This is a genomic window from Geodermatophilus sp. SYSU D00696 (assembly GCF_054050235.1).
This window is the reverse complement of the sequence record NZ_JBJGYY010000011.1, coordinates 54,953-111,449: the sequence shown is the minus strand read 5'-3', so window position 1 is coordinate 111,449 and position 56,497 is coordinate 54,953. Positions and strand designations below refer to the sequence as shown.

Annotated in this window: 54 protein-coding genes (1 of these 54 only partly in view); 22 read left to right on the top strand and 32 right to left on the bottom strand. The window is 75.8% G+C overall.

Annotated features, from left to right (window positions below; translation table 11 throughout):
* Positions 1-51 precede the first annotated feature (51 nt).
* Positions 52-234 (top strand): hypothetical protein, encoded by a 183-nt coding sequence (locus tag ACI79O_RS09515; RefSeq protein ID WP_456877277.1) that lies wholly within the window; start codon positions 52-54, stop codon positions 232-234.
* 58 nt (positions 235-292) lie between these two features.
* On the top strand, positions 293-1,957 hold the full coding sequence (locus ACI79O_RS09510) for a CocE/NonD family hydrolase (protein ID WP_456913975.1): 1,665 nt from the start codon (positions 293-295) through the stop codon (positions 1,955-1,957).
* 119 nt (positions 1,958-2,076) lie between these two features.
* On the opposite strand, the gene ACI79O_RS09505 is transcribed toward ACI79O_RS09510, so the two are convergent.
* From ACI79O_RS09505 to ACI79O_RS09485, 5 genes are read right to left on the bottom strand one after another with little or no spacing between them, the layout of a single operon-like run.
* The gene (locus ACI79O_RS09505) at positions 2,077-3,327 is read right to left on the bottom strand and encodes an ABC transporter substrate-binding protein (protein WP_456887457.1); all 1,251 of its coding nucleotides are present in this window, start codon (positions 3,325-3,327) and stop codon (positions 2,077-2,079) included.
* Entirely contained in the window at positions 3,324-4,580 is a 1,257-nt protein-coding gene (locus tag ACI79O_RS09500) for a branched-chain amino acid ABC transporter permease (protein WP_456887458.1), read from the bottom strand. The genes ACI79O_RS09505 and ACI79O_RS09500 overlap by 4 nt, the downstream gene beginning before the upstream one ends.
* A complete protein-coding gene (locus tag ACI79O_RS09495; protein WP_456887459.1) occupies positions 4,573-5,463 on the bottom strand; it encodes a branched-chain amino acid ABC transporter permease in 891 nt (296 codons plus the stop codon). The genes ACI79O_RS09500 and ACI79O_RS09495 overlap by 8 nt, the downstream gene beginning before the upstream one ends.
* Positions 5,460-6,395 carry an ABC transporter ATP-binding protein gene (locus tag ACI79O_RS09490; protein ID WP_456887460.1) on the bottom strand — a complete coding sequence of 312 codons (936 nt, stop codon included), beginning with the start codon at positions 6,393-6,395 and terminating at the stop codon, positions 5,460-5,462. The genes ACI79O_RS09495 and ACI79O_RS09490 overlap by 4 nt, the downstream gene beginning before the upstream one ends.
* On the bottom strand, positions 6,383-7,201 hold the full coding sequence (locus tag ACI79O_RS09485; protein WP_456913974.1) for an ABC transporter ATP-binding protein: 819 nt from the start codon (positions 7,199-7,201) through the stop codon (positions 6,383-6,385). Before ACI79O_RS09485 ends, ACI79O_RS09490 begins: the two co-directional genes overlap by 13 nt.
* A gap of 262 nt (positions 7,202-7,463) precedes the next feature.
* Here ACI79O_RS09485 and ACI79O_RS09480 point away from each other — a divergent pair, with 262 nt between their 5' ends.
* Positions 7,464-9,071 carry an acyl-CoA synthetase gene (locus ACI79O_RS09480; protein ID WP_456887462.1) on the top strand — a complete coding sequence of 536 codons (1,608 nt, stop codon included), beginning with the start codon at positions 7,464-7,466 and terminating at the stop codon, positions 9,069-9,071.
* A gap of 52 nt (positions 9,072-9,123) precedes the next feature.
* Complete coding sequence (locus tag ACI79O_RS09475) at positions 9,124-9,504, top strand: hypothetical protein (protein ID WP_456887463.1); 381 nt, start codon at positions 9,124-9,126, stop codon at positions 9,502-9,504.
* Between the two features lie 9 nt (positions 9,505-9,513).
* On the opposite strand, the gene ACI79O_RS09470 is transcribed toward ACI79O_RS09475, so the two are convergent.
* Positions 9,514-9,723, bottom strand: a complete 210-nt coding sequence (locus tag ACI79O_RS09470; protein WP_456877286.1) for a dodecin — start codon at positions 9,721-9,723, stop codon at positions 9,514-9,516.
* A gap of 182 nt (positions 9,724-9,905) precedes the next feature.
* Between ACI79O_RS09470 and ACI79O_RS09465 the strand changes: the two genes are divergently transcribed.
* From ACI79O_RS09465 to ACI79O_RS09450, 4 genes are all read left to right on the top strand, one after another.
* A complete protein-coding gene (locus ACI79O_RS09465; protein ID WP_456913973.1) occupies positions 9,906-10,418 on the top strand; it encodes a sigma-70 family RNA polymerase sigma factor in 513 nt (170 codons plus the stop codon).
* Positions 10,402-11,526: a hypothetical protein gene (locus ACI79O_RS09460; protein WP_456887464.1), complete on the top strand. Its 1,125-nt coding sequence runs from the start codon at positions 10,402-10,404 to the stop codon at positions 11,524-11,526. The genes ACI79O_RS09465 and ACI79O_RS09460 overlap by 17 nt, the downstream gene beginning before the upstream one ends.
* Positions 11,527-11,555: 29 nt before the next feature.
* Positions 11,556-12,491, top strand: a complete 936-nt coding sequence (locus tag ACI79O_RS09455) for an ABC transporter ATP-binding protein (RefSeq protein WP_456887465.1) — start codon at positions 11,556-11,558, stop codon at positions 12,489-12,491.
* 73 nt (positions 12,492-12,564) lie between these two features.
* Complete coding sequence (locus ACI79O_RS09450) at positions 12,565-13,407, top strand: ABC transporter permease (RefSeq protein ID WP_456887466.1); 843 nt, start codon at positions 12,565-12,567, stop codon at positions 13,405-13,407.
* A gap of 10 nt (positions 13,408-13,417) precedes the next feature.
* Here the strand turns inward: ACI79O_RS09450 and ACI79O_RS09445 are convergent, their stop codons facing one another.
* On the bottom strand, positions 13,418-14,353 hold the full coding sequence (locus ACI79O_RS09445) for an anti-sigma factor RsbA family regulatory protein (protein WP_456887467.1): 936 nt from the start codon (positions 14,351-14,353) through the stop codon (positions 13,418-13,420).
* Positions 14,350-15,198 carry an MEDS domain-containing protein gene (locus ACI79O_RS09440; protein ID WP_456913972.1) on the bottom strand — a complete coding sequence of 283 codons (849 nt, stop codon included), beginning with the start codon at positions 15,196-15,198 and terminating at the stop codon, positions 14,350-14,352. The genes ACI79O_RS09445 and ACI79O_RS09440 overlap by 4 nt, the downstream gene beginning before the upstream one ends.
* Before the next feature lie 261 nt (positions 15,199-15,459).
* Between ACI79O_RS09440 and ACI79O_RS09435 the strand changes: the two genes are divergently transcribed.
* Positions 15,460-16,383 carry an anti-sigma factor RsbA family regulatory protein gene (locus ACI79O_RS09435; protein WP_456913971.1) on the top strand — a complete coding sequence of 308 codons (924 nt, stop codon included), beginning with the start codon at positions 15,460-15,462 and terminating at the stop codon, positions 16,381-16,383.
* Positions 16,384-16,493: 110 nt separating this feature from the next.
* On the opposite strand, the gene ACI79O_RS09430 is transcribed toward ACI79O_RS09435, so the two are convergent.
* From ACI79O_RS09430 to ACI79O_RS09405, 6 genes are all read right to left on the bottom strand, one after another.
* The gene (locus tag ACI79O_RS09430; protein WP_456913970.1) at positions 16,494-18,080 is read right to left on the bottom strand and encodes a M28 family peptidase; all 1,587 of its coding nucleotides are present in this window, start codon (positions 18,078-18,080) and stop codon (positions 16,494-16,496) included.
* A gap of 152 nt (positions 18,081-18,232) precedes the next feature.
* Positions 18,233-18,688: an ester cyclase gene (locus ACI79O_RS09425; RefSeq protein ID WP_456887471.1), complete on the bottom strand. Its 456-nt coding sequence runs from the start codon at positions 18,686-18,688 to the stop codon at positions 18,233-18,235.
* A gap of 71 nt (positions 18,689-18,759) precedes the next feature.
* Positions 18,760-20,379, bottom strand: coding sequence for a thiol reductant ABC exporter subunit CydC (gene cydC, locus ACI79O_RS09420; protein ID WP_456913969.1), 1,620 nt, complete (start codon positions 20,377-20,379; stop codon positions 18,760-18,762).
* Positions 20,376-22,034 (bottom strand): thiol reductant ABC exporter subunit CydD, encoded by a 1,659-nt coding sequence (gene cydD, locus ACI79O_RS09415; protein WP_456913968.1) that lies wholly within the window; start codon positions 22,032-22,034, stop codon positions 20,376-20,378. Before cydD ends, cydC begins: the two co-directional genes overlap by 4 nt.
* Complete coding sequence (gene cydB, locus ACI79O_RS09410; protein WP_456877874.1) at positions 22,034-23,068, bottom strand: cytochrome d ubiquinol oxidase subunit II; 1,035 nt, start codon at positions 23,066-23,068, stop codon at positions 22,034-22,036. The genes cydD and cydB overlap by 1 nt, the downstream gene beginning before the upstream one ends.
* Before the next feature lie 2 nt (positions 23,069-23,070).
* Positions 23,071-24,495 (bottom strand): cytochrome ubiquinol oxidase subunit I, encoded by a 1,425-nt coding sequence (locus ACI79O_RS09405; RefSeq protein WP_456913967.1) that lies wholly within the window; start codon positions 24,493-24,495, stop codon positions 23,071-23,073.
* Between the two features lie 262 nt (positions 24,496-24,757).
* Between ACI79O_RS09405 and ACI79O_RS09400 the strand changes: the two genes are divergently transcribed.
* Together ACI79O_RS09400 and ACI79O_RS09395 are read left to right on the top strand one after the other, a co-directional pair.
* Positions 24,758-25,753: an ATP-binding cassette domain-containing protein gene (locus ACI79O_RS09400; RefSeq protein ID WP_456887474.1), complete on the top strand. Its 996-nt coding sequence runs from the start codon at positions 24,758-24,760 to the stop codon at positions 25,751-25,753.
* Positions 25,750-26,592, top strand: coding sequence for an ABC transporter permease (locus ACI79O_RS09395; RefSeq protein WP_456876833.1), 843 nt, complete (start codon positions 25,750-25,752; stop codon positions 26,590-26,592). The genes ACI79O_RS09400 and ACI79O_RS09395 overlap by 4 nt, the downstream gene beginning before the upstream one ends.
* Positions 26,593-26,620: 28 nt before the next feature.
* On the opposite strand, the gene ftsH is transcribed toward ACI79O_RS09395, so the two are convergent.
* A complete protein-coding gene (gene ftsH, locus ACI79O_RS09390; protein ID WP_456913966.1) occupies positions 26,621-28,699 on the bottom strand; it encodes an ATP-dependent zinc metalloprotease FtsH in 2,079 nt (692 codons plus the stop codon).
* Positions 28,700-29,134: 435 nt separating this feature from the next.
* On the opposite strand from ftsH, the gene ACI79O_RS09385 reads away from it, so the two are divergent.
* Positions 29,135-29,392 carry a hypothetical protein gene (locus tag ACI79O_RS09385; RefSeq protein ID WP_456887476.1) on the top strand — a complete coding sequence of 86 codons (258 nt, stop codon included), beginning with the start codon at positions 29,135-29,137 and terminating at the stop codon, positions 29,390-29,392.
* A 182-nt stretch (positions 29,393-29,574) separates the two neighbouring features.
* Here the strand turns inward: ACI79O_RS09385 and ACI79O_RS09380 are convergent, their stop codons facing one another.
* Positions 29,575-30,414, bottom strand: coding sequence for a phytanoyl-CoA dioxygenase family protein (locus tag ACI79O_RS09380; RefSeq protein ID WP_456913965.1), 840 nt, complete (start codon positions 30,412-30,414; stop codon positions 29,575-29,577).
* 41 nt (positions 30,415-30,455) lie between these two features.
* On the opposite strand from ACI79O_RS09380, the gene ACI79O_RS09375 reads away from it, so the two are divergent.
* A complete protein-coding gene (locus ACI79O_RS09375) occupies positions 30,456-31,376 on the top strand; it encodes a helix-turn-helix domain-containing protein (RefSeq protein WP_456913964.1) in 921 nt (306 codons plus the stop codon).
* A gap of 4 nt (positions 31,377-31,380) precedes the next feature.
* Here the strand turns inward: ACI79O_RS09375 and ACI79O_RS09370 are convergent, their stop codons facing one another.
* On the bottom strand, positions 31,381-32,340 hold the full coding sequence (locus ACI79O_RS09370) for a quinone oxidoreductase family protein (protein ID WP_456913963.1): 960 nt from the start codon (positions 32,338-32,340) through the stop codon (positions 31,381-31,383).
* A 169-nt stretch (positions 32,341-32,509) separates the two neighbouring features.
* On the opposite strand from ACI79O_RS09370, the gene ACI79O_RS09365 reads away from it, so the two are divergent.
* Complete coding sequence (locus tag ACI79O_RS09365) at positions 32,510-33,775, top strand: multidrug effflux MFS transporter (protein ID WP_456913962.1); 1,266 nt, start codon at positions 32,510-32,512, stop codon at positions 33,773-33,775.
* Between the two features lie 129 nt (positions 33,776-33,904).
* Positions 33,905-34,390, top strand: a complete 486-nt coding sequence (locus ACI79O_RS09360) for a DUF1579 family protein (RefSeq protein WP_456913961.1) — start codon at positions 33,905-33,907, stop codon at positions 34,388-34,390.
* A 37-nt stretch (positions 34,391-34,427) separates the two neighbouring features.
* Here the strand turns inward: ACI79O_RS09360 and ACI79O_RS09355 are convergent, their stop codons facing one another.
* The gene (locus ACI79O_RS09355) at positions 34,428-34,820 is read right to left on the bottom strand and encodes an amphi-Trp domain-containing protein (protein ID WP_456913960.1); all 393 of its coding nucleotides are present in this window, start codon (positions 34,818-34,820) and stop codon (positions 34,428-34,430) included.
* 203 nt (positions 34,821-35,023) lie between these two features.
* On the opposite strand from ACI79O_RS09355, the gene ACI79O_RS09350 reads away from it, so the two are divergent.
* The 4 genes from ACI79O_RS09350 (at position 35,024) to ACI79O_RS09335 (ending at position 39,122) form a co-directional block, all read left to right on the top strand.
* Positions 35,024-36,472 (top strand): DUF2252 domain-containing protein, encoded by a 1,449-nt coding sequence (locus ACI79O_RS09350; RefSeq protein ID WP_456887483.1) that lies wholly within the window; start codon positions 35,024-35,026, stop codon positions 36,470-36,472.
* A gap of 113 nt (positions 36,473-36,585) precedes the next feature.
* The gene (locus ACI79O_RS09345; RefSeq protein ID WP_456876843.1) at positions 36,586-36,948 is read left to right on the top strand and encodes a carboxymuconolactone decarboxylase family protein; all 363 of its coding nucleotides are present in this window, start codon (positions 36,586-36,588) and stop codon (positions 36,946-36,948) included.
* 40 nt (positions 36,949-36,988) lie between these two features.
* On the top strand, positions 36,989-38,407 hold the full coding sequence (locus ACI79O_RS09340; protein ID WP_456913959.1) for an MFS transporter: 1,419 nt from the start codon (positions 36,989-36,991) through the stop codon (positions 38,405-38,407).
* Between the two features lie 88 nt (positions 38,408-38,495).
* Complete coding sequence (locus ACI79O_RS09335) at positions 38,496-39,122, top strand: antibiotic biosynthesis monooxygenase (protein WP_456876845.1); 627 nt, start codon at positions 38,496-38,498, stop codon at positions 39,120-39,122.
* Between the two features lie 77 nt (positions 39,123-39,199).
* Here ACI79O_RS09335 and ACI79O_RS09330 read toward each other — a convergent pair whose 3' ends face one another.
* A complete protein-coding gene (locus tag ACI79O_RS09330) occupies positions 39,200-40,768 on the bottom strand; it encodes a PP2C family protein-serine/threonine phosphatase (protein WP_456913958.1) in 1,569 nt (522 codons plus the stop codon).
* Between the two features lie 261 nt (positions 40,769-41,029).
* On the opposite strand from ACI79O_RS09330, the gene merB reads away from it, so the two are divergent.
* Complete coding sequence (gene merB, locus ACI79O_RS09325; RefSeq protein ID WP_456887486.1) at positions 41,030-41,689, top strand: organomercurial lyase; 660 nt, start codon at positions 41,030-41,032, stop codon at positions 41,687-41,689.
* Positions 41,690-41,720: 31 nt separating this feature from the next.
* On the opposite strand, the gene ACI79O_RS09320 is transcribed toward merB, so the two are convergent.
* Entirely contained in the window at positions 41,721-41,891 is a 171-nt protein-coding gene (locus ACI79O_RS09320) for a hypothetical protein (RefSeq protein WP_456887487.1), read from the bottom strand.
* Between the two features lie 126 nt (positions 41,892-42,017).
* Here ACI79O_RS09320 and ACI79O_RS09315 point away from each other — a divergent pair, with 126 nt between their 5' ends.
* Positions 42,018-42,746 carry an enoyl-CoA hydratase/isomerase family protein gene (locus tag ACI79O_RS09315; RefSeq protein WP_456913957.1) on the top strand — a complete coding sequence of 243 codons (729 nt, stop codon included), beginning with the start codon at positions 42,018-42,020 and terminating at the stop codon, positions 42,744-42,746.
* A gap of 28 nt (positions 42,747-42,774) precedes the next feature.
* On the opposite strand, the gene ACI79O_RS09310 is transcribed toward ACI79O_RS09315, so the two are convergent.
* From ACI79O_RS09310 to ACI79O_RS09255, 12 genes are all read right to left on the bottom strand, one after another.
* Positions 42,775-43,476, bottom strand: a complete 702-nt coding sequence (locus tag ACI79O_RS09310; protein ID WP_456887489.1) for a universal stress protein — start codon at positions 43,474-43,476, stop codon at positions 42,775-42,777.
* Positions 43,473-46,226: a cation-translocating P-type ATPase gene (locus tag ACI79O_RS09305; protein ID WP_456913956.1), complete on the bottom strand. Its 2,754-nt coding sequence runs from the start codon at positions 46,224-46,226 to the stop codon at positions 43,473-43,475. Before ACI79O_RS09305 ends, ACI79O_RS09310 begins: the two co-directional genes overlap by 4 nt.
* The gene (locus tag ACI79O_RS09300) at positions 46,223-47,077 is read right to left on the bottom strand and encodes an NmrA family NAD(P)-binding protein (RefSeq protein ID WP_456887491.1); all 855 of its coding nucleotides are present in this window, start codon (positions 47,075-47,077) and stop codon (positions 46,223-46,225) included. The genes ACI79O_RS09305 and ACI79O_RS09300 overlap by 4 nt, the downstream gene beginning before the upstream one ends.
* 259 nt (positions 47,078-47,336) lie before the next feature.
* Positions 47,337-48,131: a helix-turn-helix transcriptional regulator gene (locus ACI79O_RS09295; RefSeq protein ID WP_456913955.1), complete on the bottom strand. Its 795-nt coding sequence runs from the start codon at positions 48,129-48,131 to the stop codon at positions 47,337-47,339.
* A 222-nt stretch (positions 48,132-48,353) separates the two neighbouring features.
* The gene (locus ACI79O_RS09290; protein ID WP_456913954.1) at positions 48,354-48,887 is read right to left on the bottom strand and encodes a universal stress protein; all 534 of its coding nucleotides are present in this window, start codon (positions 48,885-48,887) and stop codon (positions 48,354-48,356) included.
* Positions 48,888-49,073: 186 nt separating this feature from the next.
* Entirely contained in the window at positions 49,074-50,048 is a 975-nt protein-coding gene (locus ACI79O_RS09285; protein WP_456913953.1) for a 2-hydroxyacid dehydrogenase, read from the bottom strand.
* 10 nt (positions 50,049-50,058) lie between these two features.
* A complete protein-coding gene (locus ACI79O_RS09280; protein WP_456913952.1) occupies positions 50,059-53,547 on the bottom strand; it encodes a pyruvate carboxylase in 3,489 nt (1,162 codons plus the stop codon).
* A 135-nt stretch (positions 53,548-53,682) separates the two neighbouring features.
* Positions 53,683-53,856, bottom strand: coding sequence for a hypothetical protein (locus tag ACI79O_RS09275; RefSeq protein WP_456887496.1), 174 nt, complete (start codon positions 53,854-53,856; stop codon positions 53,683-53,685).
* Positions 53,857-53,966: 110 nt separating this feature from the next.
* Complete coding sequence (locus ACI79O_RS09270; protein WP_456913951.1) at positions 53,967-54,263, bottom strand: DUF7144 family membrane protein; 297 nt, start codon at positions 54,261-54,263, stop codon at positions 53,967-53,969.
* 197 nt (positions 54,264-54,460) lie between these two features.
* A complete protein-coding gene (locus tag ACI79O_RS09265; RefSeq protein ID WP_456877703.1) occupies positions 54,461-54,976 on the bottom strand; it encodes a DUF1269 domain-containing protein in 516 nt (171 codons plus the stop codon).
* A gap of 60 nt (positions 54,977-55,036) precedes the next feature.
* A complete protein-coding gene (locus ACI79O_RS09260; protein WP_456877704.1) occupies positions 55,037-55,318 on the bottom strand; it encodes an SHOCT domain-containing protein in 282 nt (93 codons plus the stop codon).
* Between the two features lie 59 nt (positions 55,319-55,377).
* The gene (locus ACI79O_RS09255) at positions 55,378-55,962 is read right to left on the bottom strand and encodes an HdeD family acid-resistance protein (RefSeq protein ID WP_456877705.1); all 585 of its coding nucleotides are present in this window, start codon (positions 55,960-55,962) and stop codon (positions 55,378-55,380) included.
* Between the two features lie 113 nt (positions 55,963-56,075).
* On the opposite strand from ACI79O_RS09255, the gene ACI79O_RS09250 reads away from it, so the two are divergent.
* Positions 56,076-56,497, top strand: partial view of a hypothetical protein gene (locus ACI79O_RS09250; RefSeq protein WP_456913950.1) — the 5' portion only. The gene runs 25 nt beyond the window's last position; the window shows 422 of its 447 coding nt (coding positions 1-422); its start codon is at positions 56,076-56,078; the stop codon falls past the right edge of the window.

The window sequence follows — 56,497 nt, the reverse complement described above, 5'->3', positions numbered from 1 at the left end:
TCGCCGCCGGTCCGGACCTGCCGCGCGGGGGCGGGCGTGCCACGCTCCGGCATGGCCTTCGACCTCCACCGGACCGACGGCGAGGTGCTGCACTTCGACGACGCCGCCCGGTTCAGCTTCACCGCGACCGGTCACCTCGTCGTCTACGACTCGCACGGCAACAAGACCCTCTACAGCCACCACAGCTGGAACTGGCTCGAGGAGCCCGTCCCCCCGCCGCGCCCGATGCGCTGAGCGGCCGGCCCGCGCGGCGTCGGGCAGAGTGCGGGTGCCGACGACGGGAGGAGCGGGGATGGGTGCGCGGGCCAGGCTGGGCGGGGTGCTCGCGGACGCGCTGCTGGGCCTGCCCCTGCGCGCGACGCCGTACACGGTGGAGCGGGACGTCGCCGTCCCGATGCCCGACGGGGTGTCGCTGCTGGGCGACCACTACCGCCCGGCCGCCGCCACCGGTCCGCTGCCGGTGGTGCTGGTCCGCCTCCCCTACGGCCGGGCCGGGCTGTTCGCGCACGCCTTCGCCGCGCCCTACGCCCGGCGCGGGTTCCAGGCGTTCGTGCAGTCCACCCGCGGCACCTTCGGCTCGGGCGGGCACTTCCGGCCGTTCACCACCGAGCACGAGGACGGCCTGGCCACCCTCGCCTGGGTGCGCGCGCAGCCGTGGTGCGACGGCCGGGTGGCGATGACCGGCGGCAGCTACTTCGGCCACACCCAGTGGGCGGTGGCGCCCTACGCCGACCCGCCGCTGGTGGCGGTCTCCCCGCACGTCACCGGGGCGCGGATCACGTCGGCCTTCTACGACCACGGCGCCCCCGGGGTGGAGAACGCCCTGCGGTGGTCGGTGGCGATCGGCCGCCAGGAGGCCGGCGGGGTGCCCGCTCCGCTGCTGCGGCCCCTCCTGCGGACCCGGGTCGAGCGGGCGCTGCGGCGGCTGCCGCTGCAGGCCGCCGACACCGCCGCCACCGGGGCGCCGGTGCCCTTCTGGCGGGACTTCACCGCGCACGCCGCACCGGGGGACCCGTTCTGGGACACCGCCGACCACGACGACGCCGACCTCAGCCGCATGCCGCCGGTCAGCATGGTCACCGGCTGGTGGGACCTGTTCGCCGCCGCCCAGCTCGCCGACCTCGCACGGCTGCGCGCCGCCGGCGTCCCGGCCCGGATCGTCGTCGGCCCCTGGATCCACGGCGAGCCCGCCGAGCTGCGGGCGATCCTGCGCACCGACGTCGCCTGGCTCGACCACCACCTGCGCGGCGGGCCGGCGCCCGGCGGCGCGCCGGTGCGGCTGTACCTGCAGCAGGCCGGCCGGTGGCTGGAGTCGGAGTCGTGGCCGCCGCCGGGCAGCCGTCCGGTGCAGCACCACCTGCGGGCCGGCGGCGGCCTCACCCGGGACCCCGAGCCCGGGAACGCCGCGCCCAGCGAGTTCACCCACGACCCGGCCGACCCCACGCCCACCATCGGAGGCCCGCTGCTCGAGCGGCCGGGCAAGCAGGCCGACAACCGCCCGGTGGAGGCCCGCGACGACGTGCTGGTCTTCACCGGGCCGGTGCTCGACCGCGACGTCGACGTCGTCGGGCACGTGCGCGCCCGCGTGCACGTACGCCCCGACCTCGAGCACGCCGACGTCGTCGTGCGGCTGTGCGACGTCGACCCCGGCGGGGTGTCGCACAACGTCGTCGACGGCATCCGCCGGCTGGACCCGCGCAGCGTCCCGGCCGACGACGTCACCGTCGGCACCGACGGCGTGCTGGCCGTCGACGTGGAGCTGTTCCCCACCGCCTACCGCTTCCGGGCCGGGCACCGGCTGCGGGTGCACGTCGCCGGCGGCGCCTTCCCCCGGTTCGCCCGCAACCTCGGCACCGCCGAGCCCTTCGCCACCGCGACCGTCGGGCGGCCGTGCCGGTTCGAGGTCCACCACGACGCCGCGCACCCCTCCCGGCTGGAGCTGCCGGTCCTGTCCTGACACACGACGGCGCCCCCTCTCCGCAGAGAGGGGGCGCCAGACCGTGAGCCGAGGGTGTGGCCCCTCCGCAGGGTCCCGCCGCGAGCGTGCGAGCGGTGGGGGGCGGAGGGGTCCTTCGATCAGCCGGCGAGCTCGCCGGCCAGCTCGCCCTCGAAGGCCTCCTGGATGACCTCGGCGCCGCCGGGGACGTCGGCCGGCCGCAGGATGATGCTCTGCGTGCTCGGCGACACCCCGGTCTCGAAGCCCTCGATCGGCACGATCAGGCCCCCGGTGTCGACCTCCTGGAGCTCGTCGAAGGCAGCGCGGACGCCTTCACGGGTGAGATCACCGTTCTCGCAGGCCGCGTCGAGCACCTGGTTCATCACGTCGCCCATCGCGTAGCCGAAGATCGCGCCGAGGCTCGGCGTGGTGTTCGGGAAGGCCGACTGGTACTGCTCGAGCAGCTCGGGCTGGGCGTCCCACGACGTGACCGGCGAGGCGACGTACAGGTGGTCCTTGAGCCACTGCGCCGAGGGACCCTGCAGCAGGCCCGGCGCGAACACCGGGTTGCTGCCCAGGATCGGGACGTCGAGGCCCTGGGCCTGGGCCACCGCGGCGACCGAGGCGGTCGCCGCCGGGCCGACGGTCAGCACGATGGCGTCGACCCCCTCGGCGGCGAACTGGGTGACCTGCGCGGACATGTCCTGGTCGGTGGACTTGATCTGCGCCGGGATGACGGTCAGCCCGCGCGCCTCCGCGACGGCCTCGCTGCCGGCCAGGCCGTTCTCGCCGTACTCGCCCTCGAAGTAGATGTGGCCGACGGTGGCGCCGTCCTGCAGCAGGCCCTGGTCGAACAGGTACTGGTAGCCGTTGGCGATCTCGACGTCGTAGGTGGCCCCCAGCACGCCGGTGCCGGGGATCTCGGTGAGCGTCCGCGCCCAGGCCGACGAGAAGTTGGTCATGACGTCGGACTCGAACTCCGGCGCCAGCGCGGTGTTGATCGGCGAGCCGATCGTCTGCTGCATCGCCAGGACGTTGGGCTCCATGGAGCTGTAGAGCTGCACGCCCGTCTGCGGCACGTAGCCGGTGTCCTGGACGTCGAGCTCGACGTCGTAGGTCTCGCAGACCTGGTTGTCCTGCCAGTACAGCGTGTTGCCGTTGGTGATGTCCTGGCCGAGCGCGGCGAAGGTGCCGGTCAGGTCGGTGAGCACGCCGAGCCGGATGGTGGTGCCGTCGACGCCGATGTCGGTGGCGACGTCCTCGCCGCCACCACCACCGCCGCCACCACCGCCGCCGCCGCTGTCCTCGGCCCGGGTGCTGCAGCCGCTGACCGCGACCACGGCGACGGCGGCCAGGACGGTGGCCCCCCGCAGACGCTTACCTGCTCTCATCTGGTGCTGCTCCCTTGCGCTGGTGGATCGGACGGGACGGTGGTGCCGGGGCCGGCGCCCGGGGAGGGGCCGCCGGACGAGCGCGGGGAGGCGCCCGGTGATCCGCGGCCGGGTCTGCGACCCCGGTGGCGGAAGCGGTTGGCGAACCCGACCAGGCCGCCGGGCTCGAAGAGGATGACCAGGACGATCGCCAGGCCGAACAGGTAGCGGGCGGCGATGCCGGCGGAGATCCCGCCCTCGCCCGGCGCGCTGACCAGCGGCAGGACGTCGGCGAACTGCTGGAACACCAGCGGCAGCGCGGTCACGAAGGCCGCGCCCAGCGCCGCGCCGGCCACCGAGCCCAGCCCGCCGAGCACGATCATCGCCAGGTAGAGGATCGAGACGGTCAGACCGAAGGACTCCGGCGCGATGCTGCCGATCGACAGCGCGTACATGACGCCCGAGAGGCCCGCGTACATCGAGCTGACGAGGAACACCCGCGCCTTGTAGGCCTGCACGTTCACGCCCATGACCGAGGCGGCGACCTCGCTGTCGCGCAGGGTCTGCAGCGCCCGGCCCGGCCGGCTGCGCAGCAGGTTGCGGGCGAAGACGTAGGCAGCCAGGGCCAGGACGATGCCCAGGTACCAGAGGCGCTCGGCCTCCCGGAAGGGCACGCCGAGGACGAACAGCTGCGGGTCGCTGTTGCCGAAGGTGAACCCGAACAGCGAGAACTCCGGCACCGAGCGGCCGTTGAACCCGCCGGTGACCGGGGTCCACGTGTTGAGGACGTGGACGCCGATGAACACCAGCCCGAGCGAGGCGACGCCGAGGTAGATGCCGCGCAGCCGCGCCGCGATCGGGCTGAACAGCAGCCCGGCGACGCCGGCGAGCAGGACGCCGACGACCATGCCGACGATCGGCGGCAGCTCCAGCCCGCGCAGCGAGGCCCGGGTGCCCAGCCCGCCGGACTCCCCCGAGATGTAGGTGTAGCTGACCGCGCCGACGGCGAGGAAGAACGCGTGCGCCAGCGACAGCTGCCCGGTGGTGCCGACCAGCAGGTTCAGCCCGATGGCGCCCACGATCGCCCCGGCGACGGCGAAGCCGGTGCGCAGCCAGAACTCCCCGACGTAGAGCGGGAGGACCAGCAGGACGACGAGGAAGGCCACCAGCAGCAGCGGCTTGAGGAACCGCATCGGCGACCGGCCGGCGCGGGACGCGTCGGCCGCCGTCGTCCTGCGGGTGGCGCCGGCCGGGGCGGAGAGGGTGTCAGACACGTGTCAGCTCCTTGGTCCCGAACAGCCCGGAGGGGCGGACCAGCAGCACGATGATCATGACGACGTAGGGGGCGACCTCGCCGAACCCGCGGCCGAGGAAGGACAGCTGCTCCTGGTAGCCGGCCGCCATCGCCTCGGTGATGCCGATGAGCAGCCCGCCCACCAGGGCGCCGCCGGTGGAGTCCAGGCCCCCGAGGATCGCCGCCGGGAAGGCGCGCAGCGCGACGGTGTAGGCCGCGGCGCTCACGCCCGGGGTCGGGGCGCCGACGAGGAACAGCGCGGCCACCGCGGCCAGCACGCCGGCCACGATCCAGGCCAGCGCCGAGACCCGGCCCTGCCGGATGCCCATGAGCGCCGCCGCCTCGCCGTCCTCGGCCGAGGCGCGCATGGCCACGCCCCAGCTGGAGTACTTGAAGGCGACGAAGAAGGCGATGATCAGGACCCCGGCGACGCCCATCGCGATCAGCCGGTTCTCGCTGATGCCGACGCCGCCGATGCGCACGGAGTCCCCGCCCCACGGGTGCGGGACGTTGAGGATGTCCGGGCCGATCCGCCGGATCAGCTCGGTGAGCAGGATGATGTCGACGCCGATGGTGACGATCGCCAGGCTGATCACCGGGGCGCCGCGCAGCCGGTTGATGACCAGCCGCTCGATGAGGAACGCCGCCACCGCGGTGACGAGGATCCCGACCAGCACCGCGGGCAGGAAGCCGATCGGGTCGGCGAGCCGGGCCATCGTGTAGGCGGCCAGCAGGAGCAGCGAGCCGTGGGTGAAGCTCACGACCTCGCTGGCCTTGAAGATGATCACGAAGCCCAGGGCGATGAGCGCGTAGATCGCGCCCAGCGAGATGCCGTTGAGCAGCAGGGACAGGAACTGGTTCACGGCCGGCTCCCCGGGGCGTCGGTGGACTGGGTGGGGTGGGTCGTGGAGGTGCGGGTCGGCGTGGGCCGGGCCGTGGTGGGCTGGGCCGCGGCGACGTGCCCGGCGGCGGCCTCCGCGGGGTCGACCTCGGAGCCCGAGCCGAGGTAGGCGCGGATGACCTCGGGGTCGGCCTGGACCTCCGCCGGCGTGCCGTCGGCGATCCGGCGGCCGAAGTCCAGGACGGTCACCCGGTCGGCCAGGGACATGACCATGCCCATGTCGTGCTCGACGAGGATGACCGAGATGCCGAGCGCCGAGCGGATCTCGCGGATGGCGTCGGCCATGCGGTCGGTCTCCTGGGCGTTCATCCCGGCGACCGGCTCGTCGAGCAGCAGCAGCCGCGGCTCGATGCACAGCGCCCGGGCCACCTCCACCCGCTTCTGGTCGCCGTAGGAGAGCACGCCCACGGGGGTGTGCAGCTTGGCGCCGAGGTCGAGGAACTCGGCGATCTCGCGGATCCGCTCGCCGTGCACCCGGCCCTCGCGGGTGGCCCGCGGCAGCCGCAGGCCGGAGGAGAGGAACCCCGCCCTGGTCAGGTGGTGGCGGCCGAGCATGAGGTTCTCGGCGACGGTCTGCGCACCCGACAGCGCGATGTTCTGGAACGCGCGGGCCACGCCGACGCCGGCGATCTGGAACGGCCGCATGGCGCTCAGCCGCGCGTCGCCGAACCGGACCTCCCCCGCGGTGGCCCGGTACACGCCGGACAGGACGTTGAACAGCGTCGACTTGCCTGCGCCGTTGGGCCCGATGACGGCGTGGATGGACCCCGGGACGACGGTGAAGGAGACGTCGTTGAGCGCCTTGATCGCGCCGAAGGCGACGCTGACGCCGTCGACCTCGACCGGCGGGACGTCGTCCCGCGTGGTCACCGGTGCGGCGCTCACGTCGTCCACCGCGACAGGGTCCGCAGGGGGGCGCGCTCGACGCGCTGCCCGGACTCGGCCTCGCCGGTGTGGCCCAGGTAGAGCCGCTGCACCTCGTCGGTGGCCGCCAGCTCGCGGGCGTCGCCGGACAGCGAGACCTCCCCGACGTCGAGCACGTAGGCGCGGTCGGCGACGCCGAGGGCCATGGTCGCGTTCTGCTCCACCAGCAGCACCGACGTCCCCTGCCGGTTGATCTCGGCGATGACCTCACCGATCTGGCCGATGACGCGCGGGGCCAGGCCGAGGGAGGGCTCGTCGAGCAGCAGCAGCTTCGGGCTGGCCATCAGGGCGCGGCCGATGGCCAGCATCTGCTGCTCGCCGCCGGAGAGCAGGCCGGCGCGCTGCCCGGCCCGCTCCCGCAGCACGGGGAACAGGTCGTGCACCCGGGCCACGGCCGAGGCCTTGGCGGCGCGGTCGCGGTTGCCCATGCCGCCGGCGCGCAGGTTCTCCTCGACGGTCAGCCGCCCGAAGATCCGCCGTCCCTCGGGGACCTGGACCACGCCCCGCCGCACGATCTGGCCGGCGTCGCGGCGGGTGAGGTCGGTGTCCTCGAAGCGGACGGTCCCCTCGTCGACGCGGCCGCGGTGCAGCCGCAGCGTCCCGGAGATGGTCCGCAGCAGGGTGCTCTTGCCCGCACCGTTGCTCCCGAGGACCGCGACGACCGAGCCGTCGGGGACCTCCATCGACACGCCGCGGACGGCCTCGACCGCGCCGCCGTAGGTGACGCGCAGCGAGTCGATGCTCAGCACGGCGCAACCCGGGGTGATGTCGCCCACATGCGGCGGAACGATAGGGCGAAGGTCAAGGCCGGTCGCGCTGGAACCGCACGACTGTGACCACTCGGTGATACGAGTCCGCGCCGTCCTGATTCCGGGGGGCAGGTCGTGTGCCCCGGCCACACGACCGGGGGTGGGTCTGCGGGTCCTGCCGACATTGTCCGGGGTCCGCGGCCGTGCCAGCACCGCCGGTGCCTCGACGCGAGGTGTCCGCGGCTGCTACACCCGGCTCCCCGGGACCGACGCCGGCAGAGGAGCCCCCGTGTTCGACCAGACGCTGACCGACACCATCGCCCAGGCCCGCCGGCACGCCCTCGGCGACCTGCTGCACCGCTCCGCCGCCCGCACCCCCGCCAAGCCCGCGCTGCGCTTCCGCGACCGCTCCTACACCTACGCCGAGCTCGACACCGTCGTCGACCGCACCGCCAACGCCCTCGCCGCGCGCGGCGTCGGCCGGGGCGACCGGATCGCGCTGCTCTCCCACAACGACGACGGCTACGTCGTGCTGGTGTTCGCCCTCGCCCGCCTGGGCGCCGTCGCCGTCCCGGTGAACTTCATGCTGCAGGCCGGCGAGGTCGGCTACATCCTCGGCCACTCCGGAGCCGTGGGCGTCGTCGCGGAGCACGCGCTGCTGCCGGTGGCGCAGGCGGCGATCGAGCAGGCCGGGCGGACCCCGGAGGTCCGCGTCCGCGGCGTCCTGGGCAGCGGCGGCGGGCCGCTGCCCGAGGGCTGGGAGCCCTTCGAGACGTGGGCGGCGCACGAGGACGCCACTCCCCCGCAGGTGCCGGTCGCCGACGACGACGTCCTGCAGCTGATGTACACCAGCGGCACCGAGTCGCGGCCCAAGGGCGTGGTGATGACCAGCCGCAGCCTGGTCACCCAGTACGTCAGCTGCATCGTCGACGGCCGGTACTCCGCCGACGACGTCGCGCTGCACGCGCTGCCGCTGTTCCACGTCGCCGCACAGCACTGCTTCCTCAACCCGAACCTCTACCTGGGCGGCAGCAACGTGGTGCTCGACGGCCCCGACCCCGCGACCGTCCTGGAGACGATCGAGCGGGAGCGGATCACCAGCCTGTTCTGCCCGCCGACGGTGTGGATCGGCCTGCTGCGGCACCCCGACCTCGACGAGCGCGACCTGTCCTCGCTGGCCAAGGGCTACTACGGCGCGTCGATCATGCCGGTGGCCGTGGTCGAGGAGCTGCGCCGGCGGCTGCCGGGCATGGCGCTGTTCAACTTCTACGGGCAGACCGAGATGTCCGCGCTGGCCCTGGTCCTGTCCCCGGAGGACCAGCTGCGCCGGCCCGGGTCGGCCGGTACCGCGGTGATCAACAGCGAGACGCGGCTGGTCGACGACCTCGGCCGCCCGGTGGGCCCCGGCGTCGAGGGCGAGATCGTGCACCGCAGCCCGCACGCGACCGCCGGCTACTGGAACGACCCGGACAAGACCGCCGAGGCCTTCCGCGACGGCTGGTTCCACAGCGGCGACCTCGGCGTCATGGACGCCGACGGCTACATCACGATCGTCGACCGCAAGAAGGACGTCATCAAGACCGGCGGGGAGAACGTGGCCAGCCGCGAGGTCGAGGAGGTGCTCTACCAGCACCCGGCGGTCGCCGAGGTCGCCGTCTTCGGCATCCCGCACCCGCGGTGGATCGAGGCCGTGGCCGCCGTGGTGGTCCCCCGGGAGGGGCAGCGGGCCGAGCCCGCGGAGCTGGTCGCCTTCTGCCGGGAGCGGCTGGCCGGGTTCAAGACGCCACGGCACGTCGTGGTCGCCGACGCGCTGCCCAAGAACGCCAGCGGCAAGATCCTCAAGCGCGAGCTGCGGACGGCACACGCCGACCTGGCCGGCGAGCAGGAGGCCGGCTGAGCGCGACCCCGGCCGGCCGGGACCGTCGGTGCCGGCGGGCAGGATCGGCGGCGTGCCCGCATTCTTCCTCCCCCGCGCCACCGACGACGACCAGGCCGAGCGGCTCTACGAGGCACTCGCCGAGTTCGCCGGCTGCGAGCCCGCGCCGCCCGGCGGGCGGGTCCGGTCGATCGGCTTCGAGCAGGACGGCGCCCGGTGGGTGGCCGAGGTCGGCGAGGAGCTGCGCGGGCACCGGACCACGTCGTTCCTGCGGCGCGGCGAGCTCGTCGAGCACACCGAGACGCTGACCGACCCCGCGCGGGTGCTCGCCGTCTACCCGGGCACCCCGCACGTCGTCGTCACCGACGCCCAGCCGATCACCGGCACCGCCTCGCGGTGGGCCAACCCCTTCTCCGCGCAGCCCGACGAGGTGGTGCTGTTCGACGCCGGGTGAGGGCGCCGCTCAGTCCTCGACGCGGAAGCCGATCTTCATGGCCACCTGGACGTGGGCCACCTCGCCGTCGACCACCTGACCGCGGACCTCCTGGACCTCGAACCACTCGATGTGGCGCACCGTCTGCGCCGCCTTGGCGATGCCGGTGCGGATGGCGTCGTCGACGCCGACCGGGCTGCTGCCCACGATCTCGCTGAGCCGGTAGACGTGGTTGCTCATGTCGGCCTCCTGACCTGCGGACCCCGGGCCGAGCCTCCCGCCCGGACGGGTGGATGTCACATCCGCGGGGCCGGCGGTGCTGTAGGGATGTGGACGTCGTGAGGCAGGCGCCGGTGACCGCGCTCGGGACCGCCGTGGCGCGCGGGACCGCCCGCGGGCGCCCGGGTCGGAGGGACGGTGCCGTGGCAGGCGAGCCGGGCGCCGTCCGGGCCGACCTCGAGCAGGTGTTCCGCGCCGGCTACCCCGCCGTGGTCGCCGTCGCTGCGCGGGTGCTCGGCTCGCGGGACGAGGCCGAGGACGTCGCGCAGGAGGTGTTCCTCTCCTTCGCCCGCTCCGCGGTGCCCGCCGCCGAGGCCCCGGGCTGGCTCGCCGTCGCCGCCGCCCACACCGCGCTCAACCACCTCCGCTCGGGCCGCCGCCGCGCGGCCCGGGAGGAGGCCGCCTCCGACGGCCACCGGCCCGTCCCCGACGTGGCCGACGACGTCCTGCTCCGCGAGGAGCGCAGCCGCGTGCGGGCCGCGCTGGCCCGGCTGCCCCGCCGGCAGGCCGTCGCCCTCGTCCTGCGCCACAGCGGCCTGTCCTACGCCGACGTGGCCGCCGCCCTCGACCTCTCCCCCGGCAGCGTCGGCACCACCGTGCGGCGCGCCGAGTCCGCCCTTCGCGAGGAGTTGACCCGCAGTGCCCCTGTTGCCTGAGCGCCTGTCCGCCGACCGTCATCCCGCCGACGGCACGCTGCGCCGCCTGCTCGACGAGCCCGCCGGCGTCACCGACGCCGACCGCGCGCACGTCGCCGGCTGCGCGGTCTGCCTGCGCGGCCTGGCCGACGTCCGCGCCGACGCCCTGACCGCCGCCGACGCCATGACCGCCGGTGCCACGCCGGCCGCGCCCGACGTCGACGCGGCGTGGCGGCGGCTCTCGGCCGCGGTCGACGCCGAGGCCCGCGGCCGCGCGCCCGCGCCCGCCCCGGCCCGGTCCGGCCGGTGGCGCACCGCGCTGCGCAGTCCCGTCGTCGCCGCGTTCGGCGTGGTCGTCGTCCTCGGCGGCGCCGGGGCGGCCGCCGCCGCCGACTGGCTGGACGTGTTCCGCACCGAGGAGGTCGCCGCCGTCGAGGTGAGCAGCACCGACCTCGTCGCCCTGCCCGACCTGTCCGCCTACGGCGACCTCGTCGTCGTCTCCGACCCCGACGTCCGGGAGGTCCCCGACGCGGACGCCGCGGAGGAGGCCACCGGGCTGGAGGCCCCGGAGGTCGGGGTGCTGCCCGCCGGGGTGACCGGCGAGCCGCGCTACACCGTCGGCGGGCAGGCGGTCGCCGAGTTCACCTTCTCCGCCGACCGGGCCGCGCAGGCCGCCGCCGCGGCCGGCGAGACGCTGCCGCCCCCGCCGGCCGGGCTCGACGGCGCCACGTTCCGGCTGGAGGCCGGCCCCGGGGTGGCCGCGGTGTGGTCGGAGGCCCGCGGGGTGCCGGCGCTGGTCGTCGGCCGGGTCACCGCGCCCACCGCGTTCTCCTCCGGCGTGCCGTTCGCCGAGGCCCGCGACTACCTGTTGTCCCTGCCCGGCTTCCCCGACGACCTCGCCGCGCAGCTGCGGACCTTCGACGGCGACGGCGGCACGCTGCCGCTGCCGGTGCCCGCCGAGCTGGCCACCTCGTCGACCGCCGAGGTCGACGGCGCCCCGGCCACCGTGCTGGCCAGCCGCGACGGCACCCTCACCGGCGTCGTCTGGGTCGAGGACGGCCTGGTCACCGCGGTCGCCGGCTCGCTGAGCGAGGACGAGGTCCTCGCCGTCGCCGGGGACCTCGGCTGACCACCGGCTCCCCCGCCGCCGCCGGGGACGTGCGGCAGCTGCTCGAGCAGCTGCCGCCGTCCCCGGCGGTGTGGTGCTCGGGACTGCGCAAGCGGTACGGCCGGCGCACGGCGGTCGACGGCGTCTCGTTCACCGTCGGCCGCGGCGAGGTCGTCGGCCTGCTCGGCCCCAACGGCGCGGGCAAGACCAGCGTCATCAAGATGCTGCTCGGCCTGGTCCGGCCCGACGCCGGCGAGGTGCTGCTCCTGGGCCGGCCCGGGCGCGACCCGCGGGCCCGCGAGCGGGTCGGGTACCTGCCCGAGCTGTTCCGCTACCAGCCGTGGCTGACCGCGGCGGAGGTGCTGGCGCTGCACGTGCGGCTGGCCGGCGCGCCGGTGCCGCGGGAGGGCCGGCGGGAGGTGCTGGCCCGGGTCGGGCTCGCCGAGCGGGCCGGTGACCGGGTGGGCGGCTTCTCCAAGGGCATGCAGCAGCGGCTGGGGCTCGCGGTGGCGCTGGTCGCCCGCCCGGAGCTCGTCGTGCTCGACGAGCCGACCAGCGCGCTGGACCCGCTCGGCCGGGTCGACGTGCGCGACATCGTGCTGTCCCTCAAGGACGACGGCGTCGCGGTGCTGCTCAACTCCCACCTCATCGGCGAGGTGGAGCGGGTGTGCGACCGGGTGGTGATCCTCGACCGCGGGCGGGTGGCCGCGGCGGGCACGCTCGCCGAGCTGCTCGGCCGGCGGGAGCTGCGGCTGCGCCTGACCGGGCTCACCCCGGCCGCCGAGGCGCGGCTGGCCGCGACCGGCGCCACCACCCGCACCGGCGAGGACCTCACCGTCGCCCTGCCCGCCGACGACGACGGGACCACGGTGCCCGGCCTGGTCGCCGACCTGGTCGGCCTCGGGGTGCGGGTGCACGCGGTCGAGCCGGTGCGGATCAGCCTCGAGGAGCGGCTGCTGGGCATCCTGCGGGAGGAGCGCACGTGACCGAGCTCGCGAGGTCACGCGTCAGCGCAGCACCGCCCGTCGCCATGCCGACGAGCGCCGGCGAGGAGGCATCGTGACGGTCCTGACCTTCGCCGCGCTGACGCTGCGCGAGGCCGCCCGCCGCAAGGTGCTGCGGGCCCTCGGGGCGCTGACCGTGGCGCTGCTGGCCCTGTCGGCCTGGGGCTTCTCCCGGCTCGCGACGGTCGACCCCGAGTTCGGCGCGCTGACCAGCGGCGAGGCCCGGCTGTTCGCCTCCCAGCTGCTCAACCTGGTGATGTTCGGCTACAGCCTCATCGCCGCGCTGGGCACCGCGTTCCTCGCCGGCCCGACGCTGTCCGGGGAGGTCGAGTCCGGCCAGGCGCTGGCGGTGCTGGCCCGGCCGGTGCGCCGCGCCACCGTGCTGGCGGGCAAGTGGCTCGGCCTGGTCGCCTTCGGCACCGGCTACGTCGCCGTCGCCGGGTTCGCGCAGTTCCTCGTGGTCCGGTGGGCCGTGGACTACTGGCCGCCCGACCCGGTCACCGGGCTGCTGCTGCTCGCCGCGCAGACCACGGTGCTGATGACGCTCGCGCTGCTGCTGGCCACCGCGATCTCCCCCATGGCCTCGGGCATCGTCGCCGTCGGCCTGTTCGGCGCCACCTGGGTGGCCGGGGTCGTGGGCAGCGTCGGGGAGGTCATCGGCAACGACGGCGTCGCCCGGGTCGGTGAGGTCTCGCGGATGCTGCTGCCCACCGACGGGCTCTGGCGGGGTGCCATGCACGCCTTCCAGGACGCCACCGCCCCGGCCGCCTTCGGCTTCGAGGGCTCGCCGTTCCTCTCCATCGCCCCGCTGAGCCCGGCCTACCTGGCCTGGGTGGTGGTCTGGCTGCTGCTCATCGGCGGGCTGGCGGCGCTGTCCTTCTCCCGCCGCGACGTCTGAGGCCCCGGGGTCAGGGACCGAAGAACAGCCGGACCGCGGTGCCGCACGGGCCGGTGCGGACGGCGGCGTCGTCGGCCAGGCTCCACGCCAGCCACATCCCCTTGCCCTCGAGCGGGTCGGGCGGCACGTAGCCGAGCGTCTCGTCGGGCAGGCCGGGCCCGGCGTCGGACACCTCGACGACGAAGGCGTCCCCGTCGGGCCACGTCGCCAGCGTGGCGAACGGCGCCACGCGCAGCGCGTTGACCACCAGCTCGTGGGCGGCCGCGACGACGTCGCCGAGCCGGGCGCGGCGGTCGGCGGGCAGCGTGACGCTCAGCGCGCGGCGCGCCTGCACCGGCGCGGTCACCGTGGTGACGGCGGCGCCGGCGGGACGGGCGGTCCAGGGGCGCTGCAGCGCGCGGAGCAGGCGCACGGGGTCCTCGTACGCCGGCTGCGGCGCGGGCGCGGTGCCGTCCCAGGTGAGCGGGTGGGACCGCGCCACGGTCGTCAGCACGTCGCCGGGCACGCGCCGGGCGTCGTGCAGGCAGAGGCTGTAGTACGGCATGGCGTCGAAGCAGAGGTTGGCGACCGCCTCGAAGCGGCTCCACTCCCGCCCGTCATCGCGGGTGAGCCACACCGGCTCGGCGGCCAGCCGCCAGCTCGGCGCGCCGGCCCGCAGCTCGCGCAGGTCGCGGGCGTAGGCCAGCAGCGTGCCGTGGCCACCGCGCCACCAGGTCTCGGCGGCGGCGAAGGTCGCCAGCCGGCCCAGGTCGGCGCCCAGGTGGGCGGCGAGGAGGGAGCGGACCCGCCGGCCGGCCACGACGAGCACCGGCTCCTCCCGGCGGAAGCCCTCGAGGACGAAGGGCACCACCCGCTCGACGAGCTGGGTGTCGTCGGAGAACACGAACCCCTCGTGCGCGAGGGAGGTCCCGTCCCAGCCGCCGGTGGGACGCAGCAGGGCCGTCACCGCTCCTCCTCGAGGAGGTCGAACAGGTCCAGGCAGCGGCGCAGGTGCCGGCCGGTCCCGGTCAGCCGGAGGGCCGTGCCCCGCCCGGCCAGCTCGTCCCGCGCACCGGAGAGCGCCCGTGCGCCGGCCACGTCGAGGAACCCCAGGTCGGAGAGGTCGAGCACCAGCTCCCCGGGGACGGGGCCGGCCGTGCCGAGGACGGTGTCGACGAGGGCGGTCCGCACGGCGGCGGCCTCGGTGAGGTCGACCTCGCCGCGCAGGGCCGGCTGCGGGCCCCGGCCGGACAGGTGGGCCAGCGGCTCGCGGTCCCCCATGTGCTGCACCGGGTGGAGGACGGCGACCGGCGCGATGACCTCCGCGCCCAGTGACGCGTCGTAGAGGCAGGCCGCGGTCATGGGGACCGCCCCCATGAGCTCGTCGGCGAGCCGCTCGTAGGCGTGCAGCAGACGGCGGCCCGGGGGCCCGCAGCGCAGCAGGCCGGTCACGTCGGCGGCCACGCGCAGGCCGGTGCGCCCGCCGTCGAGCGCGGCCTGCACCGCGGCGCGGTAGCGCTCGGCCTGCTCCTCGGGCACCAGGCCGCCTCCGGCCGCGTAGGCGTCCGCGGTGGTGTGCACGTCGAGCCGGCCGTCGGCGAGGAGGTCGTCGCGCTGCGGCAGGCCGGCGAGGACGTCGAGCAGGGCCGGCCGGGACGCCCCCACCAGCAGCAGCTGCTCCCCGCGCCGGCGGCCCTCGTCGAGGTAGGGCACGACCGCCCCTGCGAGGTCGGCGTCGTCGGTGAAGGTCCAGCAGACGTGGTCACCCGGCCGGAGGCCGGTCAGGGAGCGGAGCCCCCGAGGAGCCGTCACGGCGGGGACGCTACCGGCGGGAGCGCCCGGTGTCAGGGCCCCGGCGCAGGGACCCGGCCCCGCCCGGTGGACCGGGTTCCGACGTCCGCCCCGGAGCGAGAGGTACCGTGTGGAACCGCGCTCGTGCCGGACCCCGTGAGAGGGCGGTCCTCCCGCGTCGGCGAGGGACGGGTGCACGTACTCGTCACAGGTCGACCGTCGGGGAGTCCACGGGTGTCAGCTGCGCGCACGGGCGGAGGGCAGGGAACTGCCGGGCGCTACGTGCACGACGCGTTCCTGTACGACGACCCCACCCAGCTCGCCGACGTGGCCGCGCGCTTCCTCGGGGAGGGCCTCGCCGCGGGTGAGGCGGCGGTGGTGGCCACCGGCCCCCGGACCACGGGGATGATCCGGGACGCGCTCGACGACCACCCGCACCTGCGCGTCCTCGACCGGTCGGAGGTCTACCGGGGCCGCACGCCGGCCGTCATCACCTCGCTGCGCCGGCTGGCCGACCGCTGCGCCGCCGACGGCGTGGACCGGATCCGGGTCGTCGGGGAGACCGACTTCGGCACCACCGAGCAGAACCGCTACGAGTGGCAGCGCTACGAGGCGGTGGTCAACGTCGCCCTGGCCGACCGGCCGCTGTGGGGCCTGTGCGTGTTCGACGCCCGGCGGCTGCCCGAGCCGGTGCTGGAGTCGGCCCGCCGCACCCATCCGCACCTGGTCACCGCGGCCGGCCGCACGGCCAACCCCGGGTACGTCGACCCGGCCGCCTTCCTGCGCGACCTGCCGGCGCCGCCGGAGCCGCTCGAGCAGAGCCGGCCCCGGCTGGTGGCCCGCGACGTCACCGACTTCATCGGCCTGCGACACGCCGTCGCCGCCGAGCTGGCCACCCTGGACGGCCCGCAGGAGACCGTCGAGGACCTCCTGCTCGCCGTCGACGAGATGACCTCCAACGCCGTCCGGCACGGCCGGCCCCCGGTGGATCTGGAGCTGTGGACCGACCGCGAGCGGGTGGTCTGCCGCATCACCGACCGCGGTCCCGGGCCGGCGGACCCCTACGCCGGGTACGGCCCGGCCCACGGCGAGGACCTCTCCCGCGGCGGCATGGGCCTGTGGCTCGCGCGCCAGCTCTGCGACCACGTCCACGTGGCGCGCACCGCCACGGGCACGTCGGTGCGCCTGGTGACGCGCCTGCGCTGACCGCCGGCGGACCCCCGGACGGCAGCAGGCCCCCGGCGGGACCGCTCCCGCCGGGGGCCTGCTCGTGTGCTCCCGGTTCCCGCCCGGGGGGTGCGGGCGGCCGGCCGGGGTCAGGCGGCGGCGTCGACCCCCGCGTCGTGGTCGTGGCCGGCGTCCGCGCTGTTGCCGGCACCGTGCGACCGGCCCGGCGCCCGCGGCACGCCGTTCACCGCGGAGGTGTCGTAGGCGAAGGTGATGATCGCGGTGGCCAGCGCGTCGGAGTTCTGGTCGAGGGCGTCGACGTTGACGTTGCCCACGAGCCGGTAGTCCTCGGCCAGCTGCGCGTACAGGGCGGCGTCCTGGCCCTCACCGCGGAGGTTGTCGCAGGCGGAGTGGTAGCACGGGTCCTTCTGCGCGCCGGCGACCCCGCCGAAGATCTCGGCCTCGGCCGCGGTCTTGGGCGCCTCGGCGCCGGTGAACAGCCCGCCGGAGGGGATGCCGACCGCGATGAAGGGCCCGTAGTCCGACCGCCCGGAGAACTCCGAGTCCACGAACGGCAGGCCGCGGGAGGTGTAGAAGCCCTCGAACACGTCCTCGATCTGCGCGGAGCCCTCGGGGATGAAGCCCGGAGCCGCCGTGCCGCCGGAGTTGTCGCCGTCGTAGATGCCGGTCGTGTAGTTGGGCGAGGCGATCATGTCGAAGTTGAGGTAGAGACCGATGTCGGCGATCTCCTCGTCGCTCAGCTGGTCGACGTAGTACTCCGACCCGAGCAGGCCCTCCTCCTCCGCGCCCCACCAGGCGAACCGGACGGCGTTGTTGGGCTTGACCTTCCGCATCTGGATCGCGGTCTCCAGCAGCGCGGCGCTGCCCGAGCCGTTGTCGTTGACGCCCGCGCCCTCCTGCACCGAGTCCAGGTGCGCACCGGCCATGACGACGTTGTCGGTGCGGCCGCTGCGGGTCTGGGCGATGACGTTGTAGGTGGTGCGCTGCTCGGCCGCGTAGTCGACGGTGACGGTGACCGTGGCGCCCGGGGTGGCCGCGAGGTCGGTGCCGGCCTCGATGGTGGCGAAGACGACCGGGATGGTGAGCCCGGGCGCGGCGCCGATCATGTTGACCAGGCCGGTCGTGTTGTTCCAGATCACGACGCCGGCGGCCCCGGCGGCCTGGGCGTTGGTCGCCTTGACGGCGAAGCCGCAGCCGCCGCGCTGGATGAGGACGATGGAACCGGCGGTGGTGCCCGGGAAGTCCGTCGCCTCGCAGCCGGCGGTCGTGCCACCCGGCTCGACCGGGACCAGGGTGCCCGTCGCGGTGCCCTCGGGGCTGCCGGTGTCGAAGGTGTTCCGCAGGAAGTCGACGCCCTCGACGAACGTCCGGGCCGGTGCCGAGGTCCGCACCAGCGCCGAGTTCTCCTCGGCGTAGGTGAACGGGAACTCCTGGACCTCCGGGTCGTACCCGGCCGCCCTGAGCTGCTCGACGACGTAGTCGACGCTCGCCTCGTAACCGGGCCGGCCCGCGGCACGGTCGCCGCCGTTGGCGTCCGCGACGCCCTGGAGGGCCTCGATGTGGTCGAGCACCCCCTCGGCGGTGACGGCCCTGGTCAGCTTCTCGGCCGAGTTGTTGTTCGGGACGGCGAACGCCGACGACATGCCCAGCACCGTGGTCACGCTGAGCGCGGTCACGGTGGCGAGCCCGCCGGTCACCATGCGGGAACGGGTCATCCGGGAGGTCCTCCTTCGTCGTTGAAGCCGCCCGCGGCAGGGGCCGCGGACGGTGAGGCGGAGGGAACCTAGAGGTCAGCGCGCTGCCGGGGAAAGGGCTGCACGGCGAGTCCGGTCGCTCACGCGGCGTGTCGGCCGCCCGGCCGCACCCGTCAGCGGCCCGCGGACCAGCCCGCGGGCTCGAACCGGACGGCGTCGACGGCGGCCAGCGCGCCCAGCTCGTCGGCGACCATGAAGACCTCGGTGATCCGGCCGCCGGCCAGCGTGAGCACGTCCACGACCCGCAGCTCCAGGTGCCGGCCGGTGGGCGGCAGCACCCCGGCCGCGGTGTGCAGCGGGCCCACGTGCCGCCCGCGCATGCGGAAGGCCACCGCGACCCGCTCGCCGTCCTCGACGAGGGAGACCACCTCCCGCTCGGCGTCGGCGAAGGTGGCCTGTACCGCCCGGGCGCGGGCGACCAGGTCGGCAGCGGTCAGCGGGTGCCCGTTGACGGTGACCGGGTCGGTGTAGAGGGCGCGGAAGGCCTCCTCCGCGGCCGGGCCGTCGGGCAGCGGGTCGGTCCACAGGCGCAGCAGCCGGTCGACGTCGAAGGCTGTCGGGGATGCCATCGCGCCATGGTCGTCCCGGGCCGGACCCGGCACCAGGGGCGCCGGTGCCCGGCGGTCGGGTGGTGACGTGTTCAGGCCGGGGCGTCGAGGGTGACCACCTGCCACCGGCCGTCGAGGGCCGCGGGGTCGTGCGTCACCAGCAGCACGGTGCGCGGCTCGCGGGCGAGCAGGTCGAGCACCCGCCCGGTCAGCGCGGGGTCGAGGTGGGCGGTGGGCTCGTCGAGCAGCAGCACGTCGGCGCGGCTGAGCAGCGCCCGCGCCAGCCCCACCCGGGCGCGCTCACCGGCCGAGAGCCGCTCGCCGCCCTCCCCCACCCAGCCGTCGAGACCCGGCGTCGTGGCGAGGGACCCGAGGCCGACGTCGGCCAGGACGGCGAGCAGCTCCTCGTCGGTGGCGTCCTGCCGGCCGAGGCGGAGGTTCCCGGCGAGCGTGCCGCCGAGCACCTGCGGCGCCTGCGCACTCCAGGCCAGGCGGGACCGGACGCCCTCGAGCGGGAGCCGGCGCAGGTCGGTGCCGCCGAGGGTGACCCGGCCGGTGTCGGGGTCCCGCGCGCGCACCGCCAGCGCCAGCACGGTGCTCTTGCCGGCGCCGCTCCCGCCGGTGAGGGCCACCTTGGCGCCGTCGGGCACGGCGAGGTCGACCCCGCGCAGCGCCGGGCGGGCGGCGCCGGGATGGGTCAGCGAGACGCCCTCGAACCGCAGCGCGGAGCCCGCCGGCAGCGGCAACGGCTCGGCCGGGTCGGCGACGGCGGGGCGCCGGGCGGCGAGGTCCTGCACGCGGCCGGCCGCCGCGCGGATCCCGCCCGCGGCGCTCCAGGCCGCGCCCAGCCCGCCCACCGCCTCGAAGGCGCCGAGCACCCCGAGCGCGCAGGCGGCCAGCAGCAGCGGGCCGGTGTCCCCCGCGGCCACGTCGGCGCCCACCAGCCACAGCGCCGCCACGAGCCCGAGCCCCGGCACGCCCTCCCGGCACAGGGTGGTGACCGCGGCCAGCCGGGCCGACGCGCGCTGCGCCTCCTCCTGCCGGTCCAGGTGACCGTCGAGGGTGCGCAGCGCCGTGGCGCCGCCGTCGCCGCTGAGGGTGTCGGCCAGGCCGCGGACCAGGTCCAGGGTGTCGGCGGCCACGTCGGCGTAAGCGCGGGCGGCGGCCAGCGCGGCGCGGCGCCCGGCACGGGCGGCCACCACGGGCACGACGACCCCGAGGAGGACGAGCAGGCCGGCGAGCACGGCGGCGGTGGCCGGCGAGACCAGGGCGGTGAGGACGACCGCGGTGCCCCCGGCCAGGACGGCGACGCCGGCGGGGGCGACGAGCCGGACGACGACGCCCTGCAGCTCGTCGACGTCGGCCCGCACCCGCGACAGCAGCTCGCCGCCGCGGACGCCGGTGAGCGCGGCCGGCGCGAGCGGGACCAGCCGCTCGAGCACCCGGGCGCGCACGGCGGTGACCATCCGCAGCGTGACGTCGTGCGTGACCAGCCGCTCGGTGTAGCGCAGCGCCGCCCGGGACAGCCCGAACAGGCGGACCCCGGTGATCAGCGGCATGAGGACCAGCAGGGTCGAGGGCCGCTGCGCCGCGCCGGTGATCAACGCACCGGACACCGCCAGCAGCGCCGCGCCGCACAGCACGGTGAGAGCGCCGAGGGCGACGGCGAGGGCGGTGCGCGGCCCGTGCAGCAGCGCCAGCGTCTCCCTCACCGCGGCACCGCCGGCTCCCGCACCCGCCCGCCGTCGAGCGCCACGACCCGGTCGTGCAGGGCCAGCGGCGCCGTCCGGTGGGTGACGGTGACGACGGTGCGCCCGCGGGCGAGGTCGTCCAGGGCGGCCAGCACCGCCGACTCGGTGGCCGCGTCGAGCTGGCCGGTGGGCTCGTCGAGGACCAGCACGGGGGCGTCCTTGACGAACGCGCGGGCCAGCGCCAGCCGCACCCGCTCGCCGCCGGACAGCCGCGCGGCGTCCTCGCCCAGCGGCGTGGCGCTGCCCTGCGGCAGCCGGGAGACCAGGTCCAGCAGCCCCGCCCGGTGCAGCGCCTGCTCGACCTCCGCGTCGCCGGCGCCCGGGCGGCCCAGCCGCACGTTGTCGGCGACGGTGCCCGGCGACAGCCACGGCCGCTCCGGGACGTAGGCCACCCGCGCCCGCCAGGCGTCGGGGTCCAGCTCGGACAGCGGGACGCCGTCGGCGAGCACGGCGCCGGCGTCGGGGGCGCGGAACCCGAGCAGCAGCCGGACGGCGGTGGTCTTGCCCGCGCCGCTGGGCCCGACCAGCGCCGTCCGGGACAGCGGCGGCAGGTCGAGGTCGACGCCGTCGAGGGCCACCCGGTCGCCGTAGCGGACGGTGACACCGCGCAGCCCGAGGTGCGGCACGCCGGGCGGGACCGGACGGGTGCCACGGGCGGGCGCGGGGGTGTCGAGCAGCGCGAACACCCGCTCGGCGGCCGGCCGGCCCTCCAGGCTCGCGTGCCGGTCGGCGCCCAGGGCGCGCAGCGGGGCGAAGAACTCCGGGGTGAGCAGCAGGACCAGCAGCGCGCGCTCGAGGTCCAGCCCGCCCTGGAACAGCCGCACCCCCACGGTGACGGCGACCAGCGCGGTGCAGAGCACGGCGCCGAGCTCGAGCACGAAGGCGGAGAGGAACGCGGTGCGCAGCACCCGCATCGTGTTCCGGCGGTGGGCCTCGCTGACCCCGGCCAGCCAGCGGGCGCTGCCGCGGGCCCGGCCGTAGGCGACCAGCGTGGGCAGCACCCGCAGCGTGTCCACCAGCACCGCGCCCAGCTGGGCGAGGGTCTCCCACGAGGCGCGGGCGGACCGCGCGGCGAGCGTGCCGGTCAGCCACAGGAAGACCAGGACCAGCGGGCCGGTGAGCAGCAGCAGGCCGCCGCTGGCCGGGTCGAGCACGAGCACGGTGGCGGCCACCAGCGGCGGGACGACGGCCGCCGTCGCCGCACCCGGCAGGTACCGGCCGAGGACGCCGTCGAGCCGGCCCACGCCCTCGGTGACCGTGGTGACCAACTCGCCCGCACGCTCCCCCGCCGCGGCGGCGGGGCCGAGGACGAGGAGCTTGCGCAGCAGCGCGGCGCGCAGCTCGCGCCGGACCCGCGCCGAGGTGCGGACCGCGGCGCGGTCGCGGAGCCCGGCCAGCCCGGCGCGGGCGCCCCAGGCGGCGAGGACGCCGGCGAGGGCGCCGGACGTCTGCGCCGGCGTCGCCGCGCCGGTGGCCACCGCGCTGACGACCGCGGCCACCAGGGCCCACTGCACCACCAGCAGCGCCCAGACCAGCACCCCGAGCACGGCGCACAGGGCGACCAGCCGGCGTGACGCGGGCAGCGCCAGCAGGCGGCCGGTGGGTCCGCGGTCCATCAGTAGCCGTGGCTGAGCGCGCCCTCGTCGGGGCGCACCCGCTCGCGGAAGACGTAGTAGTTCCAGATCTGGTAGCCGATGATCAGCGGCAGGAAGATCGCGCCGACCCAGGTCATCAGGACCAGCGTGTAGTCCTGGGCCGCCGACTCCTCGAGGGTGAGCCCGTACTCCGCCCGCAGCGTCGAGGGCAGCACCTCACCGCGGGTGTAGAGCGCGATGAACACCGTGACGGTGGCGAACAGGACGGTCAGGCCGCTCATCGTGAACGCCAGGACGTCGCGGCGCCGCACCAGCGCCCACCAGATGCTGGCCAGGGTGAGGAACGCCGCGACCGGGAAGGCCCACGGCACGACGCCGAAGTCCTCGAACAGGTCCTCGGTGACGTACCCCATGACGACGAAGCCCACGATCGCCACGGTGGCCAGCGCCCCCCAGCGCAACGCGGCCCGGCGGGCCCGCCGGTAGAGCACGGTGTCGGTGTGCAGGCGCAGCAGCAGGAAGTTGGCGCCGTGCAGCATGAACAGCAGCAGCGTGGTGACGCCGCCGACGATCGAGAACGGCGTGAACATCGCCGCGAAGCCGCCCTCGACGCGCCCCTCGGCGTTCACCGGCAGCCCCTCGATGAGCTTGGCCATGATCACGCCCCACAGGAACGAGGGGACCACGCTGCCGCCGAAGGACATCCAGTCCCAGAAGGAGCGCCAGCGCTCGCTGTCGACCTGGTTGCGGTACTCGAAGGACACCCCGCGCAGCAGCAGCGCCAGCAGGATGAGCACGAACAGCGGGTACATGCCGCTGAAGACCGCGCCGTACCAGAGCGGGAAGGTGGAGAACATCAGCCCGGCGGCGGCGATGACCCAGACCTCGTTGCCGTCCCAGAACGGCCCGATGGTGCCGGTGAGCGCCCGCTCCTCGGCCTCGGTGCGCGCCAGCGTCGGCCGCAGGATGTCGACGCCGAAGTCGAAGCCCTCCAGGAAGAAGTAGAGGGTGAACGTCAGCGCGATCAGCCAGAACCACAGCGTGACGAGGTCCACCGTCAGTCCCTCTTCTCGTACCCCTGGAACCCGGCGCCCTCGTAGTCCGGGGCCGGCGCGGAGACCAGCTGGGCCTCGGGCTTGCGGTGGATGCCGGCGCGGGCGGTGACGCTGAGCAGGTAGACGTCGAGCCCGATGAGGGCGAGGTAGACCGCCCACAGGCCGACCAGGCCGGCGAGCACCTCCCCGGCGGTGTTGGCGCTCACGCCCTCGGTGACGGTGAGCTCGCCGTAGACCATGAACGGCTGGCGGCCCATCTCGGTGACGATCCACCCGGTGAAGTTGGCGATCCAGGGCAGCGGGATGAACCAGACCAGCGCCCGGAGGAACCAGCGGGTGCTGTCGAGCCCCCGCTTGCGCCGCCACCACAGGAAGAGCCCGAGGAACGCCGTCGCCAGCAGCAGCGACCCGATGGCGACCATGATCCGGAAGGACCAGTACACCCAGGCCACCGGCGGGGTGTAGTCGTCCTCGCCGTAGGCGGCGTCGTACTCCTCCTCGAGCTGGTTGATGCCCTCGTAGCGGCCCTCGAGGCTGTTGTAGGCCAGGATCGAGCCGACGTAGGGGATCTCGAGGCTGAACGAGTTCTCCCGGGCCGTCTGGTCGATGACGGCGATCAGCGACCACGGCGCCGGGGAGTCCGAGGTCTCCCACTGCGCCTCCATGGCCGCGAACTTCATCGGCTGGTCCTCCCGGGACACCTGGGCCGCGGTGTGCCCGCTGAACACCGAGAAGACGGTGCCGACGGCGGCGAAGACCAACCCGATCCGCAGCGCCCGGGAGAACACGTCGGAGTCCTGCCTCCGCAGCAGGTGGTAGGCGCTGATGCCCAGCACGAAGAAGGCCGCGACCACCCAGGCGCTGCCCTGGACGTGGGCGAAGTACAGCCAGGCCTTGTAGTTGAAGACGACGGCGGCGAAGTCGGTGAGCCGGGCCTGCCCGTCGACGACCTCGTAGCCGACCGGGTGGTGCATCCAGGCGTTGGCCAGCACGATCCAGAAGGCGCTGATCTGGGTGCCGATGGCGACCAGCCAGATGCTGGCCAGCCGCATCCACGGCTTGAGCCGGTCCTTGCCGAACCACCACAACCCGATGAAGGTGCTCTCGAGGAAGAAGGCCATGAGCACCTCGAGGGCCAGCGGGACCCCGAAGATGTTGCCGACGAAGTAGGAGTACTGGCTCCAGTTCATCCCGAACTGGAACTCCTGCACGATGCCGGTCACCACGCCGACGGCGAAGTTGATGAGGAAGAGGTGACCGAAGAAGTTGGTCATCTTCCCGTAGACCTCGCGCCGGTCCGACCGGCGGTAGGCGATGGTCTCCATGACCGCGATGAGGAACGCCAGGCCCACGGTCAGCGAGACGAAGAAGAAGTGGAAGATGCTGGTCGAGGCGAACTGGAAGCGGGAGAGCTCGACCACGTCCACGCGGGCACCACCTCGACGTCCGGAGGCCGGGCGATCAGGTGGCGCGGGGTCGTCACGCCGAGGGGTACCGGCCGTCCGGGGACGACGATTGCACGCAACCGGCTGGGGTGCAGCGCGAGCGGCCGGACCGGCCGCGGGGCGGGCCGGCGGTCACCGGGAAATGTCGTTGCCCTCAGGTGCACTGCAGGTCCCATGCTGTCGGGGTGACCCCGCCGGAACCCCCCTCCGCGCGACCGACGGCACCCCGGGACCAGGAGGCGGTATGAACGTCCCACCCGCGGTCGAGGCGATCGACCTGACCAAGCACTTCGGAGACAACCGCGCCGTCGACGGCGTGAGCTTCGTCGTCCCCACGGGGACGGTCCTGGGGCTGCTCGGCCCCAACGGCGCCGGCAAGACCACGCTGGTGCGGATGCTGACCACGCTCAGCGTGCCCACCAGCGGCACCGGCCGGGTGGCCGGGTTCGACGTCCGGGAGCAGCCCGAGGCGGTCCGCCGCAGCATCGGCCTGACCGGTCAGGCGGCGACGGTCGACGAGATCCTCACCGGGCGCGAGAACCTGCGGCTGATCGGCAGCCTCTACGGCCTGGGCCGCGGCTACGTCCGTCGGGCGTCGGACGACCTGCTGGAGCGCTTCGACCTCGCCGCGGCCGCCGACCGGCCGGCGAAGTCCTACTCCGGGGGCATGCGCCGGCGGCTCGACCTCGCGGTGAGCCTGCTGGCGGCCCCGCCGATCCTGTTCCTCGACGAGCCCACCACCGGGCTGGACCCGCAGAGCCGGTCGGGGCTGTGGGAGGTGCTGCGCGAGCTCGTGCAGGAGGGCACCACGCTGGTGCTCACCACGCAGTACCTGGAGGAGGCCGACCACCTCGCCGACGAGATCGTGGTGGTCGACAAGGGCCGCGTCATCGCCGCCGGCACCCCGACCCAGCTCAAGGACCAGGCCGGGCAGGCCAGCGTCGTGGTCACCCTGACCCACGCCGCCGACCTCGACGCGGCCGCCGCCCTGATGCGCGACCACTCCCCCGAGGTGCACGTCGAGGCGGGCAGCCGTCGGCTGACCGCGCAGGCCGGCGGGCTGGGCGACATGACCCGGATCGCCGCGGTGTTCGAGCACAGCGGGATCGAGCTCGACGACCTCGGGCTGGCCCGGCCGAGCCTCGACGACGTGTTCCTGCACCTGACCGGGCACCGCGCCGAGTCGGCCACCACCGAAGAGACCACTACGGGGGCCCAGACCGAGGGAGCCGCGTCGTGACCGCCACCCAGACCCCGCTCCGGGCCACGGCCCGACCGGAGATCCATCCGCCGTCGCTGCTGCGGGCGTCGTCGACGATCGTCTGGCGCAACCTGATCCACATCCGGCGGATGCCGGAGATGCTGCTCGACGTCACCGTGCAGTCGGTGATGTTCGTGCTGCTGTTCGCCTACGTGTTCGGCGGCGCCATCGCCGTGGCCGGCTCGAACTACCGGGAGTTCCTGCTGCCCGGGATCATGGTGCAGACGATGGTGTTCTCCTCCGCCATCGTCGCCATGGGGCTGACCAACGACCTGCAGAAGGGGTTCGTCGACCGCTTCAAGTCCCTGCCGGTCCCGCGGGCGGCGGTGCTCGTCGGGCGGAGCCTGTCCAGCCTGATCCACTCCAGCATCGGCGTCGCCGTCATGGCGCTGACCGGCCTGCTCATCGGGTGGCGGATCCGCAACGGCCTCGTCGACGGCGTCCTCGGGTTCCTGCTGCTGCTGGTGTTCGGCTTCGCCATGATCTGGCTGGGGATCTGGGTCGGCTCGCTGATGCGGACCGTGGAGGCCGTGCAGGGCTTCATGTTCACCGTCATGTTCCCGCTGACGTTCGTGGCCAACACGTTCGCGCCGACCGAGAGCATGCCCGCGTGGCTGCGCACCATCGCCGAGTGGAACCCGGTCTCGGCGCTGACCCAGGCCTGCCGGGAGCTGTGGGGCAACGGCCTGCCCGCCCCCGCGGACGCCGCCTGGCCGCTGCAGAACCCGGTCCTGGTGTCGATCGCCTGGTCGCTGCTGCTCACGGCGCTGTTCGCGCCGCTGGCCCTCTCGGCGTTCCGCCGCCGGTCCCGGGACTGACGAGGGCCCGGGGCCCCGGGCCCCGGGGTCAGCGCACGGCGGCGACGTCGGCCGGCAGCCCGGGGGCCCGGCCGGCGGCCGGCGTCTCCCCCCGGGCGACGGCCGCCGGGGCGCTGTCCGGGCGCACCCCGGCGGCGACGTAGGCCTCGTCCTCCTCGAGGGTCTCCCGCTCGAGGAGGGCGGCGGCCAGCCGGTCCAGCCGGTCCCGGTTGGCCCGCAGCGTCGCGACCGCCTCGGCGTAGCACTCCTCGACCAGCCGGCGCACCTCGGCGTCGACGAGTTCCCGCGTCGCCGGGGCGGCGCCGTCGGCGGCGAAGGGCTGGTCCCCCGACGGCGGCAGGACCGCCACCGGGCCCACCGCCGGTGACATGCCCCACCGGCCGACCATCTGCCGGGCGAGCCGGGTCACCTGCTCGAGGTCGTCGGCGGCGCCGGTGGTGACGTCGCCGTAGACGACCTCCTCGGCGGCCCGCCCGCCTAACGCACCGACGATGCGGCCCCGCAGGTACCGCACCGAGTAGCCGTACCGGTCGCCCTCCGGCGTCTGCACGGTCACCCCGAGGGCCTGTCCCCGCGGGATGATCGTCACGCGGCGCACCGGGTCCGCGCCGGGCGTGAGCATGCCGAGCAGCGCGTGCCCCGCCTCGTGGTGGGCGGTGCGGAGCTTCTCCTCCGGGGAGAGCACGATGCCGCGCACCGTGCCCAGCAGGGTCTTCTCCAGCGCCTCGGCGAGGTCGGCGCCGGCGACCTGCTCACGGCGGTTCTTCGCGGCCAGCAGTGCCGCCTCGTTGACCAGGTTGGCCAGGTCGGCGCCGACCATCCCGGGCGTCGCGGCGGCCACCGCGGCGAGGTCGACGTCGGGCGCCAGCGGCACCTCCCGGGTGTGCACCCGGAGGATCTCCAGCCGCCCGGCGCGGTCGGGCGGGCCGACGGTCACCCGGCGGTCGAAGCGGCCGGGCCGCAGCAGCGCCGGGTCGAGGATCTCGGGCCGGTTGGTGGCGGCGAGCACGACCACGCCCTGGTTGCCCTGGAACCCGTCCATCTCGGTGAGGACCTGGTTGAGCGTCTGCTCGCGCTCGTCGACGCCTCCGGTGGTGGCCGTCCCGCCCCGCGCCCGGCCGATGGCGTCGAGCTCGTCGATGAACACGATCGAGGGCGCCACCTTCTTCGCCTGGGCGAACAGGTCGCGCACCCGGCTGGCACCCACGCCCACGATCGCCTCGATGAACTCCGAGGCCGAGATGGAGAAGAACGGCACCCCGGCCTCGCCGGCCACGGCCCGGGCGAGCAGGGTCTTGCCGGTGCCGGGCGGGCCGGAGAGCAGCACGCCCCGCGGGATCCGCGCCCCGAGCCGGGTGTAGCGCCCGGGGTCGCGCAGGAAGTCGACGACCTCGCCCACCTCCTGCTCGACCGCGTCGATCCCGGCGACGTCGGCGAACGTCGTCCGCCGCCCGGAGTCGGGCCGGTAGAGGGTGGCCTTCGACCGGCCGAAGCCGCCGAGCGCGCCGGCGCCGGAGGCCGCCCGCCGCCGCAGGAACCACAGCAGGAGCGCCACCAGCAGCAGGGTCGGGCCGAAGCCGACGACGACCTGCACCCACAGCGGCGGGCCGGCGTCCGGCGAGACGGCGTCGACGGTGACGTCCTGGGCCTCCAGCGTGGCCAGCAGGTCGTCGGTGGCGAAGGACGGGCGCTGGGTGGTGAACAGCTCCGTCGGGGCGGCGTCGTCCCCGCCGGGCGGGTCGACGGCGGTGCGGAACTCCCCCTCGATGGTGTCCCCGGTCGAGGTCACCGACGCGACGTTGCCGGCGGTCAGCTGGTCGGTGAAGTACGTGTAGGGGACCGCGGCCCGCGGCGGTGGGCCCATCGCGACCGACGCGATGATCCAGTTGACGGCCAGCGCGGCCAGCACCAGCCACCACAGGGCGCCCAGCCGCGGGCGCTGCGCCGCCGGGCGGCCCCGGTCGTCGGGCATGCCCTCGACGCGCCACGGCGGGGGACGGCGGGACACGCCGTCGTCGCGGCCGCGCAGCCGGGCCCAGGATCCCGAGCGGCGCGTGCTCTCGTCCTCCGGCGCGCCCGCCTCCCCCCGTGTCGCAGCACCGGCCATCGGGACCCTCCCCTGTCGAGCGCAGCCTCGTCCGCCGCGTCGGGGCCACCGTGCCGCCGCACCGCGGGTGCTCGCGCCAGGGAAGGACCCTGGGCTCGGGTGCGCCGGCCGGGCACCGCTCCGTGTCGACCTGGTGCGGTCCCCGTGGCCGGGAGACCGCACCAGGTCGACACCGGGCGCCCGCGCGCCCGGGGGGCAGGCCAGGCCGTCGACGTGCACGCCCGTTGCGCGCAGGTCCGCGACACCGGTCAGCGGGCCGGGTCCGTCTCGTCGAGCCCGAGGGGAGAGCTGGAGTCGCCGGTGCAACGGCACGACGTCTCGCGATGGGGGACCGCACGACGACGACAGCCGGTGGTGATGCACCCGTGACAGGTCGGTGACGCGCCATGACGACCATCGGCAACGACTCTCGGCACGTCCAGGAGAGGAGTGGTCATGTCTGCACCCCTCGAGGTGTCGCAACCCCACGATCCGACCCGACCGGGACGGACCACGGCGGCCAAGGCCTGGGTGGCCGCGATCTACAGCGCGGTCCTCGCATTCCTGTCATCGCTCCTCACCGCACTGGGCGGTGCGGACACCGGCTTCGACTCGGTCACCGCAGGTCAGTGGCTGACGGCGGTGGTCGCTGCCCTCGTCGCCTTCGGTGGGGCTGCCGGTCTCACCTATTACGTCCCCAACAAGCCCCGGTGACGAGCCAGGCGCAGTGCCGGACCGATGCGAGTCGATCGCGCCGTTGACATCGCGTGTCTCCCGCTGGGGATGATGTCGCCAGGCCGGGTAACAGCCTCTGATCCGGTCGCCGTGCGCCGGTCGGCTGACCCCACTCAGGGCGAGCACCGGAAGGACGTGTCCCGGTCGCGCTCGGTGAGCGGTCAGCCCGCGCTGCACCACTCCCCCGGCGTGTGCACGCCGTGGGCCACCCGCAGGTCGACGCCGTCGTCCCCGGGACGCAGGTGCGGCGAGGGGCGCCAGTCGTGCCGGGGCGCGGCCGGCCGGGCCGCGGCGTGCGCGGCCAGGGCGGCGGGCAGCAGCCGCATCCGGGCGGCGAGCCACTCGTCGTCCCAGGGGCCGTCCTCGAGCACCGAGGCGGCGGGGCGGAACTCCAGGTAGACCGTGCGCCGCAGCGGCGAGCCGGCGGTGGGCGGCGAGCCGTGCACCACCATGTCGTCGTGGACGAGGACGTCCCCGGGCGCCATCGGCACCTCGACCGCGCCGGGCACGTCCCAGCCGTGGGCGTCGCGCAGCCCGCAGGCGTCGGTGCGCGCCCGCTGCGAACCGGGCACCACCCGCAGCGCGCCCTGCCCGGGCAGCGCGGCGTCGAGGTAGACGTCGACGTTGAACAGCCGGTGCCGCCGGGCGTGCACGGCGTCCTGGTGCCACGGCACGGGCGCGCCGGCGCCCTCGGCCTTGACCACGAGCGACTCGTAGGTGGGCACCAGGTCCGGCCCGGCCAGCGACTCGGCGATGCCGAGCACCTCCGGGCTGCCGAGCAGCTCCAGCGAGGCGTCCTCGCCCTTGTCGTGCAGGTAGTCGACCCGCCACAGCACGCCGCCGGTGAACAGGTGGTCCCCAGTGGGCGGCATCGACGTCCACCGGTCGGCGGCGGCGCGCAGCCGGGCGAGCAGGTCGGCGGGGATGCGGTCGCGCAGGACGAGGAACCCCTCGGCGTCGAACCGGGCGACCTGGGCGGGGGTCAGGGACAGCGGCGTCATGCCCCCGATGCTCGGCCGGGCCGGCGCGGGAGACTCCCGGCATGGACGGCGGTGCTTCCCGGATCCGCGCCGGGTCCCCGGCCGAGCCCCTGCTCGCCGGCCCGGTGCACGAGGAGCACGGCCTGGCCTGCCGGCTGAGCACCCGGCCGGTGATGCGCCGCGCGCACCGGCACGACGACGTCGAGCTCGCGCTGGCCGTGGGCGGGTGGGTCGAGCACGAGCACGCGGGCCGGCGGGTGCGGGTGCCCGACGGGACGCTGGTCGTGGCGTGGGGGGCGCTGCCCCACCGGGTGAGCGCCGCCGGGGACGGCGCGGCGGTCCGCTGGCTCACCGTGCCGCTGGCCGATGCGCTGGAGTGGGACGTGGAGGGCCGGCTGACCGCGGCGCTGCTGCGCGGCGAGCGGCGGGTGCTGCCCGGCCGGTCCGACGACGCCGCGCGCTTCGCCGGCTGGGCGGCCGACCTGGCCGGCGGCGTCCCGGCCGAGGCCCGCGCGGCCCGGCTGGAGGTGCGCGCGCTGCTGGAGCGGCTGTCGGTGCTCGACCCGGATCCGGACCCGGCGCAGGACGAGGGCCCGGCGGAGGACGAGGGCCCGGCGGAGGACGAGGGCCCCGCCCCTGACCGGCACGCGCGGCGGGTGGCGCAGATGGCCGCCTTCGTCGCGGCGCGGTTCCGCGAGCCGATCGGCGTCGCCGAGGTCGCCGCCGCCGCGCACCTGCACCCGGCCACGGCGACCGCCGCCTTCCGCGCGGTCACCGGCACCACCCCGGCCGCGTTCCTGCTGCGCTGCCGGCTGGCCGAGGCCCGGCGGCTGCTGCTGGTCACCACGGCCGACGTCGACGCCGTCGCCCGGCGGGCCGGCTTCGGCTCCACGAGCAGCTTCTACGCCGCCTTCACCCGCGAGGTCGGCGAGCCGCCGGCGGCCTGGCGGCGGCGCCGGCTGGCGCGCCGGGAACTGGTCTGAGCCGCTACGGCAGCAGCAGGAGCTTGCCCGTGGTCCGCCGCGCCTCCAGGTCCTCGTGGGCGCGCCGGGCCTCGCTCAGCGGGTGACGGCCGCCGATGCGCACGTCGAGCCGGCCGGAGGCGACCAGGTCCAGGACGGCGCCGACCCGCTCCCGGAGCAGATGCGGGGTGCGGGTGTAGGTCCCCAGCGTCGGCCGCTGGACGTACAGCGACCCGTGCGCCGCCAGCTGCTGCAGCGGCAGCGGCTCGGGCTGCCCGCTCGCGGCGCCGAAGAGGACCATCCGGCCGGTGGGCCGCAGCGCGGTCAGCCCCGCGGCGAACGTCGCCCTCCCGACGCCGTCGTAGACCACCGCCGCGCCCTCGCCGCCGGAGAGCTCGCGCACCCGCTCGGGGAACCCCGCGTAGCCCACGACGACGTCGTCGGCCCCGGCCCCCCGCGCCAGCACGGCCTTGTCCTCGGTCGACACCGTGGCCAGCACGTGCCCGCCCCGGGCGCGCACCAGCTGCGTGAGCAGGAGCCCGACGCCGCCGGCCGCGCTGTGCACGACCGCCCAGTCGCCCTCGGACACCGGGTAGGAGTCGGCGGCCAGGTACTGGGCGGTGCAGCCCTGCAGCACCACGGCAGCGGCCAGCTCGGCGGGCACGCCGTCGGGTACCGGGACCAGCCTGTCCCTCGGCGCGGCCACGCGGGTCGCGTAGCTGCCCGGGACGTCGAGCCAGGCCACCCGCTCGCCGGTGCCGGCCACGGTGCCGGCCCCCTCCGCGCCCACGACCGCCGGCAGGCGGCCCCCGTAGGGCGGGCGCCCCTCCCGCTCGTAGACGTCGCGGAAGTTCACGCCCACGGCCTCGACGTCGACGAGGACCTGCCCCTCCCCCGGCTCGGGGTCGGGGAGGTCGCGGACCTGCAGCACCTCGGGCCCACCGGTGCGTTCGACGACCACCGCCTGCACGGTGCCTCCCGTCATCGATCCGGTCGTGTCACCGGGATGGTCCTCCCCGGGGGGCCCGACGGTGTGATCTGCGACGGGAACACGACTCCGCGCCTTCGCGAGTGGAATGGCCGGTGGGTGGTAACGCTTGTCGTCTGCAACCACAGTCCAGACGGGGCGCTGCCGCGCGCCCAGGGGGAAGTCCGTGACCGTCACCCACGACCGCAGCACCACCGTGCCCGCGGAGGTCCAGACGCCGCACCGCGCGGTGCTGGTGCTCGTCCTCGGCGCCTTCGTCGCCGTCGGCGCGTTCACCATCGACATGTACCTGCCGGCGCTGCCGGCCATCGCCACCGACCTGCGCACCAGCTCGCCGATGGTCCAGCTGACCCTGACCGGCACGCTGGCCGGGCTGGCGATCGGGCAGCTCGTGATCGGGCCGCTCGCCGACGCGCTGGGCCGCCGCCGTCCGATGCTGGCGGGGACCGCGCTGCACGTGGTGGCCTCGCTGCTGGTCCTCGTCGCGCCGACCGTCGAGGTGCTCGGGGTGCTGCGGGTCCTGCAGGGCGTGGGCAGCGCCGCCGGTGGGGTGGTCGCCATGGCGATCGTGCGGGACCTGTTCGAGGGCCGGGCGGCCGCCGCCATGCTGTCGCGGCTGTTCCTCGTCATGGGCGCCGCCCCGGTGCTCGCCCCGACGATCGGCGGCGAGCTGCTGCGGATCACCTCGTGGCGCGGGGTGTTCGTCGTCCTCGCGGGTTACGGGCTGCTCCTGCTCGTCGTCGGCGCGCTCGTCGTCCCGGAGACCCTGCCGCCGGCCCGCCGCGTGACCGGCGGCGTCGCCGGGGTCCTGCGCACCTACCGGGGGCTGCTCCGGGACCGGGTGTACGTGGGGCTGGTGGTGGTGGCCGGGCTGACCATGGCCGGGCTGTTCAGCTACGTCTCCGGGTCCTCCTTCGTCTACCAGCGGCAGTTCGGCCTCGACGAGCAGCAGTTCGGGATGCTGTTCGGCGCGGGCGCCTTCTGGCTGATCGGCGCGACCCAGCTCAACCCGGTCCTGCTGCGCCGGTGGTCGCCGGCGCAGCTCCTGTCCGCCGCGATGTCGGCCGGTGCGGTCGCCGCGCTGGTGCTGCTGGCGCTGGCGGTCACCGGGACCGGCGGGCTCGCCGGCGTGGTCGTCCCGCTGTGGGCCGTGCTCGCCGCCATCGGGCTGGCGCTGCCCAACGCCCCGGCGCTCGCGCTGGCCGCGCACGGCGAGACCGCGGGCTCCGCGGCCGCCCTGCTGGGCGCGGTCCAGTTCGGCATCGGCGCCGCGGTCTCCCCGCTCGTCGGCCTGCTCGGCAACGACGCCACGGCGATGGCGCTCACCATGGTGGGCGGCCTGGTCCTGGCCATCGGGGTGCTCGGCACCGTCGTCCGGCCGTGGCGGCTGACCGAGCTGGGCGACTCCCCGGCGGTCGCCGTCGCCCACTGAGCGGCGGCCCGGCCGCGCGCACGAGCGCGGCCGGGTGGCCGGGACGACGACGCGGCGATGACTCCGGCCCGGCGCGGCGGTCTGAGTACTCGAGGACCCCGTTCCGTCCCTCCCGAGAGGACCGCCGCCATGGCCGAGACCGACCGCACCGACCGGGCCGGCGGGCCCCGGGCCCCCGAACCCCACCCGCGGCTGCGCGACCTCGACGTGCTCGTGGGCACGTGGCGGCTGGAGGGCAGCGACCTCGACGGCAGCGGCGCGTTCACCGGCACGGTGACGCGACGCTGGCTCGAGGGCGGCCACTTCCTCGTGCAGCAGATGCGGATCGACGGGGACGAGCACGAGGGCGCCGAGTACATCGGCTACGACCACGCGCAGCAGACGCTGCGGTCGATGTTCTTCAGCAACGAGGGGCCCGGCCCGTACTGCTCCTTCGCACTCGAGTACTCCTGGCAGATCGAGGGCGACGACCTCACCGTCTGGCACGGGGCCAAGGACTCCCCCGCCCGCTTCCACGGCACCATCGACCGCGCCGCCGGCACCGTCGACGGCCGCTGGGAGTGGCCCGGCGGCGGTTACCGGGCCACGGAGACCCGCGTCGACGACGGCGGGTGAGCGGCCGGTCCGGCGCCGCGGGGTCGGGCCGGCCAGGTCAGGCCGGGGACGGGCGGCGCTTCTCCTGCCGCGTCCGGCTCTCCGGCGCCTTCCGCGGACCGGGCGTGCCCGCCGCAGCCGAGCCCTCGGCCGCCGGTGCGCGGTCCTCCTCCGACCGCGCCTCGTCGGACCCGTCCTGCGGCGGTGCCGCGGTAGCCCGGCCGGGGACGGCCCACTTCAGCTCCAGCTCCAGCTCGATCTCGTCGCCGTCGACCTCCACCTCGAGCTCGCAGCGGAGCCGGTCGGCCACCGTCAGCTCCAGGGTGGTGTCGCCCAGCTCGACGGTGACCTCGCCGTCGTCGGACCCCAGCCCCTCCGCCAGCGCCGCCAGGAAGCGGGCGATCTCCGGACGGCTCAGCGTCCGTTCCTGCTCGATCTTCACGTCCGACACGGGCTCCTCCGTTCCTCCGCGCACGCCGCGCGCCGCGGCGCCGAGGGTCCCGCGCCCGGCGCCCGGCGACCTCATCCCCGCCGGGTGAGGCCGCCGGCGCACCCGCCCGGCACGGTCGCGCCATGAGGACAGGTGCAGCCGGACGCCGAGCAGCCGGGTCCACGACCCCCACCCGCCACGCCCGCCGGGGAGGTGGCAGCGCCGTGCTCAACCGGACCGCGGTCGCCCTCGACGACGGCGCGGTGCGGGCCGCGGCCCCGCCCGCCCGGCCCACCCCGCAGGAACGGAAGGCCGCGGGCAAGGCGCTGCGCGCCGGCGCACCCCTGGCCGCGCTCGCCGAGTCCCCCCGGGCCACGCGCACCCGCGACCCCCTCACCCTGCTCGTGGAGCAGGCCGCCGACCGGGTGCCCGAGCTGGTGCCGATCCGCTACGGGCGGATGCTGCAGTCCCCGTTCGCCTACTACCGCGGCGCCGCCCGGGTCATGGCCGCCGACCAGGCCGGGGCGTCGCGGTCGGGCCTGACCGTGCAGATGTGCGGCGACGCGCACGCGGCCAACTTCGGCCTGTACGGCTCACCGGAGCGCCGGCTGGTGTTCGACACCAACGACTTCGACGAGACCCTGCCGGGCCCGTTCGAGCACGACGTCCAGCGGCTGGTCGCCAGCCTGGAGCTCGCCGGCCGGGAGAACGGCCTGTCGCGCAAGCAGCGGCGGGCGGTCACCGTCGCCGCCGGCGCGCGGTACCGGACGGCGATGGCGGAGTTCGCGGCGCAGCGGGACATCGAGGTCTGGTACGCCGGCCTCGACGCCGAGGCGTTGCAGCGCGACCTGATCCCGCAGCTCGGGCCGGGCGCGCGCAAGCGGCTGGCCCGCGCGCTCGAGCGGGCGCGGACCCGCGACAGCCTCCAGGCCTTCGGCAAGCTCACCGAGCTGGTCGACGGCCGGCTGCGGATCAAGGCCGAGCCCCCGCTGCTGGTGCCGCTGCGCGACCTCCTGCCCGGGGCGGAGGGCCCGGACCCGGCCCGCGCCTTCCACGGCCTGATCCGGCTGTACCGGAGCACGCTGCAGGTCGACCGCCGCACCCTGCTGGAGCGGTACGCGTTCGTCGACATGGCCCGCAAGGTCGTCGGGGTGGGCAGCGTGGGCACCCGCTGCTGGGTGGTCCTGCTCGTCGGGCGCGACGACGACGACCCGCTGCTGCTCCAGGTCAAGGAGGCCGGCCCGTCGGTGCACGCCGAGTTCGTCGGGCCCAGCCAGTACACCCACCAGGGCGAGCGGGTGGTGGCCGGCCAGCACCTGATGCAACAGGCCAGCGACGTCTTCCTCGGCTGGGAGCGCACCGCCGGCGTCGACGGCGTGGAGCGGGACTTCTACCTCCGGCAGCTGCGGGACTGGAAGGGGTCGGTCGAGCTCGGCGACCTGCGCCCCGAGGGGCTGCAGATCCTCGGCTCGGTCTGCGCCTGGTGCCTGGCCCGGGCGCACGCCCGGACCGGCGACCGCATCGCGATCGCCGGCTACCTGGGCTCCTCGCCGGCGTTCGAGCACGCGCTCGCCGACTACGCGGAGGCGTGCGCCGACGTCACCGAGGGCGACCACCGGCAGCTGGCCGAGGCCGCCGCCGCGGGCCGGGTGCCCGTGCAGCGCGACGTCTGAGCGGGCCCCGCCCCGCCGCGCGCCCCGCCGGCCACATCGTCCGGACGGGAGGAGGCCCGGCGGCCCCGGTCTGCCGACGCTGGACGCCGCCGGTCCCCACCTCAGGAGGAGCCATGACCCAGACCACCCCCGACGCCACCCTCGACGGCCTCGCCCGTGGCGACGCCCCGGTGCTCGAGACCGTCCTCGCCATGAACCTGGACGCGCTCGACCGCTCCGGGCTGGACGCCGACACCTACCTGCTCGTCCGCCTGGCCGTGCTCGTCGCCATGGACGCCCCGCCCGCCTCCTACGCGGTCACCCTCGGCATGGCCGCGGACACCGACGTGACGGTCGAGCAGGCCCAGGCGGTCCTGGTCGCCATCGCCCCGCTGGTGGGGACCCCGCGGATCACCGCCGCGGCCGGCAACATCCTGCGCGCCATCGCGGGCGCGGAGGCCCTGGCCGAGGCCATCCCCGAGCAGCGCACGTCCTGACCCCGCACCGCGGGCGCCGATCCGGGATCGGAGGACACGGATGACCAGGACCGGCGCCCGCGCCGGCGCGGCCACGGCGACGGCAGGCGTGATCGTCCTGCCGCTCGCCCTCGCGCAGTTCATCGCCAGCTACGCCGCGTCGAACATGAACGTGGCGATCAGCACGATCGCCGACGACCTCGACACCGACGTCGCGGGGATCCAGACCACCATCACGCTGTTCACGCTGACGATGGCGGCGCTGATGATCCCCGGCAGCAAGCTCACCGACATCTGGGGCCGCAAGCGCTGCTTCGTCCTCGGCCTGCTGGTGTACGGCGCCGGCGCCCTGCTGGCCGCCCTCGCGCCGGGGCTGGCCGTGCTGACCGTCGGCTACTCCCTGCTGGAGGGGATCGGGTCGGCGCTGCTCATCCCGCCGATCTACATCCTCATCACCGTCGTGTTCGACGACGTGAAGACGCGCGCCAAGTGGTTCGGCGTGGTCAGCGGCGCCGCGGGGCTGGGCGCGGCCGCCGGGCCGCTGATCGGTGGCCTGATCACCAGCTACGTGAGCTGGCGGGCGTCGTTCGTCCTGCAGGCCGCGGTCGTGGGCGCGATCGTGCTGCTCGCCCGCCGGATCGACGACCCGCCGCTGCCGGCGCAGCGCCCGCGGTTCGACCTGCTCGGCGCCGTGCTGTCCGCCGCCGGTCTGTTCTTCGTCGTCTTCGGGATCCTGCAGACGGGCACCCAGGGCTGGACCTCGTCCCGGGTGTGGATCCTGGTCGCCCTCGGCGGCCTGTTCCTGGCCGTCTTCTTCCTCTACACGCAGACCCGAGAGCGGCACGGCCGGACGCCGCTGGTCTCACCCTCGCTGTTCCGCAACCGCACCTCCAACCTCGGGCTGACCACCCAGACCGTGCAGTGGCTGGTCATGCAGGGGGCGTTCTTCGTCATCTCGGTGTTCCTGCAGCAGGAGCGGGGCTACTCGGCGGTCCAGACCGGACTGATGCTGCTGCCGGCCACGATCGGCATCCTGCTGTCCGCCGGCGCCGCGCAGCGGATGGCCAGCCGACACCCGCAGCGACTGCTGATCCGGGCCGGCTTCACGCTCACCGTCATCGGCCTGGCGCTGCTGCTGGCGCTGGTCCGCCAGGACTCCGCGGTCTGGACCTTCTGGCCCGGGCTGTTCCTCATGGGCTTCGGCGTGGGGGCGATGCTCACCGCGTCGGTGAACGTGGTGCAGTCGGCCTGGCCGGAGTCGGTGCAGGGCGACATCTCCGGCGTTTCGCGCAGCGTCTCCAACCTCGGGTCCTCGCTCGGCGTCGCCATCGCCGGGTCGGTGCTCGTGGGGGCGACCGCCGGGGGCAACCCCCCGTTCCTCACCGCGATCGTGGTGGTCGGCGGGTTCGCCGTCGTCGGGTGGCTGGCCGCCTTCCTCCTCCCCCACACGCCACGCCGGAGCCCTCCGCCGTCGGCCTGAGGACCGTTGTCCGGAGCGCCGCCGAGGAGGAGGCTCGGGCGCGCGGCGATGCCGCAGGGGCGTCGCCGCCGTCCGAGAGGAGGGCGGCATGTACGCCCGATCCACCACCATCCGCGGCAACCCCGGATCGCTCGACGACGCCATCGCCTACATGCGCGACGAGGTCTGGCCGGCCGTGCAGGACATGGACGGCTGCGTCGGCCTGTCGATGCTGTGCGATCGCGAGACCGGCCGGTGCATCGCGACGTCGGCCTGGGAGGACCGGCAGGCGATGGACGCCAGCGCCGAGCGCGTCGCACCGATGCGCCGGCACCTGGTGGACCGCTTCGGCGCGGGTGAGGACCTCGAGGTGCGCGAGTGGGAGATCGCCGTCCTCCACCGCGCGCACACCGCCGGGGACGGCGCGTGCGCCCGGATCACCTGGAGCCACGGCGACCCGGCCAGGGCCGACCAGCTGCTGGACATGTACCGCACCAGCCTGATGCCGCGGATCCAGGAGACGCCCGGCTTCTGCAGCCTCAGCATGATGATCGACCGGGAGACCGGTCACGCCGTCGGCACCGTGGTCTTCGACGGCCGCGCCCACCTCGAGGAGTCCCGGGAACAGGCCCGCATGCTGCGCGAGGAGGGCGTCGCGATCATGGGCATCGACATCCTCGACGTCGCCGAGATGGACCTCGTCCTGGCCCACCTCCGGGTACCCGAGACCGTCTGAGGCCGGCCCGGTCAGGGGCCGCTCGGGATCCCCGGGACGGCACCGGCGGGCGGAGGGGACGCCGCTCCGCCCGCCGGTCACCTGCTCCAGCGCATGCCCAGCAGCACGGTGTCGTCCCCTCCGCCGTCGGCGGTGAGCGTCCGCATCAGGTCGTCGAGCGCCTCCGGCAGCGGCTGCCCGTCGAGGCCCGCGGCGGCGGCCCGCAGCCGGTCCAGGCCGGTGTCGATGACCTCGCCGCGGCGCTCGACGAGCCCGTCGGTGAAGGCGAGCAGCGTGCCGGTGGCCGGCACCCGGACCTCGGTGACCGGGGCCGGCGCCGGGGCGTCCACGCCGACCGGCGGGGTGACGGGCACCGCCAGGGAGCAGGCCCCGCCCCCGGTGACCAGCACGGGCGGGAAGTGCCCGGCGCAGGCCAGTCGCAGCCGTCCGGTGGCGGTGTCGAGCTCGCCGAGGAGCAGGGTGGCGAAGCGGTGGTCGGTGCTGACGTCGAGCAGCCGCCGCAGCCTGGCCAGCACCACGGTGACGTCGTCGCCCTGGGCCAGGTAGGCGCGGACCGCGAACCGCAGCTCGGCCATCGTGGTGGCCGCCGGCAGCCCGCTGCCGGAGATGTCGCCGACGACGAACACGCAGCAGCCGGGCCCGCGGGCGACGACGTCGTACCAGTCCCCGCCGACCTCGAGCTCGTCACCGCGGGCCTCGTAGCGGGCGGCGACCTCCAGCCCCTCCAGGACCGGGACCTCGGGCAGCAGCGCGTGCTGCAGGGTGCTCGCGATGCCGCGCTGCTGGCGGTAGAGCCGCTCGTTCTCGGCCGCCAGCCGCTCCGCCTCGCCGCGGCGCCGCAGGACCGCCGCGGCGGTCCGGGCCGCCGCGGCGGCGAGCGCGACGCCGACGCCGGTCACGATCCACGGCAGCGCGGAGGAGAGCGCGCCGGTCAGGCTCCCCGGGGAGGCGCCGACGACGGTGATCGCGGTGTCCCCGAACGCCACCGTGCTCCGGGCGGTCTCGCCGCGGATCGGCACCGGCCCGGTGGAGTACAGCAGCTGGTCGGCATTGGTGCCGCGCCCGAGGTGGACGGCGAAGTCCAGGCCGCCGAAGGCCTCGTCGGGCGGCACCTCGACGCGCCGGTCCGGTGGCAGGACCGACTCGGCGTAGACCACCAGGCCGGCGGTGTCCCCCGCCGGGCGCAGCGCGTACCCGAGCCGGTCCGGGTCACCGGGCAGGATGCCCCGCACCGCCAGCGTCCCGTCGGCGGGGGCGCCGGCGAGGAACGCGGCGAACCCGTTCCCGCCGGGACCGGCCGGCTCGGCTCCCTGCACCGCCAGCCGCTCGGCCCCTCCGCCGCCGGGGGCGCGCCACAGCGACAGCGACACCAGGTCCGCGCCGGAGACGCGGGCGGCAGCGAACCGCTCGAACGCGCCGGGATCGCCGCCGGTGGCGGTGGCGACCTGCCCGGCGTCGGCCAGCCGGGTGGTCAGCACCGCGACCTGGGTGGTCAGCACCGTGCCGGCCTGGGCGACCTCCCGCTCGAGGAGGTCCCGCTCGGCGCGGGCGTTGACCTGGCCGGCCAGCACCGCGAGCACCGCCGTGACCGCGAGGACCACGACGGCGACGAGGCCGGCGACCCGGCGCGGCGTCCCGGCGGTCACGGGGGTGCCGGCAGGACGACGCCGACGCGGCGCGTGCGGGCGGGCTGGGGCATGCGGGCCTCCCTCAACACGCACGCCACCGACTGCTCGAGGGCGCTCCGCACGGGATCGACGTGGCCGACCGCGTCCCGTCCCTGGACCGCGACAGTGGGGATGCTAGTCAGCCGCGGCGGCCGGGGACACCGGCTCGCCGCTCCCCCGGCCGCGGAGGCGAGCGGCCCGAGACCCCGCGACGGGCGGGCGGGCGGCCACACTGGCGCCGTGGACGACGAGGACCTGAGGCTGCTGGTGTACCGCTCGTTCGCCGACACCGGCGCGGCACCCGGTCCCGACCGGCTGGCGGAGGAGCTGGCCGTCGCGCCGGAGGACGTGCGGGCCGGCCTCCGGCGGTTGGCCGCGGCCCGGCACCTCGTCCTCGACGACGGGGACCGGGTGGTCATGGCCCATCCCTTCGCGGCCGTCCCGCTCGGGTTCGCCGTGATGGGGAGCCGCACCCTGTGGTGGGGCGGCTGCGCGTGGGACTCCTTCGCGCTGCCGCACCTGCTGCCCGACCAGGCGCCGGTCCTCGTGTCCACCCGCTGCCCGGGCTGCTCGCGGGCGCACGCCTGGGACGTCGGCCGGGACGCGCCCCCGGACGGGGACCAGGTGGCCCACTTCCTCGTCCCGGCCGCCCGCATCTGGGACGACGTCGTCCACACGTGCTCCCACCAGCGGCTGTTCTGCTCACCGGGCTGCGTGGACACCTGGCTGGCGCGGACCGGGGAGCCCCGCGGCTACACGATGGACCTCGCCACGCTGTGGCGGCTGGCCGCGCACTGGTACGACGGGCGCCTCGACCGCGGCTACCGGCGCCGGGACCCGGCGACCTCGGCCGAGTACCTGCGGAGCGTGGGACTGGCCGGCTCCTTCTGGGGGCTGTGACCCCACGCCGGCGGGCGGCGTCCGAGCGGGGTCAGTCCCCGCCGTCGTCGCCGCCGACGGCACCGTCCCCGCCGCCGGCGGGGGGTGCGACGCCGGCGTCCGGGTGCTCGGCGACCGTCCGCTCGAGCGGGACGGGCTCCGGCAGGGTCGTGTAGTCGACGTCGGCGGCGTACCGCCCGACGCGGGGCCCCGGCTCGGTCACGACGACCACCTCCTGACCGCAGTGTGCCCCCGGACCGGGCGCCCGGGGCTCTCGCCGACCGGCGGGGATGACCGACGCGGGCCGCCCGACCCGCCGCGCCGCCCCGGTTGCCGGGATGATGGCCGGGTGCTGGTCACCGAGGACCGCGGCGACGTCACCGTCCTGCGCATCGAGCACGGCCGGGTCGGCGCCCTGGACGTGGAGCTGCTGGACGCCCTCACCGCGGCGGTCGCCGGGTCCGACCGGGCGCTGGTGGTCACCGGCACCGGCTCCTCGTTCTCCGCCGGGGTGGACCTGCGCCGGATCCTCGACGGCGGGCGGCCCTACACCGAGGAGCTGCTGACGGCGCTCTCGCGCACGTTCCGCGCCGTGTTCGACCACCCGCGACCCACGGTCGCCGCGGTCAACGGGCACGCCATCGCCGGCGGCTGCGTGCTGGCCCTCGCCTGCGACCTGCGGCTGGTGTCGGGCGGGCGGATGGGGCTGACCGAGCTGGCGGTCGGCGTCCCCTTCCCGGCCGCCGCGCTGGAGATCGCCCGGCACGCGCTCGGGCCCCGCGCCGGCCGGGTGCTGCTCGGCGCGCAGGCCGTCGACCCGGAGCAGGCGCTGGCCCTGGGGATGGTCGACGAGGTCACCGCGCCCGGCGAGCTGCTGCCGCGGGCGCTCGCGCTGGCCGCCGAGCTGGCCGCCCGGTCACCGGAGTCCTACCGGCTGACCAAGACCGCCCTCCACCGCCCCGCCGACGCGGCGATCGCGGCGACCACCGCGGGCGACACGGCCGTCGTCGCCGGGTGGACCTCCGACGACACCCGGCAGCGGATCGACGCCGCGCTCGCGGCGCTGGCCCGCCGCTAGGACACCGGCAGAGCCCGGCGGCGCGGCCTCACCCGGGCCGCGGACCTGAACCGACCACCCGGACCTCCGCGGCGGTGCTCCGGTCGGCGTCGGGCCGATCGCCTGGCCGATCGCCTGGCCGATCGCTCCGCGGCACGACGAGGACGGGGGCCGGCGCGTCCCGGACGAGGGCGTCGGTCACGCTCCCCAGCAGCCGCGTCGACAGGTCCCGTCCGCGCGCGCCGACGACCAGCACGTCGACGGCCCGCCGCCGGGCCAGGCGGCGCAGCGCCTCGGGCGGGACCCCGGCGAGCACCTCCACCTCGACGGGTGCGCCGGTCACCCGCGAGGCCGCGGCCAGGAGGCGCCGACCCGCGGCGGTGACCTGGTCGCCCGCCGGCCGGGACAGTGCCTCGTGGGGCAGGACCTCCGCGAGCAGCAGCCGGCCACCGGCCGGCACCAGCCGGGAGGCCGCGTCCACGGCGGCGGTCGACTCCGGCGAGCCGTCCACCCCGACCAGCACGACGGGTCCGCCGGCGCGGCCCGGGCGCCCCGAGCGCGGCGGTCGGGCGTCGTCCCGGCGGCGGTCCCGGGCGAGGACCTCCAGGGCGATGGGCACGGCCAGCGGACCGAGGCCCAGGGTGACCAGGAGCCATGCCGGGTCGTGCCCGTGCCGTGCCATGCGCCATCCGGTGAGCGCGCCGGTCAGGATCCAGACGGCGACCGCCACCGCGGTACCGGTGCTCGTCATCGCAGGTCTCCTCCCTCCGTGGCGGGGACGGCCGACCGCTCGGGCCGGCCGGTGGACGTCCCCGCGTCCGGGCGCCGTCGGGTGAGTGCCGCCGCACCCCACACGGCCACCGATCCGGCCGCGGCGACACCGGCCACGACGGCCCAGGCCGGCGCGGTCGGCCAGGCGGTGCCGAGCAGGTCGGTGACCCCGGGGGCCGCGCTGACGAGCAGTTGCAGCGCGAGCACGGCGGCGACGCCGACGAGCAGCCAGCGGTTGGCCGACCAGGCCGCACGTGGCAGCGGTGCGTGCAGCGACCGGCAGGTGAAGAGGTAGGCGACCTCGACGAGGACGAAGGCGTTCATGGCGGCGGTGCGGGCCCGGGCGTCGTCGTCGCCGACCGCGGCGGCGGCACCGAAGGCGGCGAACGCGACGGCGGTGAGCAGCAGCCCGACGACGAGGACGCGGAGGGCCATGCGCCGGTCGAGGACGGGCGAGCCCGGTCGCCGGGGTGGGCGGGCCATGATCCCCGGCTCCTCGGGCTCCACGGCGAGGACCAGCCCCAGTCCGACCGCGGTCACCAGGTTGACCCACAGGATCTGGACCGCGGTCAGCGGCAGGGTGACGCCGGCGAGGACGGCCGCGACGACGACCAGTGCCTGCCCGACGTTGGTCGGCAGGGCGAAGACGAGGAACTTGACGACGTTGTCGAAGACACCTCGGCCCTCCTCGACGGCGGCCTCGATGGTGGTGAAGTCGTCGTCGGTGAGGACCAGGTCGGCGGCCTGCTTGGCGGCCTCGGTGCCCCCGCGTCCCATGGCCACCCCGATGTCGGCCTGGCGCAGGGCCGGGGCGTCGTTGACCCCGTCACCGGTCATCGCGACGACCTCGCCACGACGTTGCAGCGCCCGGACCAGGCGCAGCTTCTGCTCCGGGGTCACCCGGGCGAAGACGGACGTGTCCGCGACCGCCCGGTCCAGCCCGCCGTCGTCGAGGCGGTCCAGGTCGGCGCCGCTCAGGGCCCGGAGCGGACCGCCGCCGGGCGCGCGGATCCCGACCTGCCGGGCGATCGCGGTGGCGGTCACGGCGTGGTCGCCGGTGATGACCGCGACGGCGATCCCGGCGTCCTGGCAGGCCGCGACCGCCGCGGGCACCGCCGGGTGCGGCGGGTCCTCCGAGGCGACCAGCCCGAGCAGTTCCAGGTCCCGGACGTCCTCCTCGCCGAGGCCCTGCCGGGCCGGCAGGCGCCCCCGGGCGACCGCGAGCACCCGCATGCCCTCGGCCGAGAGCCTCTCGGCCTGCCGTACCCACTCCTCGGCTCCCGCTCCGGCCGCCCGGGTCCGGTGCAGCAACCGGTCCAGGCCGCCCTTCACGACGACGACGTCGCCACCGTCGCCGGCCGCGTACCGGACGGCCATCCAGCCGAGCGCGCTGTCGAAGGGGACGACCGCCGTGCGGGGCCGGGCGGCGCGCAGCGCCGCGGGGTCGGTGCCGGCCTTGGCGGCGGCCACGAGCAGGGCGGTCTCGGTGGGGTCCCCCACCGTCTCCCAGCCCTCGCCGGTCGGCACCAGGTGGGCGTCGGAGGCCAGGACGGCGGACTCGAGCGTGTCCCGGGTCGCCGCCAGTGCCTCGGCGGACCCGGCGACCACCTCCCCGGTGGGCGCGTCCCCGGGGCCGGTGACCTCGGCACGGCCGAGGGCGGTGACCACCCGGCGGACGGTCATGCGGTTCTGGGTGAGGGTCCCGGTCTTGTCCGTGCAGATCACCGTCGTGCTGCCCAGCGTCTCGACCGTCGGCAGCCTGCGGGTCACCGCGCCCCGCCGGGCCATCCGGGCGACGCCGATCGCCATCGTCACCGTCAGCGCGGCCGGCAGTCCCTCGGGGATCGCGGCGACGGCGACGGCGGCGGCGTCGACGATCGAGGTCCCCGGACCGTGACCCCGGAGGAACCCCACCCCCGCGGTGACCGCGGCGACGGCGACCACGATCCCGGTGAGCCGGCGTCCGAACCCGTTGACCGCCGCCATCAGCGGGGTGTCCAGGCGGTCCGCGGACTCGGTCAGGCGGGCGATCGCCCCGAGCTCGGTCCGGCCGCCGGTCGCCACCACCACGCCGCGGCCGGTCCCGGCGACGACCAGCGTGCCGGCGTAGGCCGCACTGGAGCGCTCGGCCAGGGGCGCGTCGGCGTCCGCCACAGCGGCCCCCTTGCGGGCGGCTTCGGGCTCGCCGGTGAGCGCGGACTCGTCGAGGGCCAGCGCGTCGGTCCGGAGCAGGCGGAGGTCGGCCGGTACCCGGTCGCCGGCGACCAGCTCCACCAGGTCCCCGACGACGACGTCGGCGGCCGGCACCCGGTGCGCCGCGCCGTCGCGCACGACGGTCGCCTCGGGCTGCACCAGGTCGGCCAGCGCCGACAGCGCCTGCTCGGCCCGCCCCTCCTGCACGAACCCGACCACCGCGTTGGCCAGGACCACCACCACGATGACGGCGGCGTCGACCGGGTCGCCGGCGACCAGCGCCAGGCCGGCTGCCGCGAGCAGGACCAGGACCAGCGGATCGGACACCTGGGCCAGGAAGCGGCGCACCGGCCCCGGCCGCACCGGCTCGGGCAGCCGGTTGGGCCCGTCGCGGCGCAGCCGGGTACCCGCCTCGTCGGCGGTCAGCCCGGTGCCCGCCGGCGAGCCCAGCGCGGCCAGCACCTCGCCGGACGCCCGCGCCCAGGGCCGGTCGAGGACCTCCCCGCCCGGCGGGAGCAGTCCCGGCGCCGCGGTCACCGGAGGGCCTCCGCCGGCCGGTGCCCGGCCCACGCGTGTCGCTCGTCCCGCGCCTCGGCGGCCCAGGACAGGGCCGTGACCAGGTGCTCGGCGGTGTCGTACGGGCGGGCCTCCGCGTAGGGCCACCGCACCACCGGTCCCCGGCGGGACGGCTGGGCCAGCAGCCACGCCACCTGCTCGCCGATCTCCTCGGCCGTGCGCATGGACAGGTCCGAGCCCGGGGCGTCGGTGGTCAGCACGGGCGTGGTGACCTGCAGGACGGTGACCCGGGCGCCGCCCGAGGGCTGCTCGACCCCCAGCGCCCGTCCCAGCATCAGCTCGGCGGCCGCCGCGATGCTCATCGCGCCGAGCTCCGGCACGGTCGTGGTGGCGGCCGGGCTGTTGACCAGCAGGTACTGGCCGCCCGGGCCCGGCAGGCGGGGCAGGAACGTCCGCGCGGCGACGACGTGCAGCCGCACGATGCGGCCGACGGCCTCCTCCAGCTCGTCCACCGGGGTCTCCAGGAGGCGCCGGCCCCAGTACCACCCGGGCAGGGCGGCCACCACGTTGTCGATGCCGCCGTCGGTGCCGCCGTCGGTGCCGCCGTCGGTGCCGCCGTCAGTGCCGCCGGTGGCCGCCTGCACCGACCGGAACAGCGCGTCCGCACGGGCCTCGTCCTCCAGGCTGCCGGCGACCGTGGTCACCGTCCCGCCGCCGGCCGCGCCCCACGCCGGCGCCGTCGGCCGGGCGCGGTCGTGGGTGACCGCGACGACGTGGTGACCGGAGCGCAGCAGGGCGGTGACGACTCCCCGACCGACGTGCCCGGTGGCACCCAGGACGACGGTCACCGGGCGCGCGTCGCTCCCGGTCATCGGTCCGCCTCCTCGAGGAGGCCCGGACCGGCCGGGTCGGGGTCACGTCTGCGGTGGTCGCCGACGCGCGTGCCGGGTGCGACGGGCACGGCGGTGGCCTCGGGGCTGATCGTCATGACGCTCGTCCTCGGGAGCGGGAACGGGATGGGGTGCTGCGCCCTCGAGCGTTCGCCCCGCCGTCGGGCGCGGGAATGCCACCAAGGTGGAAGAGGCGGGCGGGATCCGCGATCCCCCGGCGCCGGCGCTGCCGGGGGGTCGGCTACCGAGCGGCCGGCACCGTGGCGAGCAGGCGCACCAGCTCGGCCCGGCTGCGGCAGCCGGTCTTGCCGAAGACGCTGGTCAGGTGCTTCTTCACGGTGTCCACCGAGACGAACAGCGCGGCGGCGACCTCGGCGTTGGTCAGCCCCTCGCCGACCAGGCGAGCGACCTCGCGCTCGCGCGCGGACAGGCCGGCCAGCGGGTCGGCCGGCCCGCTGGGGAGGACCAGCACGCGCGCCAGCTGCCGCGCGAGCACGCGGGAGAGCGCGACGTCGTGGCGGTCGTAGGCGTGGTCGCGGGCGTCGAGGACCCCGATGATCGCCTCCGCGCCGTCGAGCCGGAGGCCCATCAGCACCTCGCTGCGCACCCGGTGGGCGCGCAGGAAACGGTCCAGGTAGTAGTCGACGACCTCGCCGTGGCGGAGGTCCAGCTCGTCGAGCGAGGCCGCACCACGGTCCCGGACGAGGACCCGGTTGCGGGGCAGGTTGAACACGTCGTAGGGCCAGTAGTGCTCCAGGAAGGGCGTGCCCATGCCGACCGCCCGGCCGCGGAGCACCGGCGCGCGGTCGTGGAAGGTCGTCCGCAGCGACGGTCCGGTGAAGAAGGTGGTGTGCCGCCACCCGAAGTGGCGGGCCAGCCCCTCGAGCACCTGCTCGCGCACGTCGACGCGCGCACCGGCGGAGGCGACGTCGTCCAGCAGCCGGTGCAGCCTGCGGTAGTCGGCCACCTCGAGGAGGTCGTACTCGTCCCCGCCCGGCCCGGTGCCGGTTCCCGCGGCGGTCAGTGTGCGCTCCACCGGTTGCGGTCCTCCTCGGCCGGGACCCGTGCTCGCGCCGGCCAGGTCGGGGGCTGCCCGGCACCGGACGGTGCCGCAGACCCCGGCCACCCGTCAGTCAACCGGCCGGGTGGCGCGGGGGTCCAATGCGCCCGCCCATAGCGGGCGCGCATGACCGGCGCTCACCGGGGAGGCGACACCCTCGGGCACCCTCGGGGGGCGGGGTCGACGTCGGCGGAGCGGTCACCGCGAGGTCCCCGGGACCGTGAGGTGCCGCCCCCGGCCGGGGGCGGCACGCACGACCACGACCGGGCAGTGGGCGGCGTGCAGGACGGCGCCGGCGACCGAGCCCAGCAGCAGCTCCCGCAGCTCGCCGCGTCCCCGGGTGCCGACGACGAGCAGGTCCGCCTCGGCCGACGCGGCCGTCAGCACCCGCTCGGCGGGCCCGTGCACCGGCTGCCAGTGCACGTCCAGGCCCGCCACACCGGCGAGGGCAGGGGCACGCAGCCGCACCGTCTCCCGCCGCACCGCCTCCTCCCAGTCGGTGAGCGGGGGGACGTAGCCCGGCTCCCACGAGTCCGGGCGCGGCGCCGTGGTCAGCCCCCAGCACCGGACCACGTGCAGGGCCGTCCCGCGGCGGGCGGCGTCCTCGGCGGCCCACCGCACCGCTGCGGCCGAGACCGCGCTGCCGTCGTCGCCGACCACCACGCCGCCGTCGGGCAGGACGTGCTCGACGACGTCCCGGGTCGACTGCTCGAGAGGCTGTACCCCTGCCATCACCGGCTCCTCGTGACGTCCGTCCGCTCGCGGGTGGCGTCCGTCCGAGCGCGGGTCCGTGCCGGACCGCGACGGTGCCTGCCCGTGCGACCAGGGTCTCGGCGGCCGGCCCCGGCGCCCATGGCCCGAAGGTGGAGTTCCCGGACCCCGGGATCCAGGGGTCCCGCCGCGGGCGGTGGACGGCTCTCAGCCGGGCACCGGGTGGGCCGGCGCCCGGCCCTCCAGCACGGCCCGGGCGTCGCGCGCGGCGGTGTCGGCCATCCGCCGGCGGGTCTCGATCGTGGCGCTGCCGACGTGCGGGGCGAGGACGACGCGCTCCCGCAGCGCCAGCAGCCGCGGATGCACCCGCGGCTCGTCCTCGAAGACGTCGAGCCCCGCGCCCCAGATCGCGCCGGCGGCCAGCGCGTCGGCCAGCGCCGCCTCGTCCACCAGCGGCCCCCGGGCGGTGTTGACCAGGATCGCCGACGGCCGCATGGCCGCCAGCTGGTCCCGGCCCACCACGTGGCGGGTCTCCGGCGTGAGCGGGGCGTGCAGGCTGAGCACGTCGGAGGAGCACACGAGCGTGTCCAGGTCCACCCGGGTGGCCCCGAGCCGGTGCTCCTCCTCCGGCGGCAGCGGGGTCCGCGTCGTGTAGAGGACCCGCATGCCGAACCCGCGCGCGGCCCGGCGGGCGACGGCCGACCCGATCCTGCCCATCCCGAGCAGCCCGAGCGTCTTCCCGTACAGGTCCACGCCCATCACCGGCGGGGACAGCTCCCAGGCCCGCCAGCCGCCGGACCGGACGTGGGCGTCGGCCTCGGGGAGCCGCCGGGCCACCGCCAGCACCAGCGCGAGGGTGAGGTCGGCCGTCGTCTCGGTCAGCACGTCCGGGGTGTGGGTGACGGTGATCCCGAGCCGGCGGGCGACGGCGACGTCGACGTTGTCGTAGCCGACGGACACGGTGGACACGACCTCGAGCTGCGGGTTCGCCTCGAGCACCGGCCCGTCCAGCCGGTCGGTCAGCAGGCAGAGGACCCCGTGGTGGCCCCGGAGGTGGGTCGCGAGCTCGCCGGGGGGCAGCGGCTCGCGGGCGTCGCGCACGACGACCTCGACCGAGCTCCCGCGGAAGGCCGCCGGGACGGTGTCGTCGAAGAGCCGCTGGGTGACCAGGAGCCGCTTCACCGGGCCCGCCTCAGCGCAGGACGAGGAGCAGGTCCCCGCCCTCGACCTGCGAGACGGCGCCGATCGCCAGCCGCTCCACGGTGCCGGTGACGGGGGCGGTGATGGCGGCCTCCATCTTCATCGCCTCGATGGTCGCCAGCGGCGCGCCGGCCTCGACGCGGTCGCCCTCGGCCACCGACAGCGTGACCACCCCGGCGAACGGCGCGGCGACCTGGCCGGGCACCGAGCGGTCGGCCTTCTCGGCGGCCCTGACCTGGGCGTCGACCGACCGGTCGCGCACGCTCACCGGGCGCAGCTGCCCGTTGAGCGTGCACACCACGGTGCGCACGCCGCGCTCGTCGGCGTCGGAGACGGCCTCGACACCCATGAGCAGGGTGACGCCGGGCTCGAGGTCGACGGCGTGCTCGTCGCCGGGCCGCAGGCCGTAGAGGAACTCCTTGGTCGGCAGCACCGACACGTCGCCGTACTGCTCGCGGTGGGCCTCGTACTCACGGGTGGGTGCGGGGAACAGCAGCCGGTTGAGCGCCTGCCGCGGCTGCCCGGCCAGCGCGCGGGCGTCGTCGTCGGACAGGTCGGCCGGCGGCTCGGCGGGCCGGCGGCCCTCCAGCGCGCGGGTGCGGAACGGCTCGGGCCAGCCACCGGGCGGGTCGCCGAGCTCGCCGCGCAGGAAGCCGATCACCGAGTCGGGCAGGTCGTACTTGCCGGGGTCGGAGGCGAAGTCGTCGACCGCGACGCCGGAGCCGACCAGCTGCAGGGCCAGGTCGCCGACCACCTTCGAACTCGGCGTGACCTTCACCAGCCGGCCCAGCAGCCGGTCGGCGGCGGCGTAGGCGTCCTCGACCTCCTCGAACCGCTGCCCCAGGCCCAGCGCGATCGCCTGCTGGCGCAGGTTGGACAGCTGCCCGCCGGGGATCTCGTGGGTGTACACCCGGCCGGTGGGCGAGGGCAGGCCGGACTCGAACGGCGCGTAGACCCGCCGCACGGCCTCCCAGTAGGGCTCCAGGTCGTTCACCGCGGCGAGCGAGAGACCGGTGGCCCGGTCGGTGGCGTCGGTGGCCGCGACGATCGCCGACAGCGGTGGCTGGCTGGTGGTCCCGGCCATCGAGGCGACCGCGCCGTCCACGGCGTCGACGCCGGCCTGCCACGCGGCGAGGAGCGTGGCCAGCTGCCCGCCGGCGGTGTCGTGGGTGTGCAGGTGCACCGGCAGGTCGAAGCGCTCGCGCAGGGCGGTGACCAGGGTCGCCGCGGCCGGTGGGCGCAGCAGCCCGGCCATGTCCTTGATGGCCAGCACGTGGGCGCCGGCGTCGACGATCTGCTCGGCCAGCCGCAGGTGGTAGTCCAGGGTGTACAGCGTCTCGCCGGGGTCGGAGAGGTCGCCGGTGTAGCACAGCGCGACCTCGGCCACCGCGGTGCCGGTCTCGCGGACGGCGTCGATCGCCGGGCGCATCTGGGACACGTCGTTGAGCGCGTCGAAGACCCGGAACACGTCGATGCCGGTGGCGGCGGCCTCGCGGACGAAGGCGTGGGTGACCGCCTCGGGGTAGGGCGTGTAGCCGACGGTGTTGCGGCCGCGCAGCAGCATCTGCAGGCACACGTTGGGCACCGCCTCGCGCAACGCGGCCAGCCGCTCCCACGGGTCCTCGTGCAGGAACCGCAGCGCGACGTCGTAGGTGGCCCCGCCCCAGCACTCCAGGCTGAGCAGCTGCGGGGCGGTGCGGGCCACGACCGGCGCCACGGCGAGCAGGTCCTTGGTGCGCACCCGGGTGGCCAGCAGCGACTGGTGCGCGTCGCGGAAGGTGGTGTCGGTGACCGCCACCGCGGTCTGCCTCCGCAGGTCGGCGGCGAAGCCCTCCGGTCCGAGCTGCCGCAGGCGCTGCCGGGAGCCGTCCGGCGGCGGGGTGCGCAGGTCCACCCGCGGCAGCTTGGTCACCGGGTCGACCAGGTGCGGCCGCTCGCCGTGGGGCTGGTTGACCGTGACGTCGGCGAGATAGGTCAGCAGCTTGGTGCCGCGGTCGGCCGAGGTGCGGGCGGTGAGCAGGTGCGGCCGCTGCTCGATGAACGACGTCGTCACCCGGCCGGCGGCGAAGTCGGGGTCGTCGAGCAGCGCGGCCAGGAACGGGATGTTGGTGGCCACCCCACGGATGCGGAACTCCGCCACGGCGCGGCGGGCCCGGGCCACCGCGGTGCCGAAGTCCCGCCCGCGGCAGGTGAGCTTGACCAGCATGGAGTCGAAGTGGGCCGCCACCTCCGCGCCGAGCGACGCGCCGCCGTCGAGCCGGATGCCGGCGCCGCCCGGGGAGCGGTAGGTGGTGATCCGGCCGGTGTCGGGGCGGAAGCCGTTGGCGGGGTCCTCGGTGGTGATCCGGCACTGCAGCGCCGCCCCGCGCAGCCGGATCGCCTCCTGGCCCAGGCCGAGGTCGACGAGGGTCTCCCCCGCCGCGATCCGCAGCTGGGACTGCACCAGGTCGACGTCGGTCACCTCCTCGGTGACGGTGTGCTCGACCTGGATCCGCGGGTTCATCTCGATGAACACGTGCCGGCCCCCGCCGTCGAGCAGGAACTCCACCGTGCCGGCGTTGACGTAGCCGATCGCCTCGGCGAAGCGGACGGCGTCGGCGCAGATCCGCTCCCGCAGCTCCGGGTCCAGGTCCGGCGCCGGGGCCAGCTCGACCACCTTCTGGTGGCGGCGCTGCACCGAGCAGTCCCGCTCGAACAGGTGCACCACTCCCCCGGCGCCGTCGGCGAGCACCTGCACCTCGATGTGCCGCGGGTCGACCACCGCCTGCTCGAGGAACACCGTCGGGTCGCCGAACGCCGACTCCGCCTCCCGCATCGCCGCCTGGACGGCGGCGGGCAGCTCGGCCGGGTCGGCCACCCGCCGCATGCCGCGCCCGCCGCCGCCGGCCACCGCCTTGACGAACACCGGGAAGGGCAGCTCCGCGGCCGCGGCCACCAGCGCGTCGACGTCGTCGGAGGGCTCGGTGGAGGCCAGCACCGGCAGCCCGGCCTCCCGCGCCGCGGCGATCGCGCGGGCCTTGTTGCCGGTCAGTTCCAGCACCGACGCGGGCGGACCGACGAAGGTGATCCCGGCGTTCGCGCACGCCTCGGCCAGTTCCGGGTTCTCCGACAGGAAGCCGTACCCGGGGTAGACCGCGTCGGCGCCGGCCCGCCGCGCCGCGGCGACGACGCCGTCGACGTCGAGGTAGGCCCGGACCGGGTGCCCCTCCTCGCCGATCTGGTAGCTCTCGTCGGCCTTGAGCCGGTGCACCGAGTTGCGGTCCTCCCAGGGGAAGACCGCGACCGTGCCGATGCCCAGCTCGTAGGCGGCGCGGAACGCCCGGACGGCGATCTCGCCCCGGTTGGCGACGAGGACCTTGGCGAACATCTCGACCTCCGCGAGCGGTGGTGGCGGCACGGCCGCCGGTGGTCCGAGCCTGGCCGGTGGTCGGCGGATGTGCGAGCCCTCGTCGACGTCGCAGGTCGCCCCGGTGACGGGCACGCCCGAGGCGCCTGCCACCCGCTGTGCCGGCTCGTCCCGGACTCTGCGGGCGCGATCGAGCCGGCGGTGCGCGGAAGCAGCCGACAGAGCGCCGTCAGGCGGCGGAGGCGGTGGCCCGGGGGACGGGCCTCGGGGTCAGCGCGGAGGTGCCGACGCCACCCCCTCGTCCTCACCCGCGGGAGGTGACCACGCCCGGGGGGCCGCCGGTGGCGCGGCCTGCTCCTCCCGTCCCGTGACGGCCCGCCCGAGGGCGATCACGAGCGCGACCTCGAGGACCAGGCCGAGCGCGGTGATCGCCAGCCAGGCCACGGTCCCCTCCTCCTGCGGTCACGGGCTCAGGACAGGGACTCCTCGATGTCCTGGCCGTGCACCAGCAGCCCGTAGATCACGAGCACGTCGAGCGCGGCGACGGCGATCGATTACACGGGGTACACGCTCAGGTGGGCGAGCTGGGCGACGATGTTCACCCCGGCCAGGACGGCCGTGGTCACCCGGACCGCCGGTGTCGGCCGCGTGACCAGCAGGACGCCGAGGGCGAACAGGGCCAGACCGACGAAGAGGTGCACCCAGCTCCAGACGGTGGAGTCCCAGACGAGCATCTGCCCGTTGCCCGTCACGGCGTGGTGCTCGTCGTCGTGGACGGCTATGAGGCGGTCGATGACGTTGGCCGCGCCGCTGGCCATCGCCATCGCGCCGGCGAACCGGACCACGCCCACCCAGGCGGGGCTGGTGCGGGTGCCGACCGGGGCCGGCGGTGTGCCGGAGGTGCCGGTGTCCGTCCGGTGACCGGAGGAGAGCTGGTGGTCATGCGCCCATCGTCGGGACGCCGGCCGTTCCTGCCCCACCCTCGCGAGGGCGACCGGGGTGCCCGGGCCGGAGTCGCACGGCCCGGGCACCCCGGAGCCGGGAGCGGTCAGCTGCTCGGCGCGGCGGTGCGCTCCTCCTCCTCGGAGAAGACCTCGCGGAGCCGGTCCTCCTGCTCGTGGCTGAGGTTGGTCTCGACCAGGACCATCTGCTGGCCCTCGAAGGCGTCCCGCACCTTGTCCACGACCGCGTTGGACGAGAGGACGAACAGCGCCGAGGTCCCGGGCTGGATCTCGTCGCGCATCCGCTTGATGAAGGCGTCGTCGATCCCGACGTCGGACATGCTCCCGGCCAGCGCCCCCATCCCGGCGCCGATCGCCATGCCCAGCAACGGGATGAAGAAGATCAGGCCGAACAGCATCCCCCAGAAGGCACCGCCCAGGGCCCCGGCACCGGCCAGGTTGGCCAGCTGGCGCGTCTTCGGCTTCTTCGCCCCCTCGGGATAGGTGACGATCGCGGCGTCGTGGATCCGGATCAGCTCCTTGCGCTGGAGCTCCTTGAGCGTCTCCTCGGCCATCGCCGCGCCGTTCGCGGTGGGGAACTTCCAGACGGTCATGGTGGCCATCGGTCTCTCCTCGGGGTGTGCTCGGCCGGAACCGGTCGGTCCGGAGTCCGCGGACGGGGGTCAGGAGTTGAGGATCTGGCTCTTCTGGAGCTCGAACTCGGCCTCGTCGAGCACGCCGGAGTCCCTGAGCTCGGCCAGCTGGCGCAGCTGCGCGAGCTTGGTGTTGGTGTCGGTGCCGGGCGGGGCCTGCGGGGCCGGCGCGGCGGCCTGCGGCTCGGGGGCGTAGGCGGCGCCCTGCTGGGCCCAGCGGTTGGCCTGGCGGCGGGAGACGCGGTTGGACACCGCGGTGGCCGTCCCGGCGACGACGGCGGTGCGGGCCATCCCGCGCAGCAGTCCGGGCATGAGGACTCCTCTGTGGTGGGGGGCGGCGCCCGTCCGGCGACCGGCGCCGCGGGGACGGGTCAGCTCGCCGGCACGGCGGTCCGGGGTGCCCCGGGACGCCAGAAGGCGGCGACGAGGAGCAGCACGCCGAAGGCGGCGATCTGCGCGCCGAGCACCAGGGACAGGACGAGCACGGTCGCCTCGGGCCACGCGATCGCGAGGGTGCCGATGACCACGTTGACCGCGCCGGCGAGGACGACCCACCCCCAGCCGGGCGTCTCGGCGCGGTCGACGACGGCGACGCCGACCCGCGACGCGCCGTGCACGATGAGCGACAACCCCGTGATGAGCGCCAGCGCGAAGAGCGTGACGCCCGGCCACGCGATCGCGAGGACGCCGCCGAGCACCAGGATCGCCCCGACGACGGTCGCGACCCCGCGGTGGCGCTCCGCGGCAGCCCACGCGACGGCGATGTCGAGCAGGCCGCCGACGACGAAGGACAGCCCGACCAGCAGCGCGAGGGTGCGCGCCGCGGCGACCGGCTGGAACAGCAGGACGACGCCCAGGACGACGGCGGCGAGGCCGAGCAGCCCGACCACGACGCGCACGCCGGTGTGCCTGCTCGCGGTCGGACCCGCGTAGTGGCTGGAGACGCTCGCGGTCATGACGGCTCCTCCCCGGACCGGACGGTCGACACCGACCCTGCCGCCCTCGGTCCGGGCCGACCTCATCCGCCGTGGATGACGCAGCGGCCCGGCCCGACCGGCACGGTCGCGTCATGTCGAGGTACGGAGCCGCGGTGGTGACCGTCGGCGTGGGCGTGGCGGTGGGCCTCGCCGCCTGCTCGTCGGACCAGGAACCGGGGACCGCGGCGACGACCGCGACGACGACCGCCGCGGCCGCTGACGTGTGCGCCGCGGCCGACGAGTTCCGGGCGTCGCTGGCGCAGCTGCGCGACGTCGACGTGGTCCAGGACGGCACCGGCGCGCTGTCGGAGACCTGGACGACGGTGCAGGACGCCTGGGCGGGCTTCGCCGACGCCGCCCGCGCCGGGTACGGGGACGCGGTCGACGGCGTGCAGTCCGAGGCCGACGCCGTCCGGGACGCCGTCGACGCGGCACAGGACGCCACCTCCCTCGACACGCTGGGCGCGGCGGCCTCCGCCGTCTCGACGTTCCTCCAGGAGGCCGGCACCCTCGT

Bases quoted from the DNA above. Each gene is read 5' to 3' on its own strand.
- ACI79O_RS09515 (WP_456877277.1), top strand. From the start codon at position 52: ATGGCCTTCGACCTCCACCGGACCGACGGCGAGGTGCTGCACTTCGAC.
- ACI79O_RS09510 (WP_456913975.1), top strand. From the start codon at position 293: ATGGGTGCGCGGGCCAGGCTGGGCGGGGTGCTCGCGGACGCGCTGCTG.
- ACI79O_RS09505 (WP_456887457.1), bottom strand. From the start codon at position 3,327: ATGAGAGCAGGTAAGCGTCTGCGGGGGGCCACCGTCCTGGCCGCCGTC.
- ACI79O_RS09470 (WP_456877286.1), bottom strand. From the start codon at position 9,723: ATGAGCAACCACGTCTACCGGCTCAGCGAGATCGTGGGCAGCAGCCCG.
- ACI79O_RS09430 (WP_456913970.1), bottom strand. From the start codon at position 18,080: ATGACCCGTTCCCGCATGGTGACCGGCGGGCTCGCCACCGTGACCGCG.
- ACI79O_RS09425 (WP_456887471.1), bottom strand. From the start codon at position 18,688: ATGGCATCCCCGACAGCCTTCGACGTCGACCGGCTGCTGCGCCTGTGG.
- cydD (WP_456913968.1), bottom strand. From the start codon at position 22,034: ATGGACCGCGGACCCACCGGCCGCCTGCTGGCGCTGCCCGCGTCACGC.
- ACI79O_RS09400 (WP_456887474.1), top strand. From the start codon at position 24,758: ATGAACGTCCCACCCGCGGTCGAGGCGATCGACCTGACCAAGCACTTC.
- ftsH (WP_456913966.1), bottom strand. From the start codon at position 28,699: ATGGCCGGTGCTGCGACACGGGGGGAGGCGGGCGCGCCGGAGGACGAG.
- ACI79O_RS09385 (WP_456887476.1), top strand. From the start codon at position 29,135: ATGTCTGCACCCCTCGAGGTGTCGCAACCCCACGATCCGACCCGACCG.
- ACI79O_RS09380 (WP_456913965.1), bottom strand. From the start codon at position 30,414: ATGACGCCGCTGTCCCTGACCCCCGCCCAGGTCGCCCGGTTCGACGCC.
- ACI79O_RS09375 (WP_456913964.1), top strand. From the start codon at position 30,456: ATGGACGGCGGTGCTTCCCGGATCCGCGCCGGGTCCCCGGCCGAGCCC.
- ACI79O_RS09370 (WP_456913963.1), bottom strand. From the start codon at position 32,340: ATGACGGGAGGCACCGTGCAGGCGGTGGTCGTCGAACGCACCGGTGGG.
- ACI79O_RS09360 (WP_456913961.1), top strand. From the start codon at position 33,905: ATGGCCGAGACCGACCGCACCGACCGGGCCGGCGGGCCCCGGGCCCCC.
- ACI79O_RS09345 (WP_456876843.1), top strand. From the start codon at position 36,586: ATGACCCAGACCACCCCCGACGCCACCCTCGACGGCCTCGCCCGTGGC.
- ACI79O_RS09340 (WP_456913959.1), top strand. From the start codon at position 36,989: ATGACCAGGACCGGCGCCCGCGCCGGCGCGGCCACGGCGACGGCAGGC.
- ACI79O_RS09335 (WP_456876845.1), top strand. From the start codon at position 38,496: ATGTACGCCCGATCCACCACCATCCGCGGCAACCCCGGATCGCTCGAC.
- ACI79O_RS09310 (WP_456887489.1), bottom strand. From the start codon at position 43,476: ATGACGAGCACCGGTACCGCGGTGGCGGTCGCCGTCTGGATCCTGACC.
- ACI79O_RS09300 (WP_456887491.1), bottom strand. From the start codon at position 47,077: ATGACCGGGAGCGACGCGCGCCCGGTGACCGTCGTCCTGGGTGCCACC.
- ACI79O_RS09290 (WP_456913954.1), bottom strand. From the start codon at position 48,887: ATGGCAGGGGTACAGCCTCTCGAGCAGTCGACCCGGGACGTCGTCGAG.
- ACI79O_RS09265 (WP_456877703.1), bottom strand. From the start codon at position 54,976: ATGGCCACCATGACCGTCTGGAAGTTCCCCACCGCGAACGGCGCGGCG.
- ACI79O_RS09260 (WP_456877704.1), bottom strand. From the start codon at position 55,318: ATGCCCGGACTGCTGCGCGGGATGGCCCGCACCGCCGTCGTCGCCGGG.
- ACI79O_RS09255 (WP_456877705.1), bottom strand. From the start codon at position 55,962: ATGACCGCGAGCGTCTCCAGCCACTACGCGGGTCCGACCGCGAGCAGG.